Genomic DNA, 56,241 nt, shown 5'->3' on the forward strand with positions numbered 1-56,241 from the left:
TCGAAACCTTTATGCCCACCGCCGAGCAAGAAGCGGAATGGCAGAAGGACCGTGATCGCTTTATCGATCTGACCTACTCACCGCTGCTGCGTGAAGGGGATCTGCCGGTGTCGGCCGCCTTCACCCGCGAAAACCGGTAAGTCTCAATAGCAATTCAGGAACAAGGAGGTCATCCCATGATCGACCGTCGCACACTCTTTGGGGCATCTGCTGCTGTGGCTTCCGCTATTGGCGCGGTGTTTGGATCTAAGTCTGCGTCCGCAACGCCAGCACCCATGTCTATCTTTCCCGGTGATGTTGAACCCCGTGGCACCGACAAGCGTTTGGAGCGCCTGCCCAAGCTCGACCTGGAAAGTTATGACAATTTCTTGACCGGTCTTCGCATCTGGTCGGGCAGTGCCTCTGGCCGCGTCGCCCGTGAGCGTTTCAATCAGGCGTTGACCGATGCAGGGCTTGATCCGAAAGACGATATCCCCCTGGAAAAGATTTTTCCCTTGGTCGAGAACGACACCTATATCGGAACCTCAGGGCGGCTGCGCACCAGCGGTCAGCAATTGATGTGGAAAGCACTGCAACTGCATTATCATGAAAATGCAGAAACCTATCTGGCTGAGATGGAGGCTACCGATCAGACTGGCCCCGGCAAGTTAGAGCTAAATCCGGACATGGAGATTCCCGACTACACCAAGTACGAAATCCACATTCAACCCGGTGGATATGTCGGTGATGCCTTTGCGGGCCATATGTATCACTACGGCACCAACAACTTTTATCGGGCGGAGAATTATCAGGATGAGATTCATCGCAATCTTGCTGCCCAGATGGCCACCCCTAAAGACGGCAAGGTCATGCGCATCCTCGATATGGGTTGCGGCACCGGTCAACTGACCGCCGCCCTTAAAGAACGCTTCCCGGACGCCGAAGTCTGGGGCATCGATATCGGTGGTCCCATGGTTCGCTACGCCCACATGCGCTGCGTGGATTTAGGGATTGGCGCCAACTTCCGTCAAGGCTTGGCCGAAGATACCAAGTTTGAAGACGGCTACTTCGATATTGTGACGTCTTACATCTTGCACCACGAAGTGCCGGCTAAGGAAACCAAAGACATCATCAACGAGGCTTTCCGTGTGCTGCGTCCGGGTGGCGTCTACTTCCCGATTGATTTTGAAACCGGAGCCGGGCGTGGTCGGTCAGCCAACGCTTACGGTCGCTTTGGCTCTTGGCGTGATCATCGCTGGAATGAAGAAGTCTGGCGTTTGGAATACAACTCAGTCGATTTCAATGGTGAAATGCGCAAGACCGGCTTTGACGTGGTCGATGAAGGCCCAGCCGCGTGGCGCAGCCGGTATAACGTCCTCGGCACCAAGCCGGCCTAAACTTTCACGGCTCTAAACACAAAACGGCGCAGATTGAATGTCAGTCTGCGCCGTTTCTCTGTCTGCGTGGGTCTCGTTCTATCAGACGTCTTCCGCCAGTAATGCGTCCATCAGCTTGTAAAAATCGCGCTTAAATTTTTCGTGATGCTCCCCTGTGGCAGGACCTGGAAACCCAGTATGAATATGCCTAACAGCGCCCGTACGATCGACGAAGATCATGGTCGGATAGACCAACACAGCGTTGATCATGGGTAGGGTTTTGGCTGCGGCTTCCTTGTCCATCGTGCCGGCTATCAGCATGGGGTACTGCACCTCATAGCGGCGCTCGTAACGGCGGCAGGCTTTTACCGCATCCTCAAACACTGGCGAGTATTCATACATCAGTCCCACAGCTTCTAAGCCACGATCCTTATTCTCATTGAAATAGGGCGAGAAGAACGCGGTCTCATCATGGCAGGTCGGGCACCAGCTGCCGCCAATGGTGATCACCACGACCTTGTTTTCAAATCGTGCATCCGACAGCGACACTAGGTTGCCGTCTAGGTCTGGGAAGGAAAACGCCAGCCCATCGTAGCCGTCTTTGATATAGGTAAGCTTGGTTGCATCATCCAATGCGGCGGTCGCATCCCTTTTGGCGGACCAATCCGCTGTGAACTGTCCTGTGAGAGAGTAGTTTTGGCCGGATAAGGTTCCATCTTCATTCAATGTGCCACGCCACAACGCCCCGCCGCCGCCGTAAAAGGTCGACAGGTACAGTTCTGTGCCCCGCAGTTCTCCCGTCAGAAAGCGGGAGTCTCCGGTTGTTACCATGGAAGCCCCAACAACGACGGAGCCATCATCGTTAAGTTCCAGCAGCCCAACCCGAGGCTCGGTTGAAAACGCGCTGTTGATCTGGGTGAGGGCCCAGCGTCCTGCAAGATTTTCGGCGGGTGCAACAGCGTCGACAAAGAAGCGATGGCTTTGACCATGCTCTGCCGTGAAGGGCACAACCGTGTAACCATCGGGCCGTTTGAATTGCATGGTGCCTTGCATCTGTCCGTCTTTGATAATCACACTGGAGATGCTGTGTCCGTAGGATGGAAATTCAATGACCAAAGACGTGCCGCGCACTGTGGTGGTTTCAGCGGCCATGCGTTCTGGGCCATTGATAAAGGTCGCTTGCCACGTTTCACCCTCATTGGAGAGTTCCATGATGAACGGCATCTCGCCGATGGGCGTATCGATGATCACGCGCCAGTCGCCGGTCGGCATGGCCTGCTCGTTCTGCACTGGCTCTTCAGCCGCTTGCACAGTAACGCTCGCGCAGTACGCTGTGAGTGCAGCGGCAACGATTGTCAGTTTTCTCATGATCACGCTCCTGCTCGACCGATCGATTAGTCATTTTAAGCGTGAATTCGACCTACTTTGCCAGCTTTTCGATCAAATCGCTCATGAACCGAGTCCCCAGATCCACCTGCTCTAACGTGATGAATTCATTGGGTTGATGAGCCTGGGCAATAGATCCAGGGCCACAAATGACCGTTGAGAGCCCACTTTCCTGGAATTGTCCGGCCTCGGCGGCAAAGCTCACAGCGCGGGTTGCATTGTCTCCCGTCAGCTGCCGGCACAGGCGTTCGGCCTCCGAGTCGCTTTCGAACTGAAGGGCCGGGGTGCCAGCACGCACCTGAATATCGATGGCACTTTTGGGCGCTGTTTTCCGCATGTCCGGCAGTACGGTATCGTGGCAGAAGTCCTCAAACTTACGGATGTACTGTTGTGGATCATCGCCCGGCAAAGAGCGAATATCCCAGGTCAGTGTACAGTGCCCGGCCAGAATGTTCAGCGCGGTACCGCCCTTGATGACATTTACTGTCATCGTCGTGTGGTCCGGCTCGAAACGAGGGTCTTTGTTTGTATTGTTGTCTGCCGCATTCGCTGCATTCATGTCACTGACACATTGAATGAGCCGCCCGGCAGCCATGACCGCGCTAAAGCCCAATTGTGTTTGGGAGGAATGGGCTTCCTGTCCCGTAATGGCCGCTGTCACAGCGGTGACCCCTTTATGGGCAGACACCACTTTCATATCGGTCGGTTCGCCAACAATCACGGCTTTCGGCAGCGGTAACTCTTCACGAATAAGTTTGATTAACGATGGCACGCCCGCGCAGCCAACTTCTTCGTCGTAAGAAAAGGCGAAGTGAATCGGTACCGGCAAATCAGCAGCAATCATATCCGGTAAGGCGGCGATGGCCGTGGCCAGAAAGCACTTCATGTCGCAGGTGCCGCGCCCGAATAGTTTGCCGTCTTTTTCAACCAGAGAAAACGGGTCGGTATGCCAGTCTTGATCCTCAACCGGCACCACGTCGGTATGGCCGGACAACACTACGCCGCCTTCAACCATGGGGCCTATGGTCGCCAATAAATTGGCCTTGGTGCCTTCGGCATTATGAACCAGCCGCGACTCAATACCGTACTCGTTCAAGCGCTCTTGAACATAAGCTATGAGGTTTAGGTTGGAGTCCCGTGACACCGTTGGAAAGGCAATCAACCGGGCCAGTTCAGCGCGTGTGTCAGCGGTGGTGACCATCTAACAGCCCCGCCGCCATTTAGTGCCTTTGGGTCCGTCTTCCAATGTAATGCCGCGCGCAAGAAGCTCATCTCTGATCCGGTCAGACTCGGCAAAGTCTTTATTGGTTCTCGCGGTACGCCGGGCTTCAACCATGGCATCGATTTCCGCGTCTTCATCGTTGCTGCCACCTTTAAGCCAGGACGACGGATCACCTTGCAGCAGGCCAAGGACTGCGCCAGCGGCGAGCAACTGTCCTTTAAGCAGGGCGCGGTCTTTATCTGTCTTGGCGGTATTGGCCGCTTTGCACAGCGCTGACATTTCCGCCAGAGCCTTGGGCGTATTCACGTCATCGCTCAGCGCGTTCATGAAGGCGTCAGAGGGCGTAGCCGCTTTTGGAGCATTGATGTGCGCGAGATTGTCCAGCGTGCCATACAGCCGGTCCAAAGTGCTCTTGGCTTGCGCCAGCAAATCATCGCACCAGTCCAGCGGCTGGCGATAGTGCGCGGTCAGCAGAGCAAAGCGAATGGTCTCGCCCGCATGGTCTTGCAGGAGCTCTTGAACAGTCACGATGTTGCCGATCGACTTAGACATTTTGTCCTTGTCCATGGTCAGGAAGCCGTTGTGCATCCACACCTGCGCCAGATCAGCACCGCCATGGCTGCACGTGCTTTGCGCCAGTTCATTTTCATGGTGCGGGAAAATCAAATCATGCCCGCCACCATGAATATCTATCGTCTCACCCAAATGCTTTTCGATCATGGCCGAGCATTCAATATGCCAGCCTGGGCGTCCCCGGCCCCACGGACTGTCCCACCCTGGCAGATCATCGCTGGAGGGTTTCCACAACACAAAGTCAGCGGCATCTTTTTTGTAAGGCGCGACCTCAACACGTGCGCCCGCAATCATATCATCCTGATCGCGATTGGAGAGGCGGCCATAATTTTCGAACGACGGCACATCGAACAACACATGGTCCTCCGCCGCATAGGCATGGCCGCGTTCGATCAGCACCGTGATCATGGCAATGATTTCATCAACGTGCGCGGTGGCATGGGGTTCATGCGTTGGATTTAGAACGCCCAGCGCCCCCATATCCGCCCGATAGATATCTGCGTACTGCTTCGTAATGTCGCTGATGAGCCGTCCGGTTTCTTTCGACGCCGCATTAATTTTATCATCGATGTCGGTAATGTTGCGGGCATAGACCACATGGTCGTCGCCATAGACATGGCGGAGCAGCCTAAACACCACATCAAACACTACGGCGGGCCGGGCATTGCCAATATGGGCGTAGCTGTAGACCGTTGGGCCACAGACATACATCGTCACCCGCTTCTCGTCGTGCGGCTGAAAGGCTGCCTTGGCCCGGGTCAGGGTGTTATGAAGATTGAGTGTTGTCATGGCCGGGGTTTAGCGGAATTTCAGCGGAGTCTCTAGTCCCTACGCCCGTGCTGCTACCGATTTGCACGCTCTACCTTGAGAATTTAGTCATATAAGACTAAATGAGACCTTCTTCAGATGTATTTGGCCCCCAAGGGCGTCCTAGACCGCCCAGGCGGATCACAATGCGGAAAATAACTATGACCCAGACGAATTCCCCGTTTGCCGCCCGTAAGACTGTCGAGCAGGTCGAAGAAGGCGCAGAACTGGCTCCTAAATTCGATGCCAATGGCCTCATTGCCGTGGTCACCACCGATGCCGAGACGGGCGAGCTGTTAATGCACGGCTATATGAACCAAGAAGCCCTGACCAAAACCATCGAAACTGGCGAGGCTCATTACTGGAGCCGCAGTCGACAGGCGTTGTGGCACAAGGGCGCCACCTCTGGGCTCACCCAAGAGATCGCAGAAATGCGCATTGATGACGATCAGGATGCGGTGTGGCTGCGCGTGAAAGTCGCAGGCTCCGGGGCCAGCTGCCACGTGGGCTACCGGTCGTGTTTTTACCGGGCCATCCCTACAGGAATTCCGGTTGAAGACGCCGCAAAACTGCTTGAGTTTAAGGAAGATGACAAAACCTTCGATCCGAAGGATGTTTATGGCGACGCGCCGAATCCGACCAAACTTTAAGACCTTCTAAAACTCACCATCCAATGCCGTAGAAGGCCAGCATGCGCCGCGCGTTGTCTTCAATGCGTGACTCGTAACCGCGTAGGTGGGCGAATTCCGGCACGCGAATGACTTTGTGCAGCTCAAACGGATTAGCGCCCGAGGCCATAGCCTCGCGTGTGGCTTTCATCAGAGCTTCCAGGTACTGCCGCCGCTCGGTTACGGCGCTGGGGTGCGACAGCATCGCACCGTGCCCGCCGATGATAGCTTTGTAGTCGATGGCCTCTATTTCTTTCAGCGTGCGCACGTAATGATGCGGCGCATAGTCGGGCATGAACCCCAAGGGCGCGCCACCCGGGGTCACCAGATCGACGATGTACAGGTAATCCCCTGGATCAGGACGCATCACCACCATGCAATCGCCATGGTTAGGACCGAAGTAGAGCAGCTCCAGTTTGCGACCGCCCAATTCAAGTGTGTAGTCGTCCGAGAACGTAATGTCCGGCATGACAATGTCTGGGTTTGGCAGATCATAAAAATGCCGCGCGCAGTTTTCATGGGCGACAATTTGTGCGCCTTCGTCCTTAAAAATTTGCGCGCCGGGTACATGGTCCCAATGCTCGTGGCTATACACCACATACTTCACCGGCTGGTCGGTGATCTTGGCCACTTCCTCCCGGAAAATTTTTGCGATGGCCGGGCTGATGGGGTCGGTCACGATGACGCCATCGTCGGTTATCATGAACAGGCTGCGAGTGCCCGTATAACGAAACACGTACACGCCATCGGCAATCTTAGTGGTGTCATAGCCGGCGACGGCAAACTCATTCCAGGCTGGGTTCGGCGCAGGCTTGAGCAGCTCCTCAATGCTTGGGCCTTGTTCTGCAGCCATAGCTGGCGCGGCTAGAAGAAGAGTCGCGATGCTGAGTGTGCTCAGTGTTTGTTTCATGAATACAATTCCCTGCTGAGCAATCTCGTGCTTACCAACCCGGCGCTTACCAACCCATCGTATAGAAATGATAGATGCGTTCGGCGCCGCGCCGGATATGCGTGTCATAGCCGCGCATCTCTTGGAATTCCTGCGCCAACTCTATCGTATCGTAGAGCTCTTCCAGCCGTTTGCCCTCGGCTATGCCCTCGCGCACGGCGGCCATCAAGGCTTCCATATAGCGGCGGCGTTGTACCAGCGCGTCTTTCGGCGCGACGGGAATGCCGTGGCCACCGATGAACTGTGTCCAGCCGTCCAGGGCTTCCAGTTCATGCAGGGTGCGCACCCATTCGCCCGGATCATAATCCGGCATGAACCCGAGGCCGACGGAATAGGGCGTCACCAGATCGTTGATGTACAGAATATCGGTGCCGTCCACCTGCATCACCAGCATACAGTCGCCGTGGTTGGGGCCGAAGTACATCAGCTTCAAAGTTTTACCGCCGAGGATGATTTCACTGTCGCCTGGAATTACGCGGTCGGGCATCACCAGATCGTCGTTGGGATGGCGCACCCAGTGCGGAATACATTTTTCGTGGCTGATGAACTCTGCGCCTTCGTCCTTAAAAATCTGCCCGCCCAGCGCGTGATCCCAATGCTGATGGCTGTACACCACGTACTTCACGGGCAGGTCTGTCACCTCGGCGATGGCCGCACGCATGTCGGCGGCATTCTTGGAATTCACGGGGTCGGTGGCAATCACACCCTCATCGGTCACCACAAACAAACTCCGCGCTGAAAACGCGCCGTAGGAATACACCCCCGGTGCGACTTCCGTTGTGGTCTTGGTAAAAATGTCCAGCGACTGCGCATGGGCTTGGAAGGCTTGGTTTTGTAAGGCCAGCGCAAAAATCGCCGCGCCGATAATGTGTTTCATCATGGTTACCACCCAATCGTGTAATAAATAAGCATACGTTGTGCGTTGGCCGCCAGGTATTGATCATAGCCCTGCCAGTCTTTGTACTGGGGCAAAGAGACCGCCCCGGGAATGTCCTCGAAGGGCGTGCCCTTATCAATTTCCGCCTTCACCGCATCCAGCAACGCTTGTTGATACTCACGCCGCGTGGTCACGGCATCGCGCGGCGCGATGGGTTCGCCATGGCCAGGGATCATGCGCTCGAACGGCACTTCATCTTCCAGCTTCTGCATCGAGGCGACAAACTGCTTGGGGTAGGAATCGTTCATGCGTCCACCGGCGCCCGACACCGCATAGGGCTGCACCGTATCCACGATATGTACAATCTTGTGCGCCGGAAAATACAAGTGCGTGCTGCAATCCGAATGGTTGGGGCCGTGATATAGCAATTCGGCGACCGCGCCGCCGACGTCCAGCACCTGCTTTTGCTCGTAAGACCGGTCCGGCACCACCAGGTCCGGATGCGGGTTGCGATAAAAATGCGGCAGGCAGGCTTCATGGCTCCAAATCTCGGCGCCCTCGTCTTTAAAAACCTGGCCGCCCAAGGCGTGATCCCAATGATTGTGGGAATACACAACATAGAGAATGGGTTTGTCTGTGATCTTGCGAATCTCACTAAGGATTTGTTTGGCCGCGGGCGTGCTCACCGGATCGCCGACCAGCACACCGTCATCCCCCACCAGGGCAACGGTGCGATAGCCTCCGGTGCTGATGGTGTACAGGCCATCTCCCAGGTCCGTGGTGACAGCGCTAAACGTGCCGAATGGTGTGGGCGGACCGGGTGGCGAATCGGAACCTTGAGGCGTCGTGCAGCCTGATAAAAAGCCCGCGAACAGGATCACGGTGGATATGGATTTTAGAACCGTCATCATTCTCACCCCTACCAGCCCAAAATATAATAGGTGCGGAAGCGTTCCGCATTCAGGGGCATCAGCCGGTCATAGTTGCGCAAGTGCTGAAACTTGGGCAGGGAAATCGCCTGATAAAACTCTGATGTCGGCGTGCCTTTGTCCATTTCCGCTTTCACAGCAGCCATCAATGCTTCCAGATATTCCCGCCGTTCCGTAATCGCCCAGGGCGGCGCCTTTGGTGGGCCGTGCCCCCCAATCATATAATCAAAGTCCATGGCTTCAATTTGTTTCAGCGAGCGGATCCAATCCGTCGGGTAAAAGTCATTGATCAAGCCTGAGCCTCCACTCACCCCATAGGGCGTGACCAGATCGACCAGGAAGATCGCGTTGATCGACGGCACGCGCATCACCACCAGGCATTCGCCGTGGTTCCGCCCGAAGTGATGCAGCTCTAGGGTTTGATCTCCCAGCGTTATGTCATGCCGGGGACCTTCAAAGGTGATGTCTGGCAGCACAACCTCTGGATTGGGGTCACGATGAAAATATTTCACGCAGGCTTGGTGGCTCACAACTTGCGCCCCGGCGTCTTTAAAAATCTGCCCGCCGCGCACGTGGTCCCAATGGTTGTGGGAATACACCAGATACTTAATCGGCTGATCGGTCACCTTACGGATTTCGGTCATATAGGTGTCGGCAACGTCAGGGTTGACGGGGTCCGTAGCGATCACACCTTCGTCGGTGACAATAAAGATGTTGCGCGCGCCCTGTTTGGTGAACGTGTATACCCCGTTGCCCAGGTCCACGGTTGTGGCGCTACCGAAGTTGAGAGGAACTCTGGTCGTGGCTTGGCCACGCTCGCTAACCATCGTGGCTTGGCCACGCTCAGTTATCGTGGCTTGGCCCCGTTCTTGCGCGCTTACAGCAACAGCACACAGGCCGACACCTGCGATCGCCAATGTTGTCAGCCAAGATCTAAAGTGCACCATATATCCCTCCGTATCTCCGCATCGCAGCCCCTGTTCTACCAGTTGTGTCTGGCCGCGCGGTTCTCTTAATATGTAATCACACTACGCTGATCAGCAGCGCGGATAAAACAAGGGGCGGTCGAATGGCGAAGAGTGGATATGCAGGCGCAATGCGGATGGCGACGGTTGGGGTCACCGATCTGGACCGGGCTCTGGGACTGTTCCGCAATATCATGGAGCTTAAGGTCGAGCGTGAGGGCCATTTATCCGGCTCTTTGTTGTCGGCCTGGGGACTGCCGTCTGGCATTTCCGGGCGTTTTGCTGAGCTATCCTGCAAGGGCTATCCGCTCGGCTGGTTGCGGTTGATCCAGTATCAACCCATCGCGCATGAGAAAGTCCGACTCGACTTTGGCGATGAGAACGCCGACTCCGGCACCGATGTGGGCGTCAAAGCCATCGACTTTTACGTTAAAGACCCCATCGCGCCTTATGTCGAAAAAATAGAACACGCGGGCTACAAGTTCCGCTCACCGCCAGTGAAACACCAGATCGGCGACACGGTCAGCGAAGAATGTTTGTTCTCCGGCCCGGATGGGGTGCCGGTTCTCATTATGGTCGGGCATGTTCACGCCGAGACCTCCATGCGGCCCGGTTCGCCGGATGGACCGTTCTCAGAAATTCCAACCATCTCGGTTGTCGCAGGTGATTTGGAGGAAACCCGCCGCTTCTACAAAGAAGGGCTCGGCCTTGTGGCCGTGGCCGATGCGGAAACCGGAGATGAGTACCGCGATAAAGTGGATGATCTCACAGGCGTGCCCCATGGCACGCGCATTCACTTTCTGCTCTGGGCCGATGAAGGCGAAGCCAGCGGTAAAATCCTTTGCGTACATTTCTTTGACCGCACCGGTAAGCGTCTGGTTGATCGCATGAAGCCAGGCAAGCTTGGCTTCTCATTGCTCACCCATGACACCGATGACATCGCCGCCCTGCATGACCGCTTATCCGAGATGGGCTATGAAATCGTTCAGCCGCCTATCGATATCAAAGGCGACGGCGCCCCCTATAAAATGATGCTGGTCAAAGGCCCCAACGAAGAGATGTTTGAGTTTACGCAGCGCTGAGTCTGGCAAACAAACCGGGAGCCTGAGGATGGACATTAGACCGGCACAAGAAACCGACATCGTTGCCCTGGTCGAGTTGTTTCAAAGTTCTATCGAAACGCAAGCCTCCGAACATTATACAGAGGCGCAAGTGGAAGCGTGGTCGGGACGGGCGACGGAAACCAGCTTTCAAGATTTTATCCTCGGCCCGACAACATTTGTGGCGGTGGATGAGTCCGGTCCGATGGGCTTCTGCGGGTATGCCAAAGATGGTCATATCACCTCGCTCTATATTCGACCCGACTGCAAGGGGCAGGGGGTTGGGCGTGCGCTGTTGCAGCATGTCCTCGACCGTGCCAGCGCTGATGGCGTCAACGCCTTTCATGCGGAAGCCAGCGCTATGGCCATACCGCTGTTTGAGAAGCTGGGCTTTGAAAAAGCCGGGTTCGATCACATCACGGTCGGTGATGTGAAATTCAAACGCCAGTTGATGGCGCTCAAGGACCAGACCTAAAACAATACAAAATCCACACCGGCGATCAGGGCTGCATAACGTGCGCCTTTGCCAATCGCCACCAGTACAACAAACACATCAAACCGCACCCGCAAAATGCCCGCGATCACCGTCAGGGCATCGCCGCCAATAGGCAGCCACGACAGCAACAAAGACCACACACCGTATTTGTTAAACCACGCTTCGCCTTTCACCATTTGCGCGGGCGAGGCCGGCCACCATTTGCGATCCTGAAAGTGAGCGGCATAGCGGCCGAGCACCCAGTTCACCGCAGCCCCCAAGGTGTTGCCGGTGGTTGCGGCGGTCCAAAGGGCGAGACGGTTCAGATCTTCATCGGCCAGCGCGGCGCTCACAACGACCTCCGAAAAGAAGGGCAGAATGGTGGCGGCGAGAAAGGCAGTCCCAAAAACGGCGGCGAGGGTCAGAAGCATGTGACGGGGTATCAGGCTCCGTCTTGCAGATCAAGAACCGGCTTAATAGCTCTCTTGAAGCTGCCTGCGTGAGCGCCGTTCGCCAGACCGTGCTCCGTCTCCTCCTGGCCCGGTAAACTCTGCGTCTTTGGGCGGAATCCAAACCGTTGGTTGCCAGCTTGCCACGTCCGTTGCAACAGCTGTGATGTCGGCGTCGGTAAATGCCGCTTTTAGACGCGCTTCTGTTGCGGATGCGAGCGCGACAAACGCAACCCGGCCACGCGAAGCATTGTCTTTGTATAGGGCATACCAGAACAAAGCCTGCGGGCGATTTCTCAAGGCGTCTGGTCCGTCAAGATAAACGGCGGCCAAAGCGCCTTGGGCTTCTGTACGTCCCCCTTCTGCCGCGCGACGCAGCCATACCAGCGCGTTGAGTTGATCCGTGACGGCATCAGGGGCCGCGTTCTGGAGAAGACATTCACCCAGCGCCTGTTGTGCCCCTTCATAGCCGGGACCCTAGTGCGCCAGTGTTTGCAATGGGGCCAGCGTTTTCTGGCAGTCACCGTTCGCTTTCTGCTCCATGGTCCGGCGGTATAAGGCATTGAAATCCACAGTGCCAAAACCGCCACCGCGTTCCGTCATCTGAGCGTTACTGTCGCCCATTCCATCCCCTGGGCCGCCCCCGCGTTTACCGCGTGGCCCATCAGACGCGCAGGCGGAGAACAGGAGGGCAGTGATACTTGCCATAACGGCTGTGCGAGCGAGCACGTTCATCTTAGACGTCAAAATGTTCTTCCTTAAAAGTAATATGAGGCTCAGTAAACGAGGCTCAATCAACGATGCGCCAGGCGCCGTCGGGTTGAAGGCAGGCAATGCCATAGGCCGTTTCGCTGCGGCCCCCAATGGTCACCGCCTGGCTGAATTCACGACAGGGCTGGCCGCTGGGAGCCGTGCCTGTGCGCAAGACCGTTACGCTGCCTGACTGGGGGCCGTCATTCCAGGTGATGGTTTCACCCCGGGTGGCCCGGGTGGCTTCGATCATGGATTGCTCATGGGCGCGTTGCTGGGATTCAGTCGCCGAGTTGAGAATGGCCAGTGTCACGGCAGCGAGTCCTAAAAACACAAGGGCGTCATTGTCTGTAGTGTAGTGGCCATAGCCATAATAGCGCCTGTTATAACGCCCATACCGCTGGTGCCGGTCGCTGCGCCACGGTCGACTGTGTACATACTTTACGGGGACCACACGGGTCTGTTTGACGATCACGGTTGTGCCGGGGCTATCCCGCCAGACGACATTTCTGGCGGCACTGGCGTGCGGCACAGATGTGACCATCATGACTGCCGCCAGGGGCAGAGCCAGCTGTTTAAAGGCAAAGTGTTTGAACATCAGGAGACCCTCCAAAGCTATAGCGTCTGAACATCGCAGCAAAACGCTAGGTCCAAGTTGTGTTCAGAATGTGTCCAGCTCAGGTTTTTTTGGTAACGGCGTGTAACCCGGTGGTCTTACCTGTGCGGAGCCCTTCAGCGTCTTGACCCTTTTGCCCCAGCCCCTTAAGCACGATGGGTAACACCATTTGTTCTGGGGGGCCTATGTCAGACCGCATTGGCGCTATTGATATTGTCGTCAACATCCGCACGCCGCGTGAGTTTGAGGAAGGGCGCATCTCCTCCGATTCCTCTTTCCAGGAAAAGGTCCGCCAGGACGGATCCATCCGTCAGGGCGTGGAGATCGAGGATTACCTCAAGCTGATGGATGAGGTAGGCATCGACCGTTCGTTCCTGATCGCGGTGCGGTGTGGAGATCTCAACGTCAAAGGCTCAACCGAGATCACCTATGAGCGTGTCGCCGAAGTGGTGCAAAAGCACCCGGACCGTTTTTCCGGTCTGGCGGGGATTGATCCGACCAAAGGCATGACACAGCTGCGCGAGTTGGAAACAGCCGTCAAAGATTATGGTTTCGTTGGCGCGCATTGGTATCCCCATTGGTTTGCCATGGCCCCGGACGCTGCCCAGATTTATCCAACCTACGCCAAGTGTTGCGAGCTGGATATTCCGATCATGCTGCAAGTGGGCCAGAACCTGATTTATTCCAAAGACCGTCGCCTGCCGTCGGTCGGCCGCCCGATCACGCTGGATCAAGTGGCGATTGATTTCCCAGAGCTGAAAATCATCGGCATTCATCTCGGCACGCCCTGGGCCGAGGAAATGATCGCCATGTGCTGGAAACACGAGAACGTTTACATGGCCGGGGATGCCTATGCACCCAAGTATTGGCCGCCCGCGGTGGTGCATTACGCCAACACGTATGGCCAGGATAAGTTTTTGTTCGGCACCGATTTCCCTGTGGTTGATCCGCGCCGGGCTATTCAGGAAGTCGATGGTCATGGGTTTCGCGACATTCCGAAAAAGAAAGTGCTCCGCGATAATGCTATTCGCTTGTTCAACCTGCCGGATAAACCGGCGATCAACGGGTAACGGCCAAGCGGGCCCGGCCCCTTGTCTTGCTGTTGTCCTGCTGTAGTCCTGGCCTTGTCTTGGCACGTGAGGCGGTGATAAAGACTGTCATTATCTTGTTACTTTAGCCTCTTCCACCACCGGGTAAGCCTATGATTCCAAGTAAACAAGCGGATACGGTCACCCAGGCCCTTCATATTCTCAGTCAGCGCAATCCACCTGCGGAAGTGGCTGCTGCGGTTGAGCGCCTTCAGCGGGTGATTGCCACGTACGCGGGCGATGATGATGCTTTTGTGCCCGTGGACTTTACAGAGAGTGATCTCAACGAAGCCATGCGCGTCTTTGAAGCCGCCGCGCGCAAGGAAATTTCTGGGTATGCCGAGGCTACTAAAACCGCCAATCAGACCTTCCGTTCGAAAATGAATGCGGCCGTCGATCAGAAAGAGCGGGTCAAGTGCCGCACCACTCTGATTGTCGAACAGGTTGTCGTGGTTGCTAAAAAACTAGGCTAGCCGCCAAAACCCCTTCTATTCTCGTAAAAGTAGAACCACCCCCTTCACTGCGTCAGGGGTTGATTTATAGCCTCAACGCCCCCTAAAAATGTTTCGGCTCAACGCAATATCTTGACCCAAGCCCCAGGGATGAGCTGACATACGGCTGGGGCATCATAAGAAACGGGCAGCGAACCTGTCTTAAAAATCGGACAGTGAACTGTCGAGAAAATTGACAGCGCCCCTGTTGCAAAAAGAGTGTGGAGACCTGGGATGGCAAAAACCCGTAATATATTTATTTCCTTCCAGCAGCTTCGTCCTGAGAAGGGGGATGACAAGGTCCGTGAAACCATTGAGGAGCTAGGGTGTTCCTGGGCTAAGCTCGGGCGCGGCATTTACTATATGCATGGCGAGTACGACGCTCAGTACGTTGGCAACAAAGTCTGGGGGGCGCTGAACATGGATGACAAGCTGGTGGTGATCGACAGCACCAACAACGATGCCCGTTGGTACAATATCAAACCGGAAATTTCTAAGTTCATGATGGATAACTGGCATTCCGAGTGATCGGCTTGCGGCACCACCCTGACTTTATCAGCCCGTCAAGTCTGTTTGATCCTCTCCTTTTTTTCTCACTTTGACTCCTATCAAGGGATTGTCCCTGTCAGACGCCTAGACTGGTTTGGTGTCGGCTCATGTATGCTGAGTCATCAGAAAACAGGCGAGGGGGGAAACCGCCATGTTTGAAACCGTTTCCAAAGCCCAGACATTGGACGATAAGACCTTCAATGCGGCGAAGGATGATCGGCGCATTCGGCTCATCAACCTGCAACAGCGGTTGCGCCGCGAGCCTTGCCCGGTGTTTGTGCAGTTCACGGGCATCAAAGGGGCTGGCCGTATTCAAGTGGCCAATCTGCTAACGCATTGGATGGATCCCCGGTGGATCCGCGTGCACGCGTTTCGGGATCGCACAGACGTTGAGCTGGAGCAGCCTCCTTATTACCGCTATTGGCAGGCGTTGGTGCCAGCCGGAAGTATTGGTCTGTACTTTCATGCGTGGTGGGAGACGGCCCTCAAGAAACGTATGGCGGGTTTGTTTACTGAAGAGACCTTCATCGCGGCGTTGAACCGGATTGAAAAATTCGAGAGCACGTTGGCCGCGGAAGGCGCGTTGCATTTCAAAGTGTGGTTTCACCTCAGCAAAGACTCACAGCAGGAACGACTTAAGAACCTCAACGATGATCCTTTGGAAACGTGGCGCGTCGATGCCCAGGATTGGCGCAAAGTTGCGCAATACGACCACTATGTAGAGGCGGCGGAAGTCGCGCTGCGGGCCACCTCGACCGCTCAGGCTCCGTGGCACTTGATTGAAGGCAGCGATCCCAACCATCGCGCTGCCGCATGCATAGATATGTTTGCCGGTGCTCTGGAAGCGCATTTAGACGCGCGCAAAGCAAACGCGAAAAAATCAGTACAAAAGAAAGCGGCTGTTACGCCGCCCAAACTGACCGATACTCAAAGCTCGGTTTTGGGGGGCTTAGATATGAGCCCGGATGTTTCAAAAGAGATGTTTTCTGAGGCCAGAAAAATTCAGGAAACGCGCCTTGGTATCATTCAAGCGAAAGCGCGCGATGCTGGCATTTCAAGCGTGCTGGTGTTTGAAGGCTGGGATGCCGCCGGGAAGGGCGGCACCATTCGCCATCTCACCCACGGGATTGACCTGCGGGATTATCAAGTGGTCCCCGTTGCGGCGCCCACCGATGAAGAGCAGGCCCAGCATTACCTGTGGCGGTTTTGGCGGCGTCTGGGCCGGGCTGGCACGCTCACCGTGTTTGACCGCTCCTGGTATGGGCGGGTTCTGGTTGAGTGGGTCGAGGGTTTGATCTGCGAGGAGGCGTTACAGCGCGCTTACGGTGAGATCAACGAGTTTGAGACTAAGCTGGCTGACAATGGGGCCGTTGTTCTGAAGTTCTGGTTGCACATTACCCCGGAGGAACAACTCAAGCGGTTCAATAAGCGCGCCAAGGTCCCGTACAAACAATGGAAATTGACCGACGAAGATTGGCGCAACCGCGAGAAGTGGGATCAGTACGAAGCGGCTGTGCATACCATGGTCGAGCGCACGTCAACGGGGCAGGCGCCCTGGCACCTGATCCCCGCCAATTCAAAACGCTACGCCCGACTGCGGATTGTTGATCTGTACATTGAAGCGCTGGAACGCCGCCTGGAACAAGACCGCCGCCAGAGGGATTAATTCTGCTCATCGCGCACAGCGCGTCTGTTCCACGTGAAGGGCAGGGCTAAGCCGAATAAGGCAGCTTGAAGCGCTAACGCATGAACAAAACGGGCTTCAGGGGCTCCGAGTAAGCCAGCTGCAACGGTGTTCCAACCCCACAGAACCAGCACAGCGCCAATCAGCAGAGTCAGGCCCATGATCGCGAGAATACGGCCATAGCCACGTTTATGTAATGGTGTTTCTAAGTTAGTCATCTTGATCTTCTCCTTCGGTGGCTAATCGCTCATCAAGAGCGGTTTGTAATTTATTCAACGTGCGCAACGTCACGACCAAGTCCTTCTCTGGCACGACGGTTGCCAATTCCTGGAGCGCAACCACCTCCCGGTCTTTCATGGCCGCAAAGGCGCGTTTGCCGTTCGCGGTTAAGCCCATCAGGGAGGAGCGTTTGTGACTGGGGTTTTTTTTAAATGTTAGCAAACCAGCCTGTGCCACCTGATCCGCGAGGGTTTGAATGTGTTGACGGCTGACACGTTTGTTTTTGGCAACATCCGGAACGGTTTGCGCTCCGCCTTCCGCAAGGCTCTCCATTACGGCGCGCATGGCAGACGTGATTCCTACATCTGCGTGCAGCGCGTCTCCTGTGGCTTTCAGACGGTTAAAGCAGGCGCGGATAGACCGGATGACAGCGTCTAAGGTTTGAGGTTTTGCCACGAGGTCATACCTCCGCGGTCGAGGCTGCGTTTGGCTGGGATACGGGCAGTCCAGCGAGCGGCAGCGCCAAAAGCCAGGCAATACTTTCGCTTTGCTGTGGGCTAACAGATTCCAGCCCCAGGTGGGTAGGCGCCTCGCCGTCCCGCGCGGTCGCGCGATAGGTACCGAACATCCGATCCCAAAAAGAAAATGTTGCGCCAAAGTTGCTATCCGTCTCGGCCTGCCAGTTTGAATGATGAATGCGATGCATCGCAGGCGTGACAAGACCCCAGCGCAAGGCGCGGTCCACAGGCTTTGGCAAGCGCACGTTAGTATGGGTGAATACCGCCATACCGGAATCGAGGATTTCATAGAGAATCACCGCTTCCACTGGAATCCCGAAGGCGACCACGCACGGCAGGATCAGCGCCGCCGAGATGATGAACTCTACGGGATGCATCCGCACCGCCGTTGTCACATCCATGTCTGTGTCGGTGTGATGGACGGCGTGCAGCCGCCACAGCCAGGGCGCTTTATGGAACGCGATGTGAATCATATAAGATAAGAGACTACGTAAGAGGATGCCTGCAGCAATCGCGAGTCCAGCCGGGATCAATGGGTCGTTCAAAAGGCCAGTTCCGCGTTCTGCAGCATAATCTGCGGCCATAAGGGCACTCACGGGCAGAACACCGAGGGTCAATACGCACAACACAGTCAGCATGAGATTGCTGCGCCACCGGATGCCGCGTGCCGCGGGTTTATCTGTCAGCCATAGCTCCATCAGACCCAACCCGGCAAACAGGCTGAAAAAGATCAGGTACTGTAAACTCTCGGCGTTATCACGCAAAAAAACGTCCATGACCATGACCTAACTAAATGACAATATACCTGTCAAATATTATATGACAATAGTGTTGTCAATAAAGTTTTTGAGAGCTTGAATATTGTCAGGCGAGTTTGCTGATCTGATTCTCTGCTACGTCCGCGTCATTTGAGTTTCGCTATAGCCCGGGCATCAACCTCGGCCATCTTCTGCACATAGCCACCGGTATACTCGGCTTTGACAGCGGCCACGATGTCCGGGTCCGCGGTGTCGGGATGGCCACAGGCAAACGGTGGGGCCGGGGCGTATTCCATGCCCAACTGAATCGACTTGGCGATTTTTTCGCTGCGCAGTTCGGCGGCCACCGTCAAGGCAAAGTCCAGGGCCGCGGTAACGCCGCCGCCAGTGATGCGGTTGCGGTCAATCACCACGCGCGCGGGGTCTGGGGTTGCGCCAAACGGGCTCAGGCGGTTTAACGACACCCAGTGTGTTGTCGCGCGGTAACCGTCAATCAAACCCGCTGCGCCCAGCACCAAGGTGCCGGTGCACACGGCTGTCACATAATGGCTGTGGTGGCGTGATCACGCAGGTGCTCCAGCAGCACGTCATCGCCCATGGCCTTCACATGCCCCACCCCACCGGGCACGCACATTACATCTAATTTGATGTTGTTTTCGCGCAACGCAGTCCATGTGGTCGTCGGCACAATGGTCATGCCGCTTGCTGTAACCGGCGTCAGATCATGCGCCACCAGATGTGTGGTGGCATTGGGCAGACGCTTGAACACATCCCAGGGTCCGGCGAAATCCATCAACGTGGCCTTGTCGAACAGCACGATGCCGATGTTCAGCGGCGAATACTCAGTCTGTGCGGGTGTTATCGTGGCCGGTGTTATCGTGGTCCGTGTCATAACGGCACCTCCTTTTTTTTGGGGGTGCCCAGACGAACGGCGCAACCGGACTTAACTGTATCTCAGCAGTCCGAGTCGCACTTCCCAGTGGTCAGCCACCTTGCGTTCCTTATACGTCAGAACGGTTTTCGTCAGTCATGCAACGCTGCAATAATATTCCGCGTGCTGATGCCATGCAACGGGCGAGCGTCTCTTGTGTATATTTTTTACGCTTTCCCTTGCGTCCGGCTATAGCCCTATTAGACTCACAAAATCAAACTCAGGGGAGCTGTAAAAATGACACCATCCAACGTGCGCAACGGGATGTTGCGTAAAAAGACATTAGGTTTGGCCAGCGCTTTATGCGTCGGGTTGTTCAGCCTGTCTGCCTGTGCCCAAACTCCAACGCCGCAATTGGTCATGCCCGACGGCAGCTATTCGACCGTGCCGCTGGAAAAAGACACCGTGGTCGTCAAAGTGGTGCAAAACGCGCCTATCAACTTGCAACAGGCCCCGACCATCGCCGAGGGGTTAGCCACCAATGTGGAGCGCATGGCCTACTGGATCAACCGGGCGTGCACCGAGGGCAATAAGCCTGACTTCATTCTGTTTAACGAATTTCCACTGACCGGATATTCCTCCGGCTCTCGTGATGAAAAACTGAAATTCACCATTCAAGTGCCCGGCCCGGAAACAAAACGCATCGGTGAGCTGGCGAAGGAGTGTGACACGTACATCATCTTCGGCAGTTACGCGACCGACCCGGAGTGGCCGGGACATATCCTCAGCCTTAATCCGGTGATTGGCCGCGATGGCGAAATCAAGGCCACCTACTGGAAATCACGCAATGTGATCCGGTTGGGCGATGACGGTGAAATTCCAACCACCACCCTTGAGAACGTGCGTGATAAATTCCGTGCCAAGTACGGCATCGAAGAAGAATTCCCGGTTCTTAAAACCGAATACGGCAACATCGCCGTCAGCACCGTACAAATTGATCCGTTTGTGTTTGCCGCCTATGCCATGCGCGGGGTCGAAATTATGATGCGTACCGCAACGTTGTTTTCAAAAGTCGATGTGCAGGCCATCGCCTTTTACAACGACATGTATTCGGCCATGTCCAACATCATCTTTCCACCAGAGTCCGGCGTGCCGGCCAGCTTTGGCGGCCAGTCTTTGATTGTTGGGCCAGATGGTAAAGTGTTGGCGGAAGACCCCAGCAACAACGAAAGCTTCATCGAAGCTGAAATTCCCATTGCCGAATTCCGCAAGGGCCGCACCATCCCGCGTTATCCGTTGGAAGTGGTGGCACCGGTGTTTGATCAATATCAACAGGAAATTCCGCTCAACCATTTAGACTTGCCGCGTGATCAGTTGCCGCAGTCTCGTGATGATATGAAGAATTTGCTCGATGGTCAGAGTCGCTGGTTGAATAAGTAGGGGTTGAATAAGTAGGTGCTAAATCAGTAAGCGCTAAATCAGTAAGCGCTTCACAAGGACGTCACTGACTGAACACCTGGGCTATTGATTTAATAAAGGAACACGCTTTCTGCATCTGACTGGTATAAGCCCCTACCATAAATACATGCAGATCAGGTTCGGTGGCTGGCAACAGTCACTGAGGTTAGGGTCGGACTTTGGTCATTCGGTGCATCGGGTGAGCGGGTTCGGCCCTAACTTTTTCTGGCCCCATTGTTCGGTTTGAGCGGTGCTCTTGTTTGAGCTGAATCAAGGTTATCGCCGCCGCGATGGTTCAGAATTGGCGTAATATTCCCCGTCCCGCCGATTGAAGGAGGCCACCATGAATCATAAACATCGCAAGGTTTTACATGCGCTGTTTGCGCACCCAGTTAGCGCCAACATTAGTTTCAATCAAGTTGAGTCAGTGTTAGGGGAACTGGGGGCGGACGTTTCGTCCACCCATACCGGCAAAGTGTCAGTCAAACTCAAGGGCCATACCGCGAACTTCAGTCACGCCAGCCATAGCTTACCGCCACAGGAAGTGACCCAAATTCGCAAGTTTATTGAAACCTGCGGTGTTGATCCGGAACGCGATTATCCACTTTAAACAGGGCTAAACCGCGACCGCATACAAGACGGGCGGAAAGGGGCATAATATGATGACCGGTATTGATCTGGTGCATTACCTGCACATCGTTGCTTTTGCCGTCATCGTCGGGCTTGAGCTGCCAGTCCTCTATGCCGTGCGGCTCTCCCGGCGGACTGACGTGAGTGCGGATGCGCAAGCCCTTGTGGCCCAGGTGCGCCGTTGGAGCTACGCCGTCAGTGGCCTGCTGCTGGTCACGTTTTTGCCCTTTGGGGTGTCCATCGCCATCGATATTGGTGTGTATACTTTGATGTCACCTAGGTGGTTAACAGCCACATGGAGTGTGGCGCTGGCCTGGCTGCTGATTGTGCTGATTGCGGAAGTGTCCGGCAACGCGGCCTTTGCCCGCCGCACCTACACCACTGAAATTGTGTTGCGGTTCATAATCGGTCTTGGTCATGTTTATGATGGCATTGTCGGTTTTCTCGGTACGGGCATGATTCAAACCAATTGGCTTGCCGCCAAGGTGGTGTTGTTTGGCCTCATGCTGATGGTCAGCAGCCTCTTGCGGTGGCAGACACGGCCGCTGCGGTTTTACAAAGCCTCCGATGGTGCAGTAGAGGCCGAGGTGCTCTCGGCCGCCCATGTGAAATGGGGCAGTTACGCCATTGTTGCTATGGCGTTGATGGCCGCCTGGATGGGTGCGATCAAGCCCGAGATCAAACCATGGTAACGGCGCTGCGCGGTCTAGCTTTCGTCGCTGTGATGCTCAGTTTTATAACCGCACCCTCAATGGTGTTGGCGCAAGGTAACCCCGAGCGCGGGGCTTTGTTGTATCGCGAATGTGCGCCTTGTCATTCCTTGTACCGCGACGGGCGACAAGCGGGCCCGCCGCTGCGGGGCGTGTTCGGACGGCAAGCCGGCACGGTGCCAGATTTTTCGTATTCAGAGGCTTTGCGTGCGTCCGGTATCATTTGGACCGATGAAACCTTGAAGGCATGGCTGTCAGATCCTTTAACGTTCATCCCTGGGTCCCGCAAGCGCGGTCACAGCGTGTGGCGTGACGAACGCCTTGATGATGTTTTGGCCTATCTCAAACGGGCGCAGGGACTGCGCCAGTCGTCCGGTCTCTAGCCCTTATTATCCATGTTCACGGCTGCGGTGCACGGTGCGGCAAAGTTAAAATGCACACCAGTGGTCGGGGCTCAGCAGAGTCTTGAATGCGCTATGTGTTTATCATCTGCCCAAACCCCAATGCGCCAAGGGGGCATTATCAAAGCGCGCCATGTTATTCGTGCCGATTGAGATATGAGACAAGCTGCTGTGCAGTGTTGCGATGTTTTTATTGACACGTTCTGACAGAAGCTGTCTTCAGAGAGATGAACGCCCCCCTGCCTCGAGGTATAGATCTCAGTTTGCCTAGAACGGGATTGTCTGTTTTTGAACAGGAGCCTCACGCTTTGATCTTCAAACCGTAATGTTTTTTCAGTACCGAATTTGCAAATACATCATATGACAAAGCGTTGGCCATTTTATGACGCAGCATATTAATGCAGCTCTAGCGCAATTCTTTATCCCTTTTTCACAAGAGAGTCATTGGCAGCGTTAAAATTAAAAAACCAATAAATGACCTGCTCCCCTATTTTATTTCACCATTATGTCTGCGGACTTCCATATCCCTGTCGCAGTTGGCAACTAAGGTCCTCTCCTGCGGGCTTTAGGGGCCAATTAAGCAACATCGGTGGCTTCACATGTGGGGCAGATGTTGTAATCATTTTTGGAGTGACTCATGGGACGGACCTATAGAAGTGGTGCGAGACAGCACGGACGATTTATCAACGCTCTGATGCTTTCAGTGGCATTACCAACACTGGCGGTTGCGCAACAGGCGCCAGTGATAAAAGTCGAAGAGATCATTGTAGAAGGTCAGGTGGTGACCGAGCAGATCTCAGAAATCGCGGTCGATTTTGCCAGGTTTGGCACCCAGGTTCAGGTCATCAATTCCTTTGAAATTGAAACCGGCGGATTTACCAACTTTGGCGAGCTGGCCTCTGGGCTTATTCGCGGGGCCAACATTGGCTATTCGCCCGATGAAGGGGAGTTCACCATCCGCATTGACGGCGGTACCGACCGCGACACTTTGTTGCTGTTGGACGGTGTTCCCACCTTTGACCGTGGTACCCCGCTTGAAACCATTTGGGGTGCGACTGTGATCGACCCGCGCATGATTGAAAGTGTTGAAATCTTCCGTGGTGGGCAAAGTCTTTATTACGGCGGCAATGGCGGTCTTGGGGTGGTTAATGTGCGCTACAAGGAACCCGATGGCACCAACAAGGGTCAGTTCGGTGCTTACGCTGGCTCCTTTAAAACCCGTGAAATCTACGGCAACTATACCTTCCCGATTGATCAGGAGGGGCGCCACAGCCTGATGGTTTTCGGGCGGTCTTATGAAACCGATGCCCACAACTTATTTAACGAAGAATCTTATGTCGATACGGTGCTGGAGCTTGGCGGTAAGCACGAGTTTCCTTACAGCTACAATCTCATCGGCGCTAAGTATTTGTTCCAGGTTGATGCAGACACGGAGTTCCGTCTTGGCGGGCAATTCGGCACGGTCGATTTCCGAGATTCCTTTCCGAACTCTCACGTGTTCAATCCGAACTACACCGAGTTTCCGATCTTCGATGCCAAGTTTAAAACCCGGTTCAGTGACCGCATCGGCTTTGAAGCCGAGGCCTACTACACCGAACCAAAGCTGTCCAACACGGAAGTCGACGCCCAGATTTGCCGCATCCCTCAAGGAGTCATCAACCCGGCCACAGGTTCACGCTTTACGCTGGCCTCCGACTATGAAGCCTTCGCGGCAGCCAACGGCCTTCCCATCGGATGCGTGACCAATCCGGAGTCCAGTCCCCGTGCCGATGGCACGTCGCGGGATGGGTTTTATGTGGATGCCAACGGCAACATTCTGGGCACGCTTGAAAACCCCTTCCGCATTGGTGACCCCATGGGCACTGTCATTCAGTCGATTGCCGGGTTCGGCACAGGCATCCCAACCAAGGGTTATGGTGAAGGCACCCAGTTTAAAGCCGGCTTCCGCGATTACGGCGTCAATGCGCGCACCAAAATAGAGTGGAGCGATTATTTTGAAACCGTCGTCGGGGCACAGTACACGGCCTATCAGGACGCCTCAGCAGATGTGTATGGATTATCCAACCAGACTGTCAGAAGCACCGGTGTGTATGGTGATGTGCGTGCCGAATTGCCGTTCCTCGAAGGCACGTCGGTGTCCTTCGCGGTGCGTAACGATTTCAACAGTGCGTTCCAGGATGAGTTCATTTGGAAGTACGGCATCCGCCAGGAATTGCCGGGCGGCTTTTATCTCCGCTCCAACGGCGGCACGTCCTACAGTAATCCCACACTGACCGAAACCGGTGCCCGTCCCGACCGTGCCGAGAACGCGTCTTTGGAAACCCAACGGGTTGAAAATTATAACTTCGGGGCCGGCATCAACGGTGAAGTCTGGGGCGGCACCTTTAACGTCGAAGTGGGGTATTTTGATACGGTGATCGACAACTTATTCGGCACCGATCAAATACGTGACGTTTGCCCTGGTGTAGATCCCTCCCGCACCATCAACCCCAATATCAAAACGCCGACCGAACTGTGCGCAAACTTTGCCTCTCTTGGGTTAAGTCCACTCGATACCGCAGTGTTTAACACACTCAACGAGCAGGATATCGAGGGCTTTACGATTGACATTGCGCTTGACCTTGACCAGTGGCAGCTCGACCTCAGCTACACCGACCAGAAATCCCTGGAACCCAACCCGGTGTTTGGTGCCAGAGCCATTCGTGCCGGCACGGGGCAAGTTCTGACAACGGTTGTTCCCGGGGAGGCGGGCAGTAACGAGTTCCGTCAATCCAGCGAGCGGCCCGAATGGATGCTGTCCGGTCTGATCACCTACACGCCAACGGATCGGTGGATCCTTTCTGCCAACCCACGCATACAGGGGCCGGAGGCAAACTATGTGCAGAACACCGCCGCCCGGCTGGTGGATGCCAATGGCAACCGCACCAACCCGGATCAAAACATCGGTGATTACTTCCTCCTCAACGCTTCGGTTCAGTACCTGATGGGCGATAATCTGGAGCACCGCTTCATGCTGCGGATCGTCAATGTCACCGATGAAAAATACTTTGAACGTGGGGGTGCGAGCGATCAGCAATTGTCGCGCGCTGGTATTCGTGGCGAGTTGGGGCCGAATGATCCCAACTACTATTACACCTACGGCTGGAACGGGAAGCCGCGCTCATTCTGGCTTCAGTATGAATATAACTTCTAAGCCGGCAAAATTATAAGCCGGATACGACCAAGTTCATGGCCTTCCTGATCACCCCGTAGAGGAAGCCCATAGTGCGAGGGCGGTAAACATCTCTCCCCAGTGTAGTTTTACCGCCCTTTCACATCTTGGCTGCGGCACATGTTTTAGGTTCTAGATTTTAAACGTTTCACGTTTCAGGTTTCAAACAAGGCTCAGCGCCTAAAGGAGATCATCATGTTTTCACGCCGTTTGTTTATGGCCTCGACCGGGGCCGCCCTGTGGGTGCCGACAGCGCGCGCCCAAAGCAGCGCCTATCATTTTACCCTTGGTGTGGCGTCCGGATGCCCGCGTCCAAACAGCGTTGTTTTGTGGACCCGCCTTGCGCCCAAGCCGTTGCAAGGCGGCGGTATGCCCGCAGGTTTGACTCAGGTGCGCTACCGGTTGTGTTCCGATGCAGCCATGCGCCGCACCGTCCAGGACGGTTATGTGCCGACCTCCGACGCCAAAGGCCATGCCGTGCATGTGCTGGCGCAGGGCTTAGAGCCTGGTCGGGAATATTGGTATCAATTCTACTTCGGTCAGGATGAAAGCCCGGTTGGCCGCACCCGCACGGCTGACCCCAAAGCCAAAACCTCAAATATGGCCGTGGCCACCTGCCAGCACTGGGAAACAGGTTACTTTGCCGCTTATCGGGATCTGGCTGAGTGGGCACCGGACTGTGTGGTGCATGTCGGCGATTACATCTACGAAGGCGGCATGAATTCCCTCGGCAAAACAACGCAGGAGATCCGTGGACGGATACTGAACATGGAGATCGTGCGTCAGCACGATGGTCCTGAAATCGTGTCGCTGTGGGATTACCGCAATCGCTACGGTCTGTACAAAAGCGATCCTCATCTCCAAGCCGCCCACGCGGCCTCGCCCTGGATTGTGGCTATGGACGATCACGAGATCGACAACAACTGGGCGGCCGACATCCCTCAAGATCCGGACAAGCAAACGCCGGATGAATTTACCGTCCGCAAGCGCGCGGCCTTGCAAGCTTATTGGGAACATATGCCGCTGGAGATGCCTCCCACCATGAACGGCCTACAAATGTATGGCGCGTTCAGGTTTGGACCCATGCATGTGAACTTGCTGGATACACGTCAGTTTCGCTCGGATCAGGCTTGCGATCCGGAAGTTTTTCCGGGCGATGACCGCTGTGACGACGCGTTCGGTCCCGAGCGCACCATGACCGGTCCGCAACAGGAGGCATGGCTCATGGAGCAATTGCGCACGTCAGATGCCAAGCACAACGTGCTCGCCAGTCAAACCTGGTTTGGCCCGGTGCAATACACAACCGAAGGCCGCTCTCGCTACAACATGGATCAGTGGGACGGCTATCCCGCCCAGCGCCAGCGTATCATCGACGCCCTGGTTGCCCATGACGTGTCCAACCCGGTTGTGGTCAGTGGTGATTGGCACAGTGCTGTCGCCATGAAGGTTCATCAAAACCCCGATGATATGCGTACGCCGGTAGTCGCGCATAACTTTGCCGCGACGTCGATTTCATCCAACTGTCCCTGGGCGGCTGACATGTACGACTCACGCGATGCCAATCCGCACATGATGTATCTGGATGGCGATCAGCGTGGCTATCTTAGGTGCAGTGCGGACCAGAACGACTTCACCGCCGTGTTCCGCACCGTCGCCAACCCCTGGGATGCAAACTCTCAAGTGGGAACCGATCAGGAAATCCGTACCGGGGACAGTTAAGAGTACTGTTAAGGCTTCATAGATTCTCTGATCGCTTTCATCTGGGCTTTCAGCCATCTGATTTGATCGGCCAGGCGTTTGCGTTCGGCCCGTGCGGCGGCGGAATAGTAGCCGTGTAAAAACGCGTTCTGATTTCCAAGTTGTCCGCCCGAGGGTTTCAAACCGGTTCTCGATCCGCCGTGCATGCGACAGCGGGTCCGGTCAGTCACGGGGGGCAACTTGCACGGTGTGCCGCCGCGGGTGCGTGCGCCACAGTGTGTGGGCCGCTCATGGGCGCGGCGCGGGTGGGACTCTGTGCTCATAGAAACTGTGTGCTCATAAAAATTGCTCTAAGCTCTATTACGTCTGTGCGATCTAGGATTGGCGTTTCCAGGTGCGGTAGCGCGCCAGGGTTTCAATTTGACGCAGGGTCAGCGTGGAAATGCGGCAAGCATCGATAATGCAGGTGCCATAGTGGCTTGAGCCTGTCGTGCGTTTCATCGCGCGCTTTATCGTGGCCATGGTCAGGTTCTGAGAGGCCACCAGTTGCGCCGCAATCATGGCTTCAACCGCATCCCCCTCCTTGGTCATGCCAACCCATGCGGTAATCGCGCTCTGAACTTTATCCGTAGTCTGTTGGTCAGGGTCCGATGGGGCGGAGGTGTCCAGGGTGGGAGCGCTGGCCGCGACCGTATCGATGATCTGTGCCTGAATGTGATTCATCATCGTTTGTTCGCACGTCGCCGCTGGATCGGCTGCTGCAGATTTTGGTTCCGGGCGGGAAGAGCTTTTGTTGGTCACAGCAAGATCCGGTCACACTCTCAATGGAGCGGAAGTATACAATTTAAATTGTTATTTAGGCAAGGTAAATTTGTAATTGGCTTCGCTGCTAGCGTCCATGGGCTCGTTCCACGGGGGGGCGCCGGAGAGGTTCCATGGGCTCGTTCCGCCGATCATACGTGCATGGGCTCGTGTGAGGGAAACCAGTGGTGCATGGGCTTGTCCCACGGACAAGCCCCAGAAAAAGATTCTCGAACCGAGGTTCCCACAAAAATTTCTCGCAAAAAAGCCCCCGCCTTTTTGCACAGACGGGGGCGAGTCGCAGTTTGGTGAAGGGGCGTCCCAGCTAGACGATGATCAGCGGGTCTTCTTCCGAGTTCAGGGGTTCGTAGCCGTCGTCTGTGATCAGCAGCAGGTCTTCGTTATGCCCCGCGCCGAAGCCGATTTCGATGTACGGCAGATCAACCGTAATCACCATGCCCGCTTTGAGCACAATGTCCTCGCCACCGCGCCAGGGGTTGCTGTCGTCATAGGGTTGATCGGTGTGCTGTAGGCCAAGCGAATGCGGGTTCACAATCAGCGTATCCGGGTTTGCGCCGGCTTTCTTGAAGGTCTCAAATCCTACCTTGCGGATATCCGAATATTTCACGCCAGGTTTGAGCATTGAAAAAATGGCTTCACGTGTCACGTGTTGGGCCTCTGCGCGCTGTATCACGTCTTTGCTGGGTTCACCGACCACAATCGAGCGGGCAAAATCGCCGTGATACTGATGAAAGTCTGAGACCGCATCAATCAGAAACGGTTTGCCCGGCACCACTTCGGCATCTGGAAAATAGCCAAGCGAAACACCCGCGATGAAGAAGGTCATGGCGTTCCCCCGCACCGCGCATTCGGCCAGGAACTTGCGCTCGACGTCCGCAAAGGTCATGCCTTTTTCGATCGAGCGCGCGGTCGCCAATGTCGCTGCGGCATTCTTTTCACCGGCCAGGCGCATCAACGCAATTTCGGGTTCTGATTTGATATAGCGAATGCGCCGGAACAAATTATCGCCGTCGACAAACTCAATGTTGTCTGCCGCGCCGATCCGTTGCAACAAGTGTGCGATGCGCATGTCGTCCACGGCCACGCGGCCTTTGACGATGCCTGATTCTTTCATCGCCCGCGCCAGCGCCCATTCGGGTGTCGCGGAGGGTTGTGCGTTTGTTTGGCTCGTCGCCCAGCCTTGTTCCCGCTCGGTCAGTGGTACTCCATCTCGCACCGCAAGTCCGCCGGTGGCCGCGACCGGCTCTTCAGTTAAAGCTTTGCCGTTCTCTCCCAAGTAATCCGCTGTATTTGTTGGGGCTGAATAGGGCATGACCTCTGGGCTCCAGCGGTCTCCATTAGCGATGTCCCACATCTGAAGAGCTGTTGTGACCAAGAAGGTGGGTTGATCCAGGTCCCGCGGAAGGGTTGCAAATGCAGGGTACTCCCAGCGCATTTTGGCGCCGATGGGCATGGTATTGGTCAGGTAGTAAATGTTGACCGGGTTCAGCGCCAGCATGCCGGCCAGGTCATATTCTTCCATCACCGCCTGCGCCTGGGCTGTGTTCATAAGTGGCTGGCGCAGGGCCTCCAATTCACTTCCCACAGGAGCAACAGTCACACCCGATTTTGCGGCCTGCGCTGATGTGGGCAACGCCGAGGCCGCAACGGCTGCGACTCCAGTCTTCAGCATGTTGCGTCGTTCCATCTCAAATCTCCGGCAATGTGCTTTGACAGTCTCAGCAGACTGTCAATTTCTTTCGGTCACATCTGTGTTGCAGACAGATAAACCTTTGAATTTGGGTCCCGTTTTACGTCCACACCAAAGCTTTGCTCCAGAGCGTCAAACAGGGCGTCGACGTTGCCCACTTTAAAGAATCCGCCAAACCGCAGTTCATTCAGGACCGGGTCTTCGATGATGATGTCGATCTCTGTATAGCGGCTAACCTCTGCAATAACGTCAGACAGGGGTTCCCCGGCAAACGCCAGAACACCCTGACGCCAGGCCAGTTTGCGGTTCAGTTCGGGTTCGGGTATCACCTCAACTTGTTCCAGCGTCTCGGCAAATATGACCTTCTCGCCCGCGGTCAGGTTGGCAACCGTCGAGCGTATTGACGCTTGCTCGAGTGTTGCTGGATTCGCATCGGCCTCTGGTGAAAAGTAGAGCTTCACATCACCTTCGGTGACCGTCACTTCAATGCCGGTTTCGCGCCGCATCACGGCAAAGGCTGTGCCGGTGGCTGTCACAACGCGTTCATCTGCATAGACGGAAAAGGGCCGCTCTTTGTCCTTGGCGACGGTAAAGTGTACTTCGCCTTTGTGCAGATACACATCGCGTTTCTGGTCTGAATATTCCACATCCACGTGACTGTTTGTATTTAACAGCAGAACGCTACCGTCAGGTAAGGTCACCGTTTTTTGCGTGCCAACCACAGTACGATGAGCCTGCATGTAATGGGGGTCCGAGAACGTAAAAGGCCCAACAAAGATAACCAGCAGCACCATAGCCGCAACAGAGGCCAGTGACGCCACCACCCGATGCTTAAGCTCGAAACCAGCCCGCTCAAGCCATGTGGGATTCAGCGCGATATTCGAACGATCCTGCAAATCGCTAAGACCATCAAGGGTTCTCCACAGCCCCGACATTCCATCAAACGCAGCTTGATGTTCCGTGCTGGTGCCGCGCCAGGCGTCAAACGCACGTTTGTCTTCCACCGAGAGATCAGTTTTATCCATGCGGACAATCCAGGCGCTGGCCTCAGCTTCAAGTGTGCCCTGATCTGGAAAATCCACCACCTTTGGGTCCGTCCCCGGCGTTGCTGTGTTATCGCGGTCCATGTTTAGGTCTTGTGCCCATTTGTTTTAGCCTGCGGTTTCATCTGCTGCACATTTGATCCCTGTTTTCTTTCTTTAGCGCCAAAGTCAGCCGGGTCATGCCCTTGTCGTCTTAGAACGTCGATGCATTTTGACAACCCCGTCGCCACATGCTTCTCAACCGTGCTTTCTGAGAGGGACAGATGGTGTGCAATCTCTTTGTACGACAAACCTTCCATTTTTCTCATGACAAATGCGCGACGACACTGTTTCGGAAGTGTCATAATGGCCTGAGACACGATCACGAGCTGTTGTCGCGCCGACACTTCATCTTCGACAGAAATTTGGCCGTCATCTGTTAAGACCTCTGAGTCGGCAAAATCCTCTATATAATCTGTCTCGGAAAATGATTTTCTGGCCAGAGAGTTCAGCGCAAGATTCTTTGCAACGCGGAAAAGATAAGCTTTTGGCGCGCGAATATCGCTTTTCGATTCTGCGGCGAACGCCTGCAAGAACGTTTCTTGAGCAATATCTTCAATTTGGTGACGGCGAGACAAAAACCGGGACAGAAAGCGTCGCAAAGCGGCTTCGTTCTCAATGAAGGATCTCAGAATTCTAGACATCGCTGGATTTCACCTGTCTCGTATCGAAGACACAAAATGAGCGGTATTGCCTCATTTACCAGCTTTTTCGAGCGGTGGTGGCTTCGTTTTCTCTCCCCACACTGCTACGGCATGGTCAGTTATGCAATCCTAGCCATGCAACCCTAAGCCACGTAGCGGCGACATATCTCCGCCGCACAGCGGCGATGCAAAGAGGAGCCATATGAAAAAATGTGCAATTCCTTATGGTGGGTTTCCCAACTTCACCTGTCTCAATACATAAGGCTGGTGAAACAGTGCTGAATGATTGCTGACACCATGCTGGTTAGAAAGGATAGGCAGACCCTGCGATACGTCATTCCATTTATGTGGTTTGCGATATGCGTTTCGTTGGGTTCTGGTTCAAGTTTCGCCGTGTCTGATCAAAATCAACGCTATGATTTGAACATTACGCAGCCCAACTTGGGCGACGCAGCTGAGGCCCTGGCTAAGCAGACCGGGCTAGAGCTTCTCTTTCCGTTCGAACTGGCAGAGACAGGGGGAATTAACCCTGTGGTTGGCACATACAGCATACCGGATGCGCTCTCAGAAATGCTGAGAGATACGGGTTTCTCAGGCAGCCTAACAACAAGCGGTGTCATTACGATTTACCGCGGGGCAAACGCTGAAGACAGCGCACCGGAGGGAACTATGGAAACAACTACTCGGCCTGCAACAGGGCAAAACCGAACATCATTACTGGGCAGATTGCTGTCCTCTGTGGCCGCCGTGCTGACCGTCGCAACGGCCACACCGGACTCTCAAGCTGTGGCACAGCAGGTCGCCCTTGAAGAAATCGTCGTCACGGCGCGTAAACGGGATGAGCGATTGATAGATATCCCATTATCCGTTCAGGCTTTTTCAGCGGCTGATCTTTCTGCGGCTGGGATTGATGACCTGGAGGATTTGACATTATTTTCGCCTGGGCTTGATTACAATAGCCAGTCCTCAACGTCATTTACCGGGCGGTATATCCCGGCCATTCGTTTCCGCGGCTTGACTACCGTCAGTACGTTGCCGTCGAACCAGGTCGGTTCCCTCTTTGTTGACGGTGTTTTTGTCTTGGGTGGTGCGCAATCCATTGGTTTTGAAGATGTGGAGCGCGTTGAAATCATTAAGGGTCCGCAGGCGGCCTTCTTTGGCCGGTCGACCTTTGGTGGCGCCATCAATTACATCACTGCTGATCCAGCGGATGAGTTTGGCGGCAAGGTTTCTGCTGAGTACAGCCCCAATCACGGCAGTTACCGCGGCTCTGTTACAGTTGAAGGCCCTTTGGTTGAGGGCCTGTTGAGTGGCCGTCTCACCGCGTCCGGTTTTGAAAACGGCGGCTATGAAACCGCCAATGACGGTGGAACGCTTGGCGAAGAAACCACAGATGCCGTTCACGCCAGCTTGTTGTTCACACCATCGGAAACGGTGCGCATTAAGGTTCGCGCGTCGTACATCGAAGATGAAGACAGCCAGCCAGCCGTTACAACCATCCAGTTTTTTAACAAAAGCAACTGTGCTGCGGGAACGCCATTGACTGTGCTCGACGCTTCAGGTGCGTCTCGTAATGTTTCTCTCCAGGGTGATTATTGGTGCGGCGGCCTGCCGGAAGATGTGCCGGTCACGGCTAATACCACGTTCCCCGTTTTTCCAGCCGTCGGCAACCTCCCTGAGCTTGATGTGCGTGACCTGTTTGTTGGGAACAGTCTTGGCATCGACGAAATCGACCGGGCACCATTTCTGGATCACTTTGGCTTGCGCCGTCAGACGGTGCGGCTGGCAACAACCTTCGATGTCGAGGCGTCGGATGCCGTCACTGTTTCTGGCAGCTTGGCCTATAACGATCAGAAAATTCGACGGATCAACGACCAAGATTATACCGACGCGGAGTCGGTCTACATTGGAGCTCCGAGCTTCTTTGAAGACTATTCTGGTGAAATCCGTGCTCAGTATGATGATGGCGGAAAACTGCGTGGCCTGATTGGGACCAATTACTATAAACAAAAGATCAAGGCGGCTTTCGGCAATGCGATCGAAGCCACCAACCAGTTGTCACTCGATTTCCTGCCAACGGCACCGACGATTCGTGTGACCGGGGCTCAGAATTCCGGCAACAACGACGATAAGATCAGAACTTTCGGCATCTTCGGCTCTCTTGAATACGACATCCTTGATAACTTGACCGCCACCCTGGAAGGGCGTTGGCAGAACGACAAGGTCACGCAATTTGGGGGTCAATTCCTGACGCCGGGTGCGGCACAGTCTCTGACGTCTAAGAAATTCCTGCCACGTGCAATTCTCAGCTATCGCCCGATGGATGACATGACGACCTATGTCAGTTATTCCCAAGGCACATTGCCGGGACAGTTTAATGGCACGTTTATAAACTTGTCAGCCGCAGACAAAGCCATCGTACAGGCACAGATTCCAGGCCTGCAGGACTCCATTCCACCAGAAAAACTTGAAAGCTATGAAATTGGCTTGAAGCAAAGTCTTCTTGAAGGCCGGGCGACGTATGCGTTGGCGGCTTACATGATGGATTGGACCAACATGAAGTCGGCGGTCTCGTTTATCCCGCCAGGTGCGACAGGTTTGCAGGGGGCGTTGATCTCAGGAACATCCGAGATCAAGGGCGTTGAGTTTGAGGCCAACTGGCTTGTTTCAGAGGCCTTCGATCTCGGGTTCACAGCCAACTATACCGACGCCACGTATAATGATTTTGCCATCTCTGGCGTCAATCAGTTGTTTGGCCTGAGCAATGCGGAAGGGTATCGCGTTGATGGCAACACCCTGCCTGCGTTCCCAAAATGGAGCGGCAGTCTCTCTGGCACATACACCGGAACAGTCAACGCTGATTGGGATTGGTACACCCGTGCGGATGTGGCTTATCAGGGCAAGGCTTATGCTGACCCGTCGAACATTAACTGGGTCAAAGCCTATACGCTTGTGAACCTTAAGGTCGGGATCGAAAACGAAGGCACTACGCTCGAGTTCTTCGCCAACAACCTGTTTGACGAGACTGGATGGGCCAGCGGAACGACAGGTCTTGACCTGGGTGTCGTGCCAGTTCTGTTCTCGAACCTGTTTGTCAGGCGCGGTGCTGTGGTTACCGCCCTGCGTGACCGTGAAGTTGGCGTGAGAGCGACCTGGTCGTTTTAACCTCACCCGCTTAGAAACATGAGATGCGGCCGCCCGTTTGCCACAAGAGCAGGGGCGGCCGTTTTCATTGCGATACGCTATCAATCACGTTCAACTAAGACCCAGCCGCATCCCTTGCGTACATAGGAGATTTGTCATGATCAACCGCCGAACGGCTCTCACCAGCCTCACGGGTGCGGCCACCGCCGCCGCAGCAGCCTCAATCCCGGCACATGCCCGAGCTGACGCTAAGCCTGCCGGTTATGCCGTGCCCAAGCCTGAAATCGACGGTAAGCTGCTGGTCAACCGACCGCGCGCCCATGATGTGCTGGAGCGGTTTGGTCTTGAAGGCATGATCGCGCTGGACCCCATCAACGTCTACTACCTCACGAATGTGGTCACCATCGGTGTGAAATTCCTGTCGCAGTATCCGGGCTTCGCAACTTACGCCCGCGATCCAGAGCAGCCGATTTATCTGGTTTCTGGCTCCTCATCGGCCTGGGACATTGCCAACGGCGACCGGGAAACGGCGGAGCTTATGCCCTACGGGTTCGGGGGCTGGAATGAAGCGGAACTCAACTCAAATGGCATCCCTACGGACCCTGGCAACGGCAGCACGCGGAATTACTACGTCCGGAGCGATGTTGAACTGACACTCCGGGAAAAGCAGTGGCAAGCGGCGCAAGAGCGCGTGTCGGCAAATCTCGCTGCCGGTGCGGCTTGGGGCTTGGCCCGAGCGCTCAAAGCGCAAGGCATTACCAAGGGCAAAGTCGCGGTTGATGACATGCGCATCGCCGATTTTCTGGCCCAGACGGATTTGGTAGATGTCGAATGTGTGCCGGGCTACGGCATTTTCCAGCTCATTCGTATGGTCAAGACGGAACAGGAACTGGCTTATCAGCGCGTCGGCGGACGTAACAATGGCGATGCAGGGCTGGCAACCATCCATGCCATTGAAGCCGGCATGACGCACAAAGACATCGAGCAGATTTTCCTTATGGAATGCGCCAAGCGTGGCAATCATGTGGACGGCTTTATCGTCGGCTTTCCCGGCGGCGGATTCCCCGACGGCGAGATGGTTGCCGGTAAACCCTTTCTGATTGATGCGGTCAGCAATTACCGCGGCTACATGGGGGACTTTGCCCGCACCTTCATCATCGGCGAGCCCTCAAAAGAGGTGGAGACGCGCCGCCGTGCCAACCAACTTGCGCGGGAGGCTGTGTTTGATGCCATCAAGCCGGGGGTGAAATATGACACTCTGCGCAAAATCGGCTTTGACACCATGGTCAAAAATGGCATGCCCGAGCATGCTGTCTTTGTGACTCCCCACAGCGTTGGCCTACAGCATGGTGACAACCCCTACAGCATGCCCGAATTCGGAATTAGGTCCTTTGAGCATGTCTTAGAAGAAAACATGGTGCTGACCGTCGACCTGCCCTATCTGGAAGTCGGATTTGGCTGTGGTCATAACGAGGACCTCTTCCGGGTGACAAAAACCGGATACGAGGTCTTGAACACAGAAGAAGAGCCGTTCATCCTGTTGTAAGATGGTTTGAGGCTATACGCGCCCAGACGCTTCGACAGGAGAACTGCCATGATTGAACGCCGACATGTTCTTGGAGGCTTGGTTGCTGGTGTTGCTGGAACAGCAGGGGCAGCCTCAAGCCTGATCCCGTCCGCACAGGCAAAAGGGCCAGCTATGTCACTCAGTGCCAGCGTGCCACCACCGGTTTTTGGCCCCCGCATGAACTTTGAGCAGGCTGATAAAATCATGGCCGAGCTTGGGCTCGATGCCATTGTCGTGGGCGCGGGCACCAATCTGTATCATGCAACCGGTCTGGATCTCACAGCGACGAAGATGGGCCATACGCCGAGTGTGTATGCGCTGATTACCCGCCAGGAAGGACAGCGCCTGTCGCTCATCGCGCCCGCCTTTTTATATTACTACACCATCGCTATGGATCATCAGCATCTAGACTACCCAGCTTATTTGTATGAGGCACCAGGGAGTGCCGGAGAGGATGCCGAATTGGGTCTTAGCGATTTACCGCTGTATCCCGATTTGCAGCAAGCCCCCCTGGATGAGATTGAAAAAACGCGCCTTAGTATTATCGAGCGCGCCGTGCGTGCTGAAGCCGCCCGCCCGAACCTTGTTTTTGCTTTGCGCAAAGCGTTGGTAGATACGGGCGTAGCAGCAGGACGTATCGCCGCCGATGTCGAGCCCGTTATGCGCTCTGTGCTGGAGGCGACCGATGCCACCAAAGCTACAGTCGTGTCAGCCGATGATGCTCTGCGGCGTATCCGGCCAGTGAAGTCCGAAGCTGAAATCACTTTGATGCGCTATGCCGCTCAGGCCAATGCGGACGGTGCCCTGCAAGCCGCGCGCGCCGTGCGGGCCGGGGCCAATGTGCGTGAGTTGCGGGCGTCTTATTTTGCGGCGGTGGCGTCTCGCGGGATGCGCGGTGTGTTTATGGTCATTGATCGCGTGAGCTCGCCCACCTACGAGGCCCAACTGCGCGATGGCCAGTGTTTCTCGATTGATTGTGTCAGCGAATATATGGGCTATCACGGCGACTTTGCCCGGGCTGTTTATATTGGAGAACCTGCTAAGCGGATGCAGCGGGTGACGGATATCACCGGCAAAGCCTGGGATTCGATTCGTGAGCAAATCCGGCCTGGCCTGCGCTTCTCAGAAATCCGCGCCATGGGTAAGACAGCCCTCGAAAAACTGGGTGCGGACTTCTCCATCTCGTTTACGCCCCACAGTGTTGGTCTTTATCACGCGGATCACGTCGGCAATGCGGGGTCTCCGCCGCGCGAAGACATCGTGCTCGAAAAGAACATGGTGCTCAGCGTCGATTGTCCGATGGGGGCCACTGGAATGGGGGGGTCATCCCACTTGGAAGATCTTATGCTCATCACGGAAGACGGGGCGGAGCCGATTAACGATATCGGCAGTCAAACGGTGATGGTCTAGACGCCTCACACGCCCTTGGCGTCCTGATCTTACAGCGTGCAGATCTCTTAGCGTCCAGATCCCGGGCTGTAATGTTCCGTGAGATAATCAACCACCAGCGCTTGTTCATCAGCGTGTAAGGCGGCCATGCCGAAGTCTGTGGTCATGCGTGTAATCGCATCCCGCCAGCCTCTGCGGCTATAACGCTTTTGTAACACATGGCTCATGGCATGACAGTCAGAGCACAACAGATGGGTGAAATCCTTACCTTCCCCCTCGGCCATGGCCAGATATTCCGGGTCTTCCTGGGCGGTCGCCGCTGAGGCGGACATCCAGCACAGCATTACGATCAGACTGAGCCCGGAGGGCTGAAAGGGTAACAAAAAGCGCTGCTTTAACATGATCTGATCCATTGAAAACGGTCCGCACGTTCCTAATGATACCGCAGCACGAAATCGCAAAATACCGGTGTTTGTTGCAGCCACATCCTAGCAATGTCAAACTAGCGGGCACACCAACTTATGATGGCGCAGATATAGGTGATGATTCGGATGGTCGGCAAACTCGCAATCGTATTTTTACTCGCCGCGACGGTCAGTCTGCTGACCGGTGTGTCCGCGTTTGTTGTACCCTCGTCTGCCGTTGCACAAGAAGCGGGAGATGGTCCGCCGGAGAGTGGTTTCCTGCAGCCGGAAACAGAAGGGCAGCGGCTGGGGAATATTCCTAACGATCAAATCCGGCAGTTTCAGATGCGCCGGGCCTGCGAGCAGGACTTACCTGAATGCCTGCCAGCCGTACGCGCCATCATCGAGGAAGAACGCCGCAATCGCATGTGGATGGCAATTGGCATTGTCGCGATTCTTGTTTTGGTCGCGTTGCTTGCCATTCGAGAGTCCGATAAAAAGAAGAAAAAGGTGGATGCCGAAATGCGTCAGCATCGCAAACTTGGTCAACGGCTTAAAAGTAAATGGCGCGGTGCCGTCAAAGACCCCTACAAGGATCATGACCCGCTCGGCGACGAATAGACGTAAGGCTTATTGATGACCTGCGTCTAAGACACAGCCCAACTCATAAGCACAAGCCCGATTGCGCCGCTCAGTATTGAACCAACCACGCGACCGGCCATAAGCCCTTTAACTCCCGAAATCAGCAGGGCAATGCCGATGATCAGGGCGGCCCAATCCACCCAGCCATAAACCCCGGCTCCTTGGCCGACGCCCGTAAAGAAATTGCCAATGGCGGGCGGAATACTGGCGAGAAAGCCGCCGACAACTTCGCCGAGCCATTGCACCATGCCGCCAGAGTCCGGTGTCCCGTCCATTGCAGTGCTTTCCTTTCCTTTCCTCTACATCAAACCCAGGGCTTTGGGCAGCCACAGGGTGAGTACAGGGAACAAGGTGAGAATGATCAACCTGACAAAGTCAGACAACAAGAACGGCCAAATGCCGGCATAGACCGTGCTGAGAGACACATCTTTATTCATGCCGTGCATGACAAACACATTCAAACCAATGGGCGGTGTGATCATGCCCATTTCCATCACCACCACGTTAATCACGCCCCACCAGATGGGGTCGTAGCCCATGCCCGTGATCAACGGGAACACGAACGGCAGCGTGATCACCATGGCCGCCACCGTATCGAAAATCGCCCCGAGAATAATGTACATGGCTTGCAGCATCAAAATCACCAGAAGCGGTTGAAGCCCGAGGTTTTCAATCGAACTGACGATAATGTCCGGCAGATGTGACAGCGTAATGGCGTAGGAGAAAATCGATGCGCCGATAATGATCAAGTAGATCAAGGCTGTGCTCGCGGCTGTCTCTTTAAGATTGGCGAAGAATACACTGCGGTTGAGATGCCCGCGCAACGCGGTAAAGGCAATGGCCACGGTTGCGCCCACGGCGGCTGCTTCATTCACCGTAAAGAGACCAGAGTAAATACCGCCAGAAACGATCACCGCCAGGGTCACAACGCCCCAGCTTTTTTTGAGGATTTGGCGGCGCTCTGACCACGGAACCCGCTCTGCCGCGGGGCCTGAGTCTGGTGAGATTTTCACGTAGGTGAACACCGTGATCATGTACAAAAAGACAGCAATCAGCGCTGGTCCGAGGGCGGCGACAAAGAGCGCCGTGACAAACTGTTCTGTGAGAATGGCGTAAAGCACCAGCAACACAGAGGGCGGCACGATCACCCCTAGCGTAGAGCCAGCGGCGATGGACCCCGTTGACAGGCGTCGCGCATAGCCGCGTTTGTCCATTTCTGGCAGGGCAATGCGGGTCATGGTGGCCGTGGTCGCCAGGGACGAACCGCAGACCGCACCAAATCCAGCGCAGGTCGCAACAGTCGCCATGGCCAGTCCGCCCTTGCGATGCCCCAGGAACGCCTGCGCAAGACGGTACAGATCGCCGGACAAACCCGCTGCGGCGGCAAAATTTCCCATCAACAGAAACAGCGCGATGATGGCCAATTCCTGGCTGGCAATGGCCGCCGAAGGTTCAATACCAAAGAGCGCGATGGCAGGCTCAAAGCCGATGATCACGCCCGTTCCAATAAACCCCGCAATGGCCATGGCGATGCCAATAGGCACATGAAGCGCGATCATCACAAACATTCCGGCGACGACTAGGCCGCCAATGACAGGAGGTTCCATGTTTTATGCGGTCCTAGAGTGATTCTGCTTCATGTTCGATGGGTTTGCCAGCCTTGGCCGCTGACACGGTTTCTCTCAGCACCCAACTTTGGACCAAAACACAAGCGACCATAATCAGGCTGACGACGCTCCAGACCGGCGTGACAGACCACTCCAATGTTGATGTCGTGCGGTTTGTGGCGGCGTAATCAATAGTAAAGGCAACAAATTGCCAGGCGGTCAGCACAAAGAAGGTCAGCATGAATGCTGCGCCAATGACATCAAGCTTGCTGTGCGCTTTGGGCCCTAAGATTTTTCCAAGCACACGTACAGTCACAGCGTTGCCTTTTTTTAAGCCAGCTGGAAAGCAGCTGGCGATAACAATAGCAAAGGCTACTTCTTCGATATCATTCAGGCCCGGGATGCGAGGCAGACCCATGTAGCGCAGAAACACATCGACCACGGTCATGAACGCAATAATGACTAGACCGGTAAATCCGATGATGGCCATAGTATCCACAGCACGATCTAGGAGTTGCGTCGAGGTGCGGGTGTCGTGTGAGGTCTCAGACATCAGGATTGGCGCTCCCGACGCCGCAGGTCTTTGAGAATGTCTTGGATCGCTTCATAAGTTTCGGCACCAAATGGCGTGCGCTCGGCCCAGGTGTCTGCAATCGGTTTGACATAGGTTTGCATTTCTTCGAGTTCTGCAGGATCGGCATCAACAAAAATAAGATGTTCGTCTGCTCTCAGTTGGGCTGAAATCTCGGCCTGTTTTTGATCGTACGCTTGCCCACCCAGCAACGCGATATAATCGCCGCTGTTGTCATTGATGATTTGTTGCAGATCAGCAGGAACCTGCTCCCACTTATCTTTGTTCATCATGATCCCAAAGGTGACTGTGCCAAGAGGGGCGGTGATGACATAACTGGTTTCCCGGTAAGTCTGGAAGGTATTAATGGCGATCCAGCCTTGAATTGCACCATCAATCGTGCCGCGCCTTAGCGCTTCAACGGCATCCGCTGGGTGCAGCGCTTCGGGCACAGAATCCATCTTGCTGAGAAAGTCACCCTCAAGGCGCCCCACGGAACGGATTTTCATGCGGGCAATGTCTTTGTAACTTTTGATGGGATCGCGTGTATACAAATTGCTGGGTTCTGCAGTCCACAGTCCGATGAGTTTGACATCTTCAAACCCTTTCAACAGACCACGCTCATATAAACGCCAAGCCACCAGGCTCGCTTCTGTCGATGACCGCATCATAAAGGGCAGTTCAAACGCTTGAAGTTGAGGGAACTGACCAGGCGTGTAACTGGGTTGTACCAGACCAATGTCAGTGATGCCTGCCTTTACCAGATCAAATTGCTTGTAAGGATTGCGACCCAAGCCACCACCCCAAAAAGTTTCAAACTTGATGCGTCCGTTTGAGGCTTCAGTGATGCGCTCCATCCAGGGTTTATAAATATGCGCAACGCTATGACTTAGCGGAGACAGATAGGCAGAAACCCGGAGCGTCATTGTCTCTTTAGGCTGTGCGTGAGCAGGCAGGCCAATAAAACCACAGATGAAGAGACTGAAGGAAACGGTCAACGTATTAAAAAAGCGCATCTTTGCTCCCATTTTAGATATCCACGGAATTACCTGCGATGCGTCCGTCATATTTTGCGGTCAACTCATCTTCTTCATTTTGCTTGCGTTGGGCGGCAGAGTCGATGGCCATGCGGAACGCCTGTGAGAGCTTTTGGATCAAATCAATGTCGCCGTCTTCCAAAGATTCGTAGTTGATCTCCATCATCGCAACGTTCTCTGCCAAAGACAGGCAGAGACTTTCCAAAGAATTATCTTTTAAGGTTTGGGCCATATTTGCAGCTTCGCGCAATATAGCCGTGAGGGCTGTGAAGTTATCGCGCAGCTCTTCTGTAATGTGTCCGCTTTTATGGGCGTCGAGAATCACGTCACACAGTTGACCCATTTTCATGCTTTGACTTGTAAGTTGGGCTTCAACCACTGCGCTGAGAGAGTCTGTAATGGCTTCTTTGAGTTCCCAAGGTTCAAATTTACGACCATCCGCTTTTTCGCGCATCGTGTTTAACACATTGACACGGCGCGCACCTGGGTGGCTGACCTTATCACTCTTGCGATCGGGGCCAACGTACTCGGACGTCGCTACAAACGGCTGACGGTGGTAGGTGATCAGGCGAAGACGCTCATGTATTTTTTTCGGATCGAGCGGTTTGATAACAACGTCATCGGCACCGACCTCAATGGCTTTTTGAATGTTGTGGCCATTCCGTTGGCCGACCAATACGCTGATAATGATAAACGGGTTCCCGCCTAGCTGGTTAAAACGCACCTCTTTGACGACTTCGAAAACATCCGGGTCAAAGTCATCAGACAAAACCAATAAATCGGGGGGCACTTCGAACATCAACGTACGCAGACTCGCCACATTGGCATGTGTCGAGATGTTCTTAATTCCTTCAGAGAGGAACATCTCCCGTAACTTTTGACGTTGGTGATAGTCTTTTTCACCAATGTAGACGGTTATGGAAGCGAGGTTTGCGCGGTCCAGTTGGGACATAAGTTTTTAAAGTTGCCTTGAGAATTCCCCACTCAGCGATATCCGTATCGCTAATTCCCTATGATCGGCGATCAACCGCCATGAGGCAAGTAAACACTGGAGTTTGAGTAATATGGTCTTGCGTGGCAGGGGGGCAATGTGCCGTTTTTTTGGTCCACTTGAAAACAATCACAGCGTTATGAAGCCGGTGGAAGGACTCTATTGGGCCGCTGCGCGCTTGCTGCCTGGACCCTCGCCATTGCCCGTGCCAGGGTTTTCGGGCGGTTCAGCCTTCTTTTGTGCCGGCGGGGCCGGGCTCGTTGGCCCACCAGAGGTCCCCGATTGAGCTGGGGCGGGCGCGGGTTTTGGAGCTGGGGGGACGTTAGAATTGCCTTTTGCTAATTCAAAGGCCTTCGTCAGCTTGCGAATAAGAGCAAGTTCACTCGCTGATGGCTCCTCGTATTTCTCGGCCAGTTCTTCGACCTGACGCGCCAAATCAACACAAATAGCTGAGAGTTCTGCTTCACCGACGCCTTTCGCGGTTTTTGCCGCATCCTCTAACACGGTGACCAGAACGATAAGGTTTTCTTCAACCTCTTTGGTGACGTTTTTCTCGTCATAAGCCTTTAGGATCAGGTTGCACACATAGCCCAAACGCAAACCATGTGAGTCCAGCTTCGCAGCCATGACTTCGTTCATGCAGTGTTCGACGCCACGCGCAAGATCGACGGATGTCACCCGCTTGCCTTCCAGCTTAGCCTGAAGGGTGTTGATGACTTTAAGTTGACGAATTTTAGACGGGCGGCTGCCGTCACCGCGTCGCCGCTCAGGCCCCACGTAATCTGTTGTCGCAATAAATGGCAGACGCTTGGTCCCAAGTTGACTAACTCGCTCAAGCAAACGCCCCGGGGCGACAGGCTTGATCATGACGTCATCCGCCCCGGCCAGAATGGCTTTCTTAATCGCGCGATCTTCTTCCGCATTGACCATGAAGCTAATGACAATGAACGGATTTCTGCCGATACGATGATGGCGGATGTCTTTAACGATCTGAAAAATCTCGGGGTCCATGTCATCGGCAACAATCAACAAATCCGGTGACCGTTCTTTCATGGCATTCATCAGGTCGTCCATGCGCGTAAAGGTACGCGTGCGGCGCAGTCCTTCCGAACGCAGCATGGCCCGCAGGCCTTCTCTCACCTGCTCGTTCGGCTCTCCCAAATAGATATCGAGTTCCGCGAGCTTATCTTTGTCGAACTTCTTCATAAACTGCTTTCGCAATGGCAGCTGGGTGCCAAATCAAACTAGACTGCGAACGGCAGACTAACCCCCAAAATTGAGGCAGCATAGTCAGCATAGCCCCAACATAACAGACGGAACTGCCTATTAGTTCCTAATGATTAAGGTGATTTCGACACAAAATCAACTCAGACGCGCATTGGGGCCCGGGGCCAACTGCGAATAAATCTCTAGCACCGTGAAAAAGCATTTTAGATCATAGACCTAGGCGTTTTTGCGCTATCTGTTGTTGTCAGGCTGCGGGCAGGCGGCTGAATGTCGCTGCTAACTTTGTTCTTTGGTGATTCGCTGGAAACCGGCGTCGGATGTTAATTGGGCTTTAGATCACGGTAGTTAATAATCAGATTAACCGGATTGTACCCGCGCACATTTTTGCTCAAACCGTCAAACATCACGGTGTCATGCATGTAAAGCATAGGTGGGTCGTCATGATACGCCTTGAGCAAACCGCGCACCAAAGTGAGGCGTTTTTCTGGGTCCCATTCCGCCTGCGCGTCTTGTGTTCTCTCGGCCAATTCGGGGCGGCAGTGCCACAGATCTCTGGTCAGGCAACCGACAAACGGGCGCAGGGCATCTAAGCTTGGCTTGACGTTAAAGTCCATGTTGAAGCCATTGCCTTCCCATCCGCCAAATGTGAACTTCGTGATCATGTCAGGGATGGTGATGGTACGCACCTCAAGGCCAACGCCGATCTTGGCTAGGTCCTGGGCAATCGCTTGGTGAATCGCTGTATCGGCTGCTGCGCCGCCAGCCGCGAGTTCAATGACCAGGTTAAAGCCATCGCCGTAGCCAGCATCGATCAACATGGACTTTGCTTTTTCAGGATCATAGGTCCATGCGGGAAGGTCCGGATCCCAGCCCAGCGCATTCGCAGGTGTCGCCTGTGTGGCCGCAGATGTGCTGCCTTTAAGTAAGGCCGCGATGTAAGCATCCCGGTTGATCGCGAAGTTTAGGGCCCGGCGCACACGCACATCGGCAATAGGCCCGCCTTTTTGTGGAAGCCAGGCAATGCCCATGGCACCGACGCCACGGCTGACATGATGGGTGTGTCCCGAAGTGGCCAGCGTTTCAATCTCGTCTGGTCCAATGACCAAGGCAATGTCCAGATTGTCAGCCAATATGCCCTGAGTCCGCGACGTTGGATCGCTCAATTGATTGAGCTCTAAGGCGTCATACCCTGGGCTATGCCAGCCCGCACGAAAGGCACTCAGAGAGATTTTCCCAGGGCGCCAAGTCTCCACCTTGAAGGGGCCCGTGCCAACCGGGTCGCGCGCAAAAGCCTCTGGCCCCAGATCTTGCCAGTGCTTGGGCGCGACAATGCGAATAATACCAAGCTCGGCCGGCAGCATCAGGTTGGGATACTGGGTGCTGATTTCAACCGTGTACGGATCAAGCGCGCGGACCTCTGAAATAGAATTGGTAAGCCTTGAAAGCGCTTCCCGCCGCCCTGCCTCAGACGTCAAATAGCTAAGTGTGTTGACAACAGCGTCCGCATTAAAGGGCTCACCGTTATGAAAGGTCACGTCTTGGCGGAGGCGAAAATGCCAGGTGGTTGGGGTCACGGCCTCCCAGCTTTCCATCAACCACGGCTGCACCGTGGCATCCTCGGCAACCAGGGTGAGGGGGTCAAACATCGCGGCCCAAGAGTATAGCTCAGAGGAACTGGTCGAACGATGCACGTTGCCCAGCGCGGCCGGCAAAGACTGGACAGCCACCCGCAATGTTGTGTCTGCTTGAGACGAAACAGGCATTGCAGTTGCAATCAAAGCCGCGCATAGGGTGAGCTTGAGGCGGCTGCATAGGCTCCGGACTTGCTCAGGGATAGCTCGCCCACAAAGAACTGAGGTAAGGTTGATCATGACACTAGATTAGCGCAGGGGCAAAGATCATGCACGACATCATCACAGACTTTAAACGGCCCGATCCGGCCCTGATCGAAAAAGTAGCTAAGCAGCATGTTGGGGTGGCCGGTTTTGAGGCTGGACCGCGTCAGGTGGCCCATCCCGATATTAAGCCGCTGGATTCCGCGTGGCGCATCTGTGGCCCGGCCTTCACCGTCAGGCCAGACTATTGGGACGACCGTTTGATGGGAGAACTCGCCCCGAAATACGCCAAGCCCGGTGACGTGTTGGTGGTGGACGCTGGCGGACACACGGAGATTGCGGCTTGGGGGATGTCCATGACCATTGCGGCGGCAAAGGCGGGGGTTGTGGGAATCGTGATTGATGGCAGTTGCATGAATTCCAGCCTGCTGGCTCGTGAACGGCCTCAGATTCCCTTGTTTGTGCGTGGGGTCTCCCCCACGGCCAAAGGCGCGGACCATCCAGGTTCCCTGAATGTGCCGGTGATTTGTGGCGGTGTGATTGTTAACCCTGGTGATATTATTCTCGCTGATTCTGATGGGGTCGTTGTGCTCAAACCAGAGATGGCGGAAAAAATAATAGCTGCGGCTGAAGCCCATGATGACCAGGCCCGCAGCGACAACGATCAGAGTATTCCCTATTACGAGCGCAAAAAGAGTGAAGAAAAGGTTCGGGCGTTTCCAGACGTGACGTGGCGCTAAAGCCGGCTCAACACCAACAACATCTCTTGCGAAAGAGCCGCTGAGGCGATACACGCAGCGCCATGGCCGCGCCTCCTTTACTCACCCTACAAGATATTCACCTAACCTTTGGCGGAGCCCCTGTTCTGCAAGGGGCTGAATTGATGGTTATGCCCGAAGAGACGGTGTGTCTCGTGGGGCGCAATGGCTCCGGCAAATCCACCTTGCTTAAAATTGCGGCAGGCTTGATTGACTTTGAGGGCGGCGAACGTTTTGTGCAGCCGGGGGCTACGGTGCGGTATTTGCCGCAAGAGCCAGATCTGACGGGCTACAGCACCACGCTTGGCTATGTGGAAGAAGGTCTGGAAGATGGCGATGATCCCTATCGGGCGCTTTATCTGCTTGAGCAACTCGGACTGACAGGAGAAGAGGAGCCAGCCCATTTGTCAGGTGGGGAGCGCCGCCGCGCCGCCCTGGCGCGAATCCTCGCCCCCCGACCGGATGTCGTTCTTCTGGATGAGCCAACCAACCATCTCGATCTTCCGACGATTGAGTGGTTGCAGAAAGAACTCAAAAGTCTGCGACGCGCACTTGTGCTGATCAGTCACGACCGTCGCTTCCTGGAAGATTTATCGCAGGCAACCGTATGGCTGGACCGTGGGCAAACCCGGCGTTTGAACAAGGGGTTCTCGCATTTCGAAGCTTGGCGCGATGAGATCATTGATCAGGAAGACCGCACCCAGCAAAAACTCGATCGTAAAATTGTGCGCGAAGAGCATTGGTTGCGCTATGGCGTCAGTGGTCGGCGCAAGCGCAACGTGCGGCGGTTGGAGTCTCTGCATACCCTCCGGCAAGACCGGCGCGAACATCGCGGCCGTGTTGGCAACGTCAATCTTCAGGTTGGCGAGTCTGATGCCTCAAGCAAAATGGTGATTGAGGCCAAAGACATTTCAAAGTCCTTTGACGGCTTAACCGTGATTGAGAATTTCTCGGTCCGCATACAGCGGGGCGACCGGGTTGGCATCGTCGGCCCGAATGGTGCGGGTAAAACCACCCTGTTGAATATGCTCACCGGCGGTCTCAAGCCAGATACGGGCCGGGTCCGCATGGGCACCTTTCTCGATCTTGCAACCATGGACCAGAACCGTGATGCCCTTGATCCAAAATGGACCGTAAAGCAGGCGCTGACTGGCGACTCTGGCGATAATGTCGATGTTCAGGGCACGCCGCGCCATGTCATCGGGTACATGAAAGATTTTCTGTTTTCGCCCGACATGGTCAATACGCCGATCACGGTCCTCTCCGGCGGTGAGCGCGGTCGTCTCATGTTGGCGCGTGCGTTGGCAAAAAAATCCAACCTCCTGGTCCTTGATGAGCCCACCAACGACCTCGATTTAGAGACCCTCGATCTCCTGCAAGAACTGCTGGCCGATTACGAGGGTACCGTGCTGCTGGTCAGTCACGACCGGGATTTTCTGGATCGTGTTGTGACCTCAGTGATTGCGTCTGACTCGCCGGGCCATTGGCTGGACTATGCGGGCGGATACTCGGATATGATCGCGCAACGCGGTTCGGGTGTCGAAGATATGGACAGCGCTCGTGGTGTGGCGGCTGAACAGAAATCAAAATCTAAGGGGGCAAAGCGCTCCAAGACAAATGCCAACTCCGGCTCAAGTGGCACGCGTCGTAAGCTCTCATTTAAAGATAAATTTGCGCTCGAAAGCCTGCCAAAAGAGATGGCAGGTTTGCAGACCCGTATGACCGATCTTCAGGCGCATTTGACTGATCCGGGTTTTTACGCCCGTGACCCTGATGGATTTACCAAAGCAACGGCGGAGCTGGAAGCCGCGGAAGCCCGTTTGGCAGCGGCAGAAGAAGAGTGGCTCGCTCTTGAACTTCTCCGTGAAGAGGTCGAAAGGTCTTGAAACCTCTGCCCAAAGAAGAACCTCACGTGCGGCATGCCGACGTGAGGTTAAGTTTGTAGGGGGAGGGTAATATTGCTTTTCTCCGCGGGGATTTTTCTAACGTCGGCCCAATTCCTGATCCATCTGAAAGGCCCGCGACGTCACCACGCTTTCCAGCGCGCGCAATCTTTCTTCAAGCTTTTGATAGCGCTCAGACGTGGTTGCAAACTTGCGGCGCGCTGATCCGGGGCGGGCGGGTTTTGCCGCTTCTTCCATGGCTTTGAGATCGACGTCCAGATCCTCTGTTGGCAGGGGATCAAGAAAGAACGCCAGGGCGATATAACTCAGGATGAAAATTGGGGCCCACGCCCAGCATCCGAGAAAGAAGCCGATGCGAACAATCTTAACGTCCCAATCGAAGTGGCGCGCCAGGCCAGCGCACACGCCCGAGACCCAGGCGTTCTCTTTATCCAGATATATTCTATCCCACTTCTTACTCATTGTACTTTGTCCTTCCAATTCGCATCTTCTGAGTCGAGAATTTTCTCCAACGACTCAATGCGTTTTTCCATTCTGTCCGCGGCCTCTGCGAGAGTCTCAAGCGCTTCGTTTTCTTCAGACAACAAGGTCTGCGCTTCACGCCGTTTTGCCCTATAATGCATGGTCACCCAAATCGGCCCGAGCACGGTGATGAACAGAATGGTCGGAACGAATAGAAACTGTAGAAAATCCATAAATCACCGTTGAATCTGACGAGGCTTTTTTGCTTTAGCACACATGGTAAGTCGTGCTTAGGCGATTTTTACGTCATCTGTTGTATTGGGCTTTCCGGTTTTCGTTTTATCAGCGCCCGACAAGCTTGCTTTCAGCTTTGCCAGTTCGTCTTCGATATCACTCTCGGCTTCCAACTCAGCAATTTCCTGGGCGAGGGATTTCTTGCCGCCCATGTCATACGCTTCTACCAGCCCTTCCATTTCGTCGACCTTTTTTTCAATCGAACTGAACCGGGCGAGGGCGGCATCGGCACGGCCATCGTAAAGGGTCTCACGCACATTCAGCCGGGACTGTGCCGTCGAAGAGCGGGCAATCAGCGTCTGTTGCTTCGCTTTCGCTTCTTGCAGCTTATTTTGCAGGCGTGAGATGTCTGCATCCAGGCCGGTTAGCCGCTCATCAAGTTCGGCTAAGTCCTCAGCAATGATCTTCGCTGTTTCAACAACCTTGGTCTTTTCAACCAGGGCCGCTTTGGCGAGGTCTTCGCGATCCCGCTCAAGGGCCAGCGTGGCGCGTGTGGTCCATTCGTCTTCGGCGGTGGTCAGGCGATCAATGCGGCGTGCGGCTTCTTTCTTTTCCGCAATCAGTCGGGCGGCATCTGAGCGCACTTCAACCAGGGTGTCCTCCATCTCCTGAATCATCAGGCGGATCATCTTGGCGGGGTCTTCGGCACGGTCGAGCAGATTGGTCAGGTTCGAGTTCACGATATCGGAGAGGCGGGAAAAGATACCCATGGTGCGCAGTCCTTTGGTTGTTTGGCGCTGAAGAGAATTTTCAGCAGATGCGCTATGAAATGCACAAAGCGTGCCAACTGTGGTTGGATCATAAAAACAATAAATATCAATGACTTACTGTTTTTCATGCTAACATTAATATGTAAAAAAATAATAACTAATAGTAAAATATAATAATATATATCTATAATAAATAATGACAGATCGCCCCGCACCTCTTGGTCAATCCCCGGCCTTTCTGACCCATATGGACGAGTTGTCCCGGGTCGCGCCTATTGATCGCCCGGTTCTGATTATCGGCGAGCGTGGCACGGGTAAGGAACTCTCCGCGGCCCGGGTGCATTATCTTTCCGGACGCTGGGGTGGACCCTTCGTGGCCATCAACTGCGCCGCAATTCCAGACTCTTTGTTGGAAGCCGAACTGTTCGGGGTCGAGCCGGGCGCGTTTACAGGCGCCGCCCAGCGGCGGGCCGGACGGTTCGAGCGGGCCGATGGTGGCACGTTGTTTCTGGATGAGGTCGGCAACGCGCCCATGGCCGTTCAGGAGAAGATTCTCCGAGTTATTGAATACGGCGAGTTTGAGCGCCTTGGCGGATCTGAAACCATCAGTGTGTCCGTGCGCATTGTTGCAGCTACCAACGCTGACCTTCCCGCCCTCGCCGCCGCCGGAAAATTCAGAGAGGACTTGCTCGACCGCCTGGCCTTTGATGTTCTCACTTTGCCGCCGCTTAGGGCGCGCACCGGTGATGTGCCAATGCTGACAGACGTATTTGGGCGTGCGATGGCAAATGAACTCGATTGGCCGGTGTTTCCCGGGTTCAACGCTGCGGCTATTGCCGCTCTGGACTCGCACCCCTGGCCGGGCAATGTGCGGGAGTTGAGGAACGTTGTGGAGCGCGCGGTGGCATCCTGTGAACCTTCTGGGCAGCCCATCGACGACACTGCGATTATTCTCGACCCCTTTGCATCTCCCTACCGCATGGTTGCCTTTACGCCCAATGCACACGCATCTGCGACCGAGGTCGTGCCAGTGAAAAACGCAGGTGAAAATATACCGGGTCGTATGCCCTGTGATTTTAAAACGGAAACCGCTGCTTTTGAGAAGCGCATTCTTGAAACGGCGCTGGATGCGTGTCGGCACAACCAAAAAAGCGCCGCCGAGCATCTGGGCCTGACCTATAATCAGCTGCGCAACAGTTTACGTAAGCACGGCCTGCTGCCCAGTCAGGAGGAAGCCCCGTGAGCAAATTTAATGAGACGAATCTCAAGAACTGGGAAGGCCGCGTGCCGCTGCATTTGCGGTCATACCCTTTGGAAAAATTCAAAGCCGGTTGGGACCCGTTGTTTCCGATTGAAGCCAGCGAGATCGGCGATATTTCCGGTTTGGATGTTCTGCATCTGCAATGTCACATTGGCATGGACAGTCTTGGTTTGGTCCGCCGTGGGGCTAATGTTACCGGTTTAGATTTTTCACCGTCGGCGGTCAAAGCGGCGCGCGACCTGGCCACAGCAACAGGATTGGACGCGACGTTTGTTGAGGGGGATCTTTATGAAACGCCCAAGCTCATCAAACAGAAATTCGATCTTGTGTATACCACCTGGGGCACCATCACCTGGCTGCCAGACATCGAGAAATGGGCGAAGGTTGTCGCGGCCATGCTCAAACCCGGTGGCCGTTTGTATTTCGCAGATGGGCACCCCACGATGCTGCTGATGGAGGAAGTAGGGGACAAGCTGGTCCATCAGTATCCCTGGCGCACAGAAGTCGACTCGCCAATGTCTTTTGATGAAGAAATCACCTACACCGGCGAGCCTATGCCACTCGACAGCAGCCGCAGTTACGATTGGGCTCACCCGCTGTCCTCAATTATCGGCGGACTTCTAGACGCAGGCATGACGCTCGATTTTCTGCATGAGTATGACACGGTCGCGTGGCAGTTTGCCACGCTGATGGTGCCGGATCCCGATGAACCACGCATGTTCCGTCTGCCTGCACACCTGCCACAATTGCCGCTGTCGGTTTCACTGGGTGCCACGAAGGTCTGAAAGAAAAAGCTGCTAAAGACTTAGCCAATGCCCAGCGCAAGATATCCAAATACCAGCTAAGCGTCAGTCAAAAGCCAGGCTTTCCAGGGACTTAAGGGCCAAGCCGTTCGCTGGAGTTGCCGAGGCTTGCAGATCAAGCCTGACCCGAGTCACTCTAGCGGTGCAACTCAGGAGAAAAATCATGCTCAACCGCCGATCCTTGCTTTCCTCAGTCGTGGCCGCAGGCACGTTTGCCAGCGTCGCTCCCAAGCCACTCAGGGCGGCCACCAAGAAATTCGATGCCATCGTCATCGGGTCGGGGCTGTCGGGTCTGAATGCTGCCATGCTGCTTGAAGAGCAAGGCATGAAAGTGCAGGTGTTGGAAGGCCGCAACCGCGTTGGTGGCCGGGTCTATACCTTGATGGATGTGCCGGGACGTCCGGAAGCCGCAGGTGAGCTGATCGGCGGCAACTACGCCCGCATGATTGATACGGCTGAACGCCTGGGCTTGGACTTGATACCGCCTGTTCAGCTGGGCGCGTCACGTGGCTGGCTCTATCGCATTAAAGACCAGAACATCACAGCGGAAGAATGGCCGAGCCATGCACTGAACCCGTTGGACGGTGAGGACCGTCAACTTCTGCCACATCAATTGCTGGCAACGCTGTCTCACCGCAACAGCCCGTTGTCTGGAAGGGCCTTGGACGATTGGATTTTACCAGAGTTTCAGCAGTTCGATATTCCCCATTCGCAGTATCTGCGGGAAACGCTGGGCTATAACCAAGCAACCATCGATCTTATGAACGTGGTCATCCACACGGATCACATCGACAACACCTCTGCATTGCATGAAATCCGCCGCTATGCGGTTGGAGAGTTTAATCGCAGTGCAACTTTGGCGAATAACGAACGTCCAGCCTCACTACAGGTCAAAGGCGGCAATTCGCTGATGCCGTTTGCCATGGCGGAGAGCCTGGAGAACGGCGTGGAACTGAACAAGACCGTTCACACCATCGAAGATGACGGCACTTTGGTCACCGTCCACTGTGTTGATGGCACCATCTACCAGGCCAATCAGGTGATTTGCTCTGTGCCGTACCCGGTGCTGCGTCATATGAAATTTACCCCGCGCCTACCGATGTTGATGGAAAGCGCTATCGATGAAATTGATTACGGTATTTCCATTCAGGTCCACTTCCTGATCGAAAAAGAATACTGGAAGGAAGATGGGTTGCAGGCCAGCATCTGGACCGATGGTCCCATTGAACGTTTTGCCGTGCTGAACCGTGGGGATGACGGCGAAGCGACCTCGGCCATCGCTTTTATCAATGGCAATGAAGCTTATAAGTACGATTACATGACCGACGCTCAGGCGTCAGCCTACACCTTGCAGGAGTTGGCACGTATTCGTCCGTCAACCAAGGGGGCGCTGAAACCTATTTTGGTGCAGTCCTGTCATCGTGATGTCCACGGCGCGGGCGACTGGGTGTTCTGGCGTCCCGGTCAGATCACCAAGTACGCAGGCAACATGCGCGCCAACCATGGCAACATTCATTTCTGCGGCGAACATACAGCCTTGCTGGAGCGCGGCATGGAAGGGGCGTTTGAGTCCGGCGAGCGGGCTGCCTTCGATAGTTTGGAGATGGTGGGATAAAGACATGCGATTTTTTGCAGCCATCGTTTCTTTATGGATTTTGATGTTATCAGGAGGTGTCGTCGCCGAAGGCGATATGGACCCCAATGCGCGGGATCTCCTCATCCTCACCGACTGGTTTGAGGGTGAATTCGACAACGAAGAACAGCGCTGGTTTTATACCCGCAACGGCGGCGAAGGCGAGCCAAAACACCTGCGCATGCATGCCGCCCACAAACGGCTCGACTTACCCAACATTGGCGAGCACGTTTTTTACCTTCAGCACCATATTAATGATGATCCCACAGACGTCGCACGTCAGCGCATTGCCGTTTTTATCTCCGAGCCGGAAGACCAAAGCATCCGCATGAAGCAGGGCTTCTTCAAGGACCCCGGCAAAGCCCTCAACGCGCATCTCGATCCGTCAAAGCTGGCGGACCTGACCGCAGACGATATTTTCTTTATCGAAAACTGCGACATTTTCTGGCGCCGGGAGGCCGATCAATACGTCGCCAACATGAAACCCAAAGCCTGCCAGTTTGGCGAAGGCGATCTGTTGCGCTACTCGGTGCACCGCTGGACGTTGTCTGAGACTAAGCTCTGGCTGGTGGACTCGTCTTTCCTGGTTTCTAACGACAGCCTTCATGTGGGTTTGCCGGTGGACGAACCGTTCCGCATGCGCCGTTCTAAGATTTTTGAGTGTGAAGTGACCTTCCGCACTGAAGATGGCCGTGAGGCGCGGTCTGTCAAAGACATTCGTCTCCACAGCCAGGGCGGCCTGGTGTGGTTTGATCCCGACGAGAATGGCGATGTGTATGGCCTTCGTATGCGCGATAAAGAATACCCGTTTTATAGCGAACGGCCCGACTTCTTGCTGTTGTCTCTGCAGAAAAAGGGCCAGGCGACCATGGTCGGGTATGCGCTGACAGATGTTGAGGCCCGCCGCGTTGGTTTTAATCTTGGCTCGGTTCTGGGCCACTGCCATCGTGAAGGGTATGATTTCCGCCAGACCCTTGATCAGTTGCCATAGGCCAGTTGCCATAGGATTTATGATGAAGACTCAGAAATTAACCCGCAGATACGCCCTGGCCGCTGCCGGTGGTGTTAGCTTATCGGTCGCCACCGCCACTGCGACAGCCACTAGGACACGGGCGCAGCCCCAAACGTTAGACCTGTCTGACCCGGCAACAAATCTGGACGCCTACGTCAAGTTACGCGGCTCGACGGCGGATGAGACCGTCTATCAGGTATACAGCGGCAATATTTTTCAGGCGGTGCCTGGAGAAGTCCCCCGCCCCATCATTGGTTTCTGGGGCTTGCAAAAAGCCAACTGGCGGCCGGATGGTGCCGGCGGATACCTCAGCACCGATTATGATCTCGGTCTGTATGTAGACCCTGACTCTCGTCAAATCCTCAGCACCTGGGACAACCCTCTCACTGGAAAATCTGTTGATGTTCTGCACTATCGGTCCGGGCCATCCGACGGTGTGCATAGTCTGGCCGCCGAGGGCGAAAGCGCTTACGGCACGTTTACAGACAATTGGCAGGTGTCGGGCGATCAGGTGGTTCACGAAACAACCCTCTGGAGTGACCGGAAGAACCTGCTGCAGCCCGAGGCATATCCCCTGGGCTCAACCGGCGAACGTTTTCGAACATCTATGTCTTACTCGTTGATGGGACGAGCCTCTGAACTGCTCGACCCAACCATAAGCAAAGCGCCGTGCTCCTACATTTGGAGCTTTATCGCGCCGTGGCCACCGTGGATGGAAATGGGACAACGCGATGATTTCGTAGTTTGGCGCTGGGTGGGCCACAAACTCATGTCGCGGTCTGAGATCCCGCAAGATTTGATCGATGGTGTGGAAGCCGTGTGGCCCGGCTATGTCGATGACAAGCGCCCCTGGGAAGAGGGATCGTCCGGTTGGCACCAGTACAAATGGCTGCAAGATGGTCACACGCCAACGTAGCGTTGTTCTGTTTTTTTAGTGACCGTTGTTACGTCTGTGGTGATGCTGGCGTTGCCAGCGGTGCAAGACCGTTTTCCACATCTGGTGACAGGCTCGTGTCTTCTGCTTGTCTGAGGTGATGTACCGCCCGCCACACATGATAGGCGCTGCGGTGAAGCCAGCGAATGCTATCCAGCCGATCCGCCACTTGCTCCGGTTCAATATCGCCCCGCGAGGCGCGAGTAATCAGCGTATGGCGGTATGAGCGCCGCTGCGTCCTCAAGAGGGCGCGGACGCGATCCAGAGAGACTTCTGTCTGTTCATTCAGGGTGTCGTTCGACACCCTTTTTGCCACGCGCTCCAATAGCCCCGCCAGACGTTTGAGACGGTGATCGTAGCGGCGAACTCTTAGGGGATCAGAATTTTTACAGCGGACATACAACCGGTTCA

At 55.0% G+C, this 56,241-nt stretch carries 58 protein-coding genes and 1 riboswitch (1 of these 59 only partly in view); of the genes, 25 read left to right on the forward strand and 33 right to left on the reverse strand.

Features of this window, described 5'->3' with window-relative positions:
• The first annotated feature begins 176 nt into the window (after positions 1–176).
• Positions 177–1,376: a class I SAM-dependent methyltransferase gene (locus RIC29_17590; GenBank protein MEQ8736739.1), complete on the forward strand. Its 1,200-nt coding sequence runs from the start codon at positions 177–179 to the stop codon at positions 1,374–1,376.
• An 81-nt stretch (positions 1,377–1,457) separates the two neighbouring features.
• Here the strand turns inward: RIC29_17590 and RIC29_17595 are convergent, their stop codons facing one another.
• Genes RIC29_17595 through cysS form a run of 3 tightly spaced genes read right to left on the reverse strand, consistent with a single transcriptional unit; the run spans position 1,458 to position 5,325 of the window.
• Complete coding sequence (locus RIC29_17595) at positions 1,458–2,723, reverse strand: TlpA disulfide reductase family protein (protein MEQ8736740.1); 1,266 nt, start codon at positions 2,721–2,723, stop codon at positions 1,458–1,460.
• Between the two features lie 52 nt (positions 2,724–2,775).
• Positions 2,776–3,942 carry an acetylornithine deacetylase gene (gene argE / locus RIC29_17600; GenBank protein MEQ8736741.1) on the reverse strand — a complete coding sequence of 389 codons (1,167 nt, stop codon included), beginning with the start codon at positions 3,940–3,942 and terminating at the stop codon, positions 2,776–2,778.
• Positions 3,943–5,325, reverse strand: a complete 1,383-nt coding sequence (cysS, locus tag RIC29_17605; GenBank protein MEQ8736742.1) for a cysteine--tRNA ligase — start codon at positions 5,323–5,325, stop codon at positions 3,943–3,945.
• Positions 5,326–5,504: 179 nt separating this feature from the next.
• Here cysS and hisI point away from each other — a divergent pair, with 179 nt between their 5' ends.
• A complete protein-coding gene (hisI, locus tag RIC29_17610; protein MEQ8736743.1) occupies positions 5,505–5,993 on the forward strand; it encodes a phosphoribosyl-AMP cyclohydrolase in 489 nt (162 codons plus the stop codon).
• 13 nt (positions 5,994–6,006) lie between these two features.
• Here the strand turns inward: hisI and RIC29_17615 are convergent, their stop codons facing one another.
• The 4 genes from RIC29_17615 to RIC29_17630 are packed head-to-tail and all read right to left on the reverse strand — an operon-like array spanning position 6,007 to position 9,713.
• A complete protein-coding gene (locus tag RIC29_17615) occupies positions 6,007–7,029 on the reverse strand; it encodes an MBL fold metallo-hydrolase (GenBank protein ID MEQ8736744.1) in 1,023 nt (340 codons plus the stop codon).
• Positions 6,968–7,840, reverse strand: coding sequence for an MBL fold metallo-hydrolase (locus RIC29_17620; protein ID MEQ8736745.1), 873 nt, complete (start codon positions 7,838–7,840; stop codon positions 6,968–6,970). Before RIC29_17620 ends, RIC29_17615 begins: the two co-directional genes overlap by 62 nt.
• A gap of 2 nt (positions 7,841–7,842) precedes the next feature.
• Positions 7,843–8,748 (reverse strand): MBL fold metallo-hydrolase, encoded by a 906-nt coding sequence (locus RIC29_17625; protein ID MEQ8736746.1) that lies wholly within the window; start codon positions 8,746–8,748, stop codon positions 7,843–7,845.
• Positions 8,749–8,756: 8 nt separating this feature from the next.
• A complete protein-coding gene (locus RIC29_17630) occupies positions 8,757–9,713 on the reverse strand; it encodes an MBL fold metallo-hydrolase (protein ID MEQ8736747.1) in 957 nt (318 codons plus the stop codon).
• 122 nt (positions 9,714–9,835) lie between these two features.
• On the opposite strand from RIC29_17630, the gene RIC29_17635 reads away from it, so the two are divergent.
• Positions 9,836–10,813 carry a VOC family protein gene (locus tag RIC29_17635; GenBank protein MEQ8736748.1) on the forward strand — a complete coding sequence of 326 codons (978 nt, stop codon included), beginning with the start codon at positions 9,836–9,838 and terminating at the stop codon, positions 10,811–10,813.
• Between the two features lie 28 nt (positions 10,814–10,841).
• Complete coding sequence (locus tag RIC29_17640; protein MEQ8736749.1) at positions 10,842–11,306, forward strand: GNAT family N-acetyltransferase; 465 nt, start codon at positions 10,842–10,844, stop codon at positions 11,304–11,306.
• Here the strand turns inward: RIC29_17640 and RIC29_17645 are convergent.
• The 4 genes from RIC29_17645 to RIC29_17660 form a co-directional block, all read right to left on the reverse strand.
• Positions 11,303–11,737 (reverse strand): YqaA family protein, encoded by a 435-nt coding sequence (locus tag RIC29_17645; protein ID MEQ8736750.1) that lies wholly within the window; start codon positions 11,735–11,737, stop codon positions 11,303–11,305. The two genes, RIC29_17640 and RIC29_17645, sit on opposite strands and share 4 nt — an antisense overlap.
• Before the next feature lie 42 nt (positions 11,738–11,779).
• Positions 11,780–12,055 carry a hypothetical protein gene (locus RIC29_17650; GenBank protein ID MEQ8736751.1) on the reverse strand — a complete coding sequence of 92 codons (276 nt, stop codon included), beginning with the start codon at positions 12,053–12,055 and terminating at the stop codon, positions 11,780–11,782.
• A 177-nt stretch (positions 12,056–12,232) separates the two neighbouring features.
• Positions 12,233–12,502, reverse strand: a complete 270-nt coding sequence (locus RIC29_17655; GenBank protein ID MEQ8736752.1) for a hypothetical protein — start codon at positions 12,500–12,502, stop codon at positions 12,233–12,235.
• A 43-nt stretch (positions 12,503–12,545) separates the two neighbouring features.
• Positions 12,546–13,103 carry a hypothetical protein gene (locus RIC29_17660; GenBank protein ID MEQ8736753.1) on the reverse strand — a complete coding sequence of 186 codons (558 nt, stop codon included), beginning with the start codon at positions 13,101–13,103 and terminating at the stop codon, positions 12,546–12,548.
• A gap of 203 nt (positions 13,104–13,306) precedes the next feature.
• On the opposite strand from RIC29_17660, the gene RIC29_17665 reads away from it, so the two are divergent.
• The 4 genes from RIC29_17665 (at position 13,307) to pap (ending at position 16,915) form a co-directional block, all read left to right on the forward strand.
• Positions 13,307–14,191, forward strand: a complete 885-nt coding sequence (locus tag RIC29_17665; GenBank protein MEQ8736754.1) for an amidohydrolase family protein — start codon at positions 13,307–13,309, stop codon at positions 14,189–14,191.
• Positions 14,192–14,322: 131 nt separating this feature from the next.
• A complete protein-coding gene (locus tag RIC29_17670; protein MEQ8736755.1) occupies positions 14,323–14,682 on the forward strand; it encodes a hypothetical protein in 360 nt (119 codons plus the stop codon).
• Between the two features lie 252 nt (positions 14,683–14,934).
• Positions 14,935–15,228, forward strand: coding sequence for a hypothetical protein (locus RIC29_17675; protein ID MEQ8736756.1), 294 nt, complete (start codon positions 14,935–14,937; stop codon positions 15,226–15,228).
• A gap of 172 nt (positions 15,229–15,400) precedes the next feature.
• Positions 15,401–16,915, forward strand: coding sequence for a polyphosphate:AMP phosphotransferase (gene pap, locus RIC29_17680; protein MEQ8736757.1), 1,515 nt, complete (start codon positions 15,401–15,403; stop codon positions 16,913–16,915).
• Here the strand turns inward: pap and RIC29_17685 are convergent.
• From RIC29_17685 to RIC29_17705, 5 genes are all read right to left on the reverse strand, one after another.
• On the reverse strand, positions 16,912–17,151 hold the full coding sequence (locus tag RIC29_17685) for a hypothetical protein (protein MEQ8736758.1): 240 nt from the start codon (positions 17,149–17,151) through the stop codon (positions 16,912–16,914). The genes pap and RIC29_17685 overlap by 4 nt on opposite strands.
• The gene (locus RIC29_17690; protein MEQ8736759.1) at positions 17,144–17,608 is read right to left on the reverse strand and encodes a MarR family winged helix-turn-helix transcriptional regulator; all 465 of its coding nucleotides are present in this window, start codon (positions 17,606–17,608) and stop codon (positions 17,144–17,146) included. The genes RIC29_17685 and RIC29_17690 overlap by 8 nt, the downstream gene beginning before the upstream one ends.
• Positions 17,609–17,612: 4 nt before the next feature.
• Positions 17,613–18,446 (reverse strand): sterol desaturase family protein, encoded by an 834-nt coding sequence (locus tag RIC29_17695; protein MEQ8736760.1) that lies wholly within the window; start codon positions 18,444–18,446, stop codon positions 17,613–17,615.
• Positions 18,447–18,574: 128 nt separating this feature from the next.
• Positions 18,575–18,961 (reverse strand): DJ-1/PfpI family protein, encoded by a 387-nt coding sequence (locus RIC29_17700; protein MEQ8736761.1) that lies wholly within the window; start codon positions 18,959–18,961, stop codon positions 18,575–18,577.
• Positions 18,962–18,966: 5 nt separating this feature from the next.
• A complete protein-coding gene (locus RIC29_17705; protein ID MEQ8736762.1) occupies positions 18,967–19,320 on the reverse strand; it encodes a DJ-1/PfpI family protein in 354 nt (117 codons plus the stop codon).
• Between the two features lie 19 nt (positions 19,321–19,339).
• Positions 19,340–19,469: riboswitch (ZMP/ZTP riboswitch) on the reverse strand.
• A 127-nt stretch (positions 19,470–19,596) separates the two neighbouring features.
• Here RIC29_17705 and RIC29_17710 point away from each other — a divergent pair.
• The 6 genes from RIC29_17710 (at position 19,597) to RIC29_17735 (ending at position 27,428) form a co-directional block, all read left to right on the forward strand.
• Positions 19,597–20,739 (forward strand): nitrilase-related carbon-nitrogen hydrolase, encoded by a 1,143-nt coding sequence (locus RIC29_17710; GenBank protein MEQ8736763.1) that lies wholly within the window; start codon positions 19,597–19,599, stop codon positions 20,737–20,739.
• Positions 20,740–21,100: 361 nt separating this feature from the next.
• Positions 21,101–21,367 carry a hypothetical protein gene (locus tag RIC29_17715; protein MEQ8736764.1) on the forward strand — a complete coding sequence of 89 codons (267 nt, stop codon included), beginning with the start codon at positions 21,101–21,103 and terminating at the stop codon, positions 21,365–21,367.
• Positions 21,368–21,416: 49 nt separating this feature from the next.
• A complete protein-coding gene (locus RIC29_17720) occupies positions 21,417–22,079 on the forward strand; it encodes a hypothetical protein (GenBank protein ID MEQ8736765.1) in 663 nt (220 codons plus the stop codon).
• On the forward strand, positions 22,073–22,480 hold the full coding sequence (locus tag RIC29_17725) for a c-type cytochrome (GenBank protein ID MEQ8736766.1): 408 nt from the start codon (positions 22,073–22,075) through the stop codon (positions 22,478–22,480). The genes RIC29_17720 and RIC29_17725 overlap by 7 nt, the downstream gene beginning before the upstream one ends.
• 655 nt (positions 22,481–23,135) lie before the next feature.
• Positions 23,136–25,691: a TonB-dependent receptor plug domain-containing protein gene (locus RIC29_17730; protein ID MEQ8736767.1), complete on the forward strand. Its 2,556-nt coding sequence runs from the start codon at positions 23,136–23,138 to the stop codon at positions 25,689–25,691.
• Between the two features lie 213 nt (positions 25,692–25,904).
• On the forward strand, positions 25,905–27,428 hold the full coding sequence (locus RIC29_17735; GenBank protein MEQ8736768.1) for an alkaline phosphatase D family protein: 1,524 nt from the start codon (positions 25,905–25,907) through the stop codon (positions 27,426–27,428).
• An 8-nt stretch (positions 27,429–27,436) separates the two neighbouring features.
• Here the strand turns inward: RIC29_17735 and RIC29_17740 are convergent, their stop codons facing one another.
• The 5 genes from RIC29_17740 to RIC29_17760 form a co-directional block, all read right to left on the reverse strand.
• Positions 27,437–27,730: an HGGxSTG domain-containing protein gene (locus tag RIC29_17740; GenBank protein MEQ8736769.1), complete on the reverse strand. Its 294-nt coding sequence runs from the start codon at positions 27,728–27,730 to the stop codon at positions 27,437–27,439.
• Between the two features lie 52 nt (positions 27,731–27,782).
• A complete protein-coding gene (locus tag RIC29_17745) occupies positions 27,783–28,208 on the reverse strand; it encodes a hypothetical protein (protein MEQ8736770.1) in 426 nt (141 codons plus the stop codon).
• Positions 28,209–28,533: 325 nt separating this feature from the next.
• Positions 28,534–29,916, reverse strand: a complete 1,383-nt coding sequence (locus RIC29_17750) for a M24 family metallopeptidase (GenBank protein MEQ8736771.1) — start codon at positions 29,914–29,916, stop codon at positions 28,534–28,536.
• A gap of 56 nt (positions 29,917–29,972) precedes the next feature.
• Positions 29,973–31,046, reverse strand: coding sequence for a FecR domain-containing protein (locus tag RIC29_17755; GenBank protein MEQ8736772.1), 1,074 nt, complete (start codon positions 31,044–31,046; stop codon positions 29,973–29,975).
• Positions 31,047–31,048: 2 nt separating this feature from the next.
• A complete protein-coding gene (locus RIC29_17760) occupies positions 31,049–31,645 on the reverse strand; it encodes an RNA polymerase sigma factor (protein MEQ8736773.1) in 597 nt (198 codons plus the stop codon).
• Between the two features lie 393 nt (positions 31,646–32,038).
• Here RIC29_17760 and RIC29_17765 point away from each other — a divergent pair, with 393 nt between their 5' ends.
• The 3 genes from RIC29_17765 to RIC29_17775 all read left to right on the forward strand — a co-directional run bounded on the left by RIC29_17765 (position 32,039) and on the right by RIC29_17775 (position 37,766).
• Complete coding sequence (locus tag RIC29_17765; protein ID MEQ8736774.1) at positions 32,039–34,810, forward strand: TonB-dependent receptor; 2,772 nt, start codon at positions 32,039–32,041, stop codon at positions 34,808–34,810.
• A 136-nt stretch (positions 34,811–34,946) separates the two neighbouring features.
• The gene (locus RIC29_17770) at positions 34,947–36,335 is read left to right on the forward strand and encodes a M24 family metallopeptidase (GenBank protein MEQ8736775.1); all 1,389 of its coding nucleotides are present in this window, start codon (positions 34,947–34,949) and stop codon (positions 36,333–36,335) included.
• Between the two features lie 48 nt (positions 36,336–36,383).
• Positions 36,384–37,766 (forward strand): M24 family metallopeptidase, encoded by a 1,383-nt coding sequence (locus RIC29_17775; protein MEQ8736776.1) that lies wholly within the window; start codon positions 36,384–36,386, stop codon positions 37,764–37,766.
• Between the two features lie 47 nt (positions 37,767–37,813).
• On the opposite strand, the gene RIC29_17780 is transcribed toward RIC29_17775, so the two are convergent.
• Positions 37,814–38,146, reverse strand: a complete 333-nt coding sequence (locus RIC29_17780; GenBank protein ID MEQ8736777.1) for a hypothetical protein — start codon at positions 38,144–38,146, stop codon at positions 37,814–37,816.
• Positions 38,147–38,296: 150 nt separating this feature from the next.
• Here RIC29_17780 and RIC29_17785 point away from each other — a divergent pair, with 150 nt between their 5' ends.
• Positions 38,297–38,770 carry a hypothetical protein gene (locus RIC29_17785; protein MEQ8736778.1) on the forward strand — a complete coding sequence of 158 codons (474 nt, stop codon included), beginning with the start codon at positions 38,297–38,299 and terminating at the stop codon, positions 38,768–38,770.
• A gap of 26 nt (positions 38,771–38,796) precedes the next feature.
• Here RIC29_17785 and RIC29_17790 read toward each other — a convergent pair whose 3' ends face one another.
• The 7 genes from RIC29_17790 to RIC29_17820 form a co-directional block, all read right to left on the reverse strand.
• A complete protein-coding gene (locus tag RIC29_17790; GenBank protein ID MEQ8736779.1) occupies positions 38,797–39,066 on the reverse strand; it encodes a hypothetical protein in 270 nt (89 codons plus the stop codon).
• Positions 39,067–39,090: 24 nt separating this feature from the next.
• Positions 39,091–40,398, reverse strand: coding sequence for a TRAP transporter large permease (locus RIC29_17795; protein ID MEQ8736780.1), 1,308 nt, complete (start codon positions 40,396–40,398; stop codon positions 39,091–39,093).
• 13 nt (positions 40,399–40,411) lie between these two features.
• The gene (locus RIC29_17800) at positions 40,412–40,951 is read right to left on the reverse strand and encodes a TRAP transporter small permease (GenBank protein ID MEQ8736781.1); all 540 of its coding nucleotides are present in this window, start codon (positions 40,949–40,951) and stop codon (positions 40,412–40,414) included.
• On the reverse strand, positions 40,951–41,985 hold the full coding sequence (locus RIC29_17805; protein MEQ8736782.1) for a TRAP transporter substrate-binding protein: 1,035 nt from the start codon (positions 41,983–41,985) through the stop codon (positions 40,951–40,953). The genes RIC29_17800 and RIC29_17805 overlap by 1 nt, the downstream gene beginning before the upstream one ends.
• A gap of 13 nt (positions 41,986–41,998) precedes the next feature.
• Positions 41,999–42,958: a hypothetical protein gene (locus tag RIC29_17810; protein ID MEQ8736783.1), complete on the reverse strand. Its 960-nt coding sequence runs from the start codon at positions 42,956–42,958 to the stop codon at positions 41,999–42,001.
• 198 nt (positions 42,959–43,156) lie between these two features.
• Complete coding sequence (locus RIC29_17815) at positions 43,157–44,203, reverse strand: response regulator (protein MEQ8736784.1); 1,047 nt, start codon at positions 44,201–44,203, stop codon at positions 43,157–43,159.
• 341 nt (positions 44,204–44,544) lie between these two features.
• Positions 44,545–45,987, reverse strand: coding sequence for an ABC transporter substrate-binding protein (locus RIC29_17820; GenBank protein ID MEQ8736785.1), 1,443 nt, complete (start codon positions 45,985–45,987; stop codon positions 44,545–44,547).
• A gap of 137 nt (positions 45,988–46,124) precedes the next feature.
• On the opposite strand from RIC29_17820, the gene RIC29_17825 reads away from it, so the two are divergent.
• Both RIC29_17825 and RIC29_17830 read left to right on the forward strand, forming a co-directional pair.
• Complete coding sequence (locus RIC29_17825) at positions 46,125–46,799, forward strand: RraA family protein (GenBank protein ID MEQ8736786.1); 675 nt, start codon at positions 46,125–46,127, stop codon at positions 46,797–46,799.
• A gap of 62 nt (positions 46,800–46,861) precedes the next feature.
• A complete protein-coding gene (locus RIC29_17830) occupies positions 46,862–48,703 on the forward strand; it encodes an ATP-binding cassette domain-containing protein (protein MEQ8736787.1) in 1,842 nt (613 codons plus the stop codon).
• Positions 48,704–48,799: 96 nt separating this feature from the next.
• On the opposite strand, the gene RIC29_17835 is transcribed toward RIC29_17830, so the two are convergent.
• From RIC29_17835 to pspA, 3 genes are read right to left on the reverse strand one after another with little or no spacing between them, the layout of a single operon-like run.
• Positions 48,800–49,183, reverse strand: a complete 384-nt coding sequence (locus RIC29_17835) for a PspC domain-containing protein (GenBank protein ID MEQ8736788.1) — start codon at positions 49,181–49,183, stop codon at positions 48,800–48,802.
• Positions 49,180–49,416, reverse strand: a complete 237-nt coding sequence (pspB, locus tag RIC29_17840; GenBank protein MEQ8736789.1) for an envelope stress response membrane protein PspB — start codon at positions 49,414–49,416, stop codon at positions 49,180–49,182. Before pspB ends, RIC29_17835 begins: the two co-directional genes overlap by 4 nt.
• Before the next feature lie 57 nt (positions 49,417–49,473).
• Positions 49,474–50,187 carry a phage shock protein PspA gene (pspA, locus tag RIC29_17845; GenBank protein ID MEQ8736790.1) on the reverse strand — a complete coding sequence of 238 codons (714 nt, stop codon included), beginning with the start codon at positions 50,185–50,187 and terminating at the stop codon, positions 49,474–49,476.
• Positions 50,188–50,383: 196 nt separating this feature from the next.
• Here pspA and pspF point away from each other — a divergent pair, with 196 nt between their 5' ends.
• From pspF to RIC29_17870, 5 genes are all read left to right on the forward strand, one after another.
• Positions 50,384–51,430, forward strand: a complete 1,047-nt coding sequence (pspF, locus tag RIC29_17850) for a phage shock protein operon transcriptional activator (GenBank protein ID MEQ8736791.1) — start codon at positions 50,384–50,386, stop codon at positions 51,428–51,430.
• Positions 51,427–52,233 (forward strand): class I SAM-dependent methyltransferase, encoded by an 807-nt coding sequence (locus RIC29_17855; protein MEQ8736792.1) that lies wholly within the window; start codon positions 51,427–51,429, stop codon positions 52,231–52,233. Before pspF ends, RIC29_17855 begins: the two co-directional genes overlap by 4 nt.
• A gap of 181 nt (positions 52,234–52,414) precedes the next feature.
• Positions 52,415–53,866, forward strand: coding sequence for an NAD(P)/FAD-dependent oxidoreductase (locus tag RIC29_17860; protein MEQ8736793.1), 1,452 nt, complete (start codon positions 52,415–52,417; stop codon positions 53,864–53,866).
• Positions 53,867–53,870: 4 nt separating this feature from the next.
• Positions 53,871–54,875, forward strand: a complete 1,005-nt coding sequence (locus RIC29_17865; GenBank protein ID MEQ8736794.1) for a chromophore lyase CpcT/CpeT — start codon at positions 53,871–53,873, stop codon at positions 54,873–54,875.
• 22 nt (positions 54,876–54,897) lie between these two features.
• The gene (locus RIC29_17870) at positions 54,898–55,812 is read left to right on the forward strand and encodes a DUF1838 family protein (protein ID MEQ8736795.1); all 915 of its coding nucleotides are present in this window, start codon (positions 54,898–54,900) and stop codon (positions 55,810–55,812) included.
• Between the two features lie 28 nt (positions 55,813–55,840).
• Here RIC29_17870 and RIC29_17875 read toward each other — a convergent pair whose 3' ends face one another.
• On the reverse strand, positions 55,841–56,241 hold the 3' end of the coding sequence (locus RIC29_17875; GenBank protein ID MEQ8736796.1) for a Na/Pi symporter. 1,234 nt of this gene lie beyond the right edge of the window; 401 of the gene's 1,635 nt are visible here — the last part of the coding sequence; its start codon lies beyond the right edge, outside the window; its stop codon occupies positions 55,841–55,843.

The sequence above is a fragment of the Rhodospirillaceae bacterium genome, assembly GCA_040219235.1.
Classification (GTDB): Bacteria; Pseudomonadota; Alphaproteobacteria; order Rhodospirillales; family Rhodospirillaceae; genus WLXB01.

Coding starts and splice junctions, on each gene's coding strand:
- RIC29_17590 (MEQ8736739.1), top strand. CDS start 177: ATGATCGACCGTCGCACACTCTTTGGGGCATCTGCTGCTGTGGCTTCC.
- RIC29_17595 (MEQ8736740.1), bottom strand. CDS start 2,723: ATGAGAAAACTGACAATCGTTGCCGCTGCACTCACAGCGTACTGCGCG.
- argE (MEQ8736741.1), bottom strand. CDS start 3,942: ATGGTCACCACCGCTGACACACGCGCTGAACTGGCCCGGTTGATTGCC.
- cysS (MEQ8736742.1), bottom strand. CDS start 5,325: ATGACAACACTCAATCTTCATAACACCCTGACCCGGGCCAAGGCAGCC.
- hisI (MEQ8736743.1), top strand. CDS start 5,505: ATGACCCAGACGAATTCCCCGTTTGCCGCCCGTAAGACTGTCGAGCAG.
- RIC29_17615 (MEQ8736744.1), bottom strand. CDS start 7,029: ATGACACGCATATCCGGCGCGGCGCCGAACGCATCTATCATTTCTATA.
- RIC29_17620 (MEQ8736745.1), bottom strand. CDS start 7,840: ATGATGAAACACATTATCGGCGCGGCGATTTTTGCGCTGGCCTTACAA.
- RIC29_17625 (MEQ8736746.1), bottom strand. CDS start 8,748: ATGATGACGGTTCTAAAATCCATATCCACCGTGATCCTGTTCGCGGGC.
- RIC29_17630 (MEQ8736747.1), bottom strand. CDS start 9,713: ATGGTGCACTTTAGATCTTGGCTGACAACATTGGCGATCGCAGGTGTC.
- RIC29_17635 (MEQ8736748.1), top strand. CDS start 9,836: ATGGCGAAGAGTGGATATGCAGGCGCAATGCGGATGGCGACGGTTGGG.
- RIC29_17640 (MEQ8736749.1), top strand. CDS start 10,842: ATGGACATTAGACCGGCACAAGAAACCGACATCGTTGCCCTGGTCGAG.
- RIC29_17645 (MEQ8736750.1), bottom strand. CDS start 11,737: ATGCTTCTGACCCTCGCCGCCGTTTTTGGGACTGCCTTTCTCGCCGCC.
- RIC29_17660 (MEQ8736753.1), bottom strand. CDS start 13,103: ATGTTCAAACACTTTGCCTTTAAACAGCTGGCTCTGCCCCTGGCGGCA.
- RIC29_17665 (MEQ8736754.1), top strand. CDS start 13,307: ATGTCAGACCGCATTGGCGCTATTGATATTGTCGTCAACATCCGCACG.
- RIC29_17670 (MEQ8736755.1), top strand. CDS start 14,323: ATGATTCCAAGTAAACAAGCGGATACGGTCACCCAGGCCCTTCATATT.
- RIC29_17675 (MEQ8736756.1), top strand. CDS start 14,935: ATGGCAAAAACCCGTAATATATTTATTTCCTTCCAGCAGCTTCGTCCT.
- pap (MEQ8736757.1), top strand. CDS start 15,401: ATGTTTGAAACCGTTTCCAAAGCCCAGACATTGGACGATAAGACCTTC.
- RIC29_17685 (MEQ8736758.1), bottom strand. CDS start 17,151: ATGACTAACTTAGAAACACCATTACATAAACGTGGCTATGGCCGTATT.
- RIC29_17695 (MEQ8736760.1), bottom strand. CDS start 18,446: ATGGACGTTTTTTTGCGTGATAACGCCGAGAGTTTACAGTACCTGATC.
- RIC29_17705 (MEQ8736762.1), bottom strand. CDS start 19,320: ATGACACGGACCACGATAACACCGGCCACGATAACACCCGCACAGACT.
- RIC29_17710 (MEQ8736763.1), top strand. CDS start 19,597: ATGACACCATCCAACGTGCGCAACGGGATGTTGCGTAAAAAGACATTA.
- RIC29_17715 (MEQ8736764.1), top strand. CDS start 21,101: ATGAATCATAAACATCGCAAGGTTTTACATGCGCTGTTTGCGCACCCA.
- RIC29_17720 (MEQ8736765.1), top strand. CDS start 21,417: ATGATGACCGGTATTGATCTGGTGCATTACCTGCACATCGTTGCTTTT.
- RIC29_17725 (MEQ8736766.1), top strand. CDS start 22,073: ATGGTAACGGCGCTGCGCGGTCTAGCTTTCGTCGCTGTGATGCTCAGT.
- RIC29_17730 (MEQ8736767.1), top strand. CDS start 23,136: ATGGGACGGACCTATAGAAGTGGTGCGAGACAGCACGGACGATTTATC.
- RIC29_17735 (MEQ8736768.1), top strand. CDS start 25,905: ATGTTTTCACGCCGTTTGTTTATGGCCTCGACCGGGGCCGCCCTGTGG.
- RIC29_17740 (MEQ8736769.1), bottom strand. CDS start 27,730: ATGAGCACAGAGTCCCACCCGCGCCGCGCCCATGAGCGGCCCACACAC.
- RIC29_17750 (MEQ8736771.1), bottom strand. CDS start 29,916: ATGGAACGACGCAACATGCTGAAGACTGGAGTCGCAGCCGTTGCGGCC.
- RIC29_17755 (MEQ8736772.1), bottom strand. CDS start 31,046: ATGGACCGCGATAACACAGCAACGCCGGGGACGGACCCAAAGGTGGTG.
- RIC29_17760 (MEQ8736773.1), bottom strand. CDS start 31,645: ATGTCTAGAATTCTGAGATCCTTCATTGAGAACGAAGCCGCTTTGCGA.
- RIC29_17770 (MEQ8736775.1), top strand. CDS start 34,947: ATGATCAACCGCCGAACGGCTCTCACCAGCCTCACGGGTGCGGCCACC.
- RIC29_17775 (MEQ8736776.1), top strand. CDS start 36,384: ATGATTGAACGCCGACATGTTCTTGGAGGCTTGGTTGCTGGTGTTGCT.
- RIC29_17780 (MEQ8736777.1), bottom strand. CDS start 38,146: ATGTTAAAGCAGCGCTTTTTGTTACCCTTTCAGCCCTCCGGGCTCAGT.
- RIC29_17785 (MEQ8736778.1), top strand. CDS start 38,297: ATGGTCGGCAAACTCGCAATCGTATTTTTACTCGCCGCGACGGTCAGT.
- RIC29_17790 (MEQ8736779.1), bottom strand. CDS start 39,066: ATGGACGGGACACCGGACTCTGGCGGCATGGTGCAATGGCTCGGCGAA.
- RIC29_17795 (MEQ8736780.1), bottom strand. CDS start 40,398: ATGGAACCTCCTGTCATTGGCGGCCTAGTCGTCGCCGGAATGTTTGTG.
- RIC29_17800 (MEQ8736781.1), bottom strand. CDS start 40,951: ATGTCTGAGACCTCACACGACACCCGCACCTCGACGCAACTCCTAGAT.
- RIC29_17805 (MEQ8736782.1), bottom strand. CDS start 41,985: ATGCGCTTTTTTAATACGTTGACCGTTTCCTTCAGTCTCTTCATCTGT.
- RIC29_17810 (MEQ8736783.1), bottom strand. CDS start 42,958: ATGTCCCAACTGGACCGCGCAAACCTCGCTTCCATAACCGTCTACATT.
- RIC29_17815 (MEQ8736784.1), bottom strand. CDS start 44,203: ATGAAGAAGTTCGACAAAGATAAGCTCGCGGAACTCGATATCTATTTG.
- RIC29_17820 (MEQ8736785.1), bottom strand. CDS start 45,987: ATGCCTGTTTCGTCTCAAGCAGACACAACATTGCGGGTGGCTGTCCAG.
- RIC29_17825 (MEQ8736786.1), top strand. CDS start 46,125: ATGCACGACATCATCACAGACTTTAAACGGCCCGATCCGGCCCTGATC.
- RIC29_17830 (MEQ8736787.1), top strand. CDS start 46,862: ATGGCCGCGCCTCCTTTACTCACCCTACAAGATATTCACCTAACCTTT.
- RIC29_17835 (MEQ8736788.1), bottom strand. CDS start 49,183: ATGAGTAAGAAGTGGGATAGAATATATCTGGATAAAGAGAACGCCTGG.
- pspB (MEQ8736789.1), bottom strand. CDS start 49,416: ATGGATTTTCTACAGTTTCTATTCGTTCCGACCATTCTGTTCATCACC.
- pspA (MEQ8736790.1), bottom strand. CDS start 50,187: ATGGGTATCTTTTCCCGCCTCTCCGATATCGTGAACTCGAACCTGACC.
- pspF (MEQ8736791.1), top strand. CDS start 50,384: ATGACAGATCGCCCCGCACCTCTTGGTCAATCCCCGGCCTTTCTGACC.
- RIC29_17860 (MEQ8736793.1), top strand. CDS start 52,415: ATGCTCAACCGCCGATCCTTGCTTTCCTCAGTCGTGGCCGCAGGCACG.
- RIC29_17865 (MEQ8736794.1), top strand. CDS start 53,871: ATGCGATTTTTTGCAGCCATCGTTTCTTTATGGATTTTGATGTTATCA.
- RIC29_17870 (MEQ8736795.1), top strand. CDS start 54,898: ATGAAGACTCAGAAATTAACCCGCAGATACGCCCTGGCCGCTGCCGGT.